Source organism: Mycoplasmopsis ciconiae, assembly GCF_036350065.1.
Taxonomy (GTDB): domain Bacteria; phylum Bacillota_I; class Bacilli_A; order Mycoplasmatales; family Metamycoplasmataceae; genus Mycoplasmopsis; species Mycoplasmopsis ciconiae.
Window position 1 is genome coordinate 1 of sequence record NZ_JAZDWZ010000007.1, and the last position, 57671, is coordinate 57671.

40 protein-coding genes and 5 tRNA genes (1 of these 45 running past the window's edge) are annotated in these 57671 nt (G+C 26.6%); 14 read left to right on the forward strand and 31 right to left on the reverse strand.

Annotation, left to right across the window (positions count from 1 at the left end; translation table 4 throughout):
- Nucleotides 1-156: 156 nt before the first annotated feature.
- The 6 genes from V2E24_RS02455 to V2E24_RS02480 all read right to left on the reverse strand — a co-directional run bounded on the left by V2E24_RS02455 (nucleotide 157) and on the right by V2E24_RS02480 (nucleotide 19647).
- A complete protein-coding gene (locus tag V2E24_RS02455) occupies nucleotides 157-12429 on the reverse strand; it encodes an SGNH/GDSL hydrolase family protein (protein ID WP_330500842.1) in 12273 nt (4090 codons plus the stop codon).
- Between the two features lie 148 nt (nucleotides 12430-12577).
- Nucleotides 12578-13360, reverse strand: coding sequence for a Nif3-like dinuclear metal center hexameric protein (locus tag V2E24_RS02460; protein ID WP_330500843.1), 783 nt, complete (start codon nucleotides 13358-13360; stop codon nucleotides 12578-12580).
- Nucleotides 13360-14877 carry an RNA polymerase sigma factor gene (locus V2E24_RS02465; protein ID WP_330500844.1) on the reverse strand — a complete coding sequence of 506 codons (1518 nt, stop codon included), beginning with the start codon at nucleotides 14875-14877 and terminating at the stop codon, nucleotides 13360-13362. The genes V2E24_RS02460 and V2E24_RS02465 overlap by 1 nt, the downstream gene beginning before the upstream one ends.
- A gap of 13 nt (nucleotides 14878-14890) precedes the next feature.
- Entirely contained in the window at nucleotides 14891-16873 is a 1983-nt protein-coding gene (gene dnaG, locus V2E24_RS02470; protein WP_330500845.1) for a DNA primase, read from the reverse strand.
- A gap of 8 nt (nucleotides 16874-16881) precedes the next feature.
- Nucleotides 16882-18237 carry a glycine--tRNA ligase gene (locus tag V2E24_RS02475; RefSeq protein ID WP_407940495.1) on the reverse strand — a complete coding sequence of 452 codons (1356 nt, stop codon included), beginning with the start codon at nucleotides 18235-18237 and terminating at the stop codon, nucleotides 16882-16884.
- An 84-nt stretch (nucleotides 18238-18321) separates the two neighbouring features.
- Nucleotides 18322-19647, reverse strand: a complete 1326-nt coding sequence (locus V2E24_RS02480; RefSeq protein ID WP_330500846.1) for an MAG3090 family protein — start codon at nucleotides 19645-19647, stop codon at nucleotides 18322-18324.
- 374 nt (nucleotides 19648-20021) lie between these two features.
- Here V2E24_RS02480 and V2E24_RS02485 point away from each other — a divergent pair, with 374 nt between their 5' ends.
- The 3 genes from V2E24_RS02485 to V2E24_RS02495 are packed head-to-tail and all read left to right on the forward strand — an operon-like array spanning nucleotide 20022 to nucleotide 22114.
- Nucleotides 20022-20549: an MHJ_0274 family protein gene (locus tag V2E24_RS02485; RefSeq protein ID WP_330500847.1), complete on the forward strand. Its 528-nt coding sequence runs from the start codon at nucleotides 20022-20024 to the stop codon at nucleotides 20547-20549.
- On the forward strand, nucleotides 20512-21336 hold the full coding sequence (pgsA, locus tag V2E24_RS02490) for a CDP-diacylglycerol--glycerol-3-phosphate 3-phosphatidyltransferase (protein ID WP_330500848.1): 825 nt from the start codon (nucleotides 20512-20514) through the stop codon (nucleotides 21334-21336). The genes V2E24_RS02485 and pgsA overlap by 38 nt, the downstream gene beginning before the upstream one ends.
- Before the next feature lie 25 nt (nucleotides 21337-21361).
- Nucleotides 21362-22114, forward strand: a complete 753-nt coding sequence (locus V2E24_RS02495; RefSeq protein ID WP_330500849.1) for an MAG4940 family membrane protein — start codon at nucleotides 21362-21364, stop codon at nucleotides 22112-22114.
- 37 nt (nucleotides 22115-22151) lie between these two features.
- Here the strand turns inward: V2E24_RS02495 and V2E24_RS02500 are convergent, their stop codons facing one another.
- From V2E24_RS02500 to V2E24_RS02555, 12 genes are all read right to left on the reverse strand, one after another.
- Nucleotides 22152-23255, reverse strand: coding sequence for a YhjD/YihY/BrkB family envelope integrity protein (locus V2E24_RS02500; protein WP_330500850.1), 1104 nt, complete (start codon nucleotides 23253-23255; stop codon nucleotides 22152-22154).
- The gene (gene gatB, locus V2E24_RS02505; protein ID WP_330500851.1) at nucleotides 23212-24639 is read right to left on the reverse strand and encodes an Asp-tRNA(Asn)/Glu-tRNA(Gln) amidotransferase subunit GatB; all 1428 of its coding nucleotides are present in this window, start codon (nucleotides 24637-24639) and stop codon (nucleotides 23212-23214) included. Before gatB ends, V2E24_RS02500 begins: the two co-directional genes overlap by 44 nt.
- Nucleotides 24639-25961, reverse strand: coding sequence for an amidase family protein (locus V2E24_RS02510; RefSeq protein WP_330500852.1), 1323 nt, complete (start codon nucleotides 25959-25961; stop codon nucleotides 24639-24641). Before V2E24_RS02510 ends, gatB begins: the two co-directional genes overlap by 1 nt.
- Entirely contained in the window at nucleotides 25961-26263 is a 303-nt protein-coding gene (locus V2E24_RS02515) for an Asp-tRNA(Asn)/Glu-tRNA(Gln) amidotransferase subunit GatC (protein WP_330500853.1), read from the reverse strand. The genes V2E24_RS02510 and V2E24_RS02515 overlap by 1 nt, the downstream gene beginning before the upstream one ends.
- Before the next feature lie 7 nt (nucleotides 26264-26270).
- Nucleotides 26271-27128 (reverse strand): RluA family pseudouridine synthase, encoded by an 858-nt coding sequence (locus V2E24_RS02520; protein WP_330500854.1) that lies wholly within the window; start codon nucleotides 27126-27128, stop codon nucleotides 26271-26273.
- Nucleotides 27129-27206: 78 nt separating this feature from the next.
- Nucleotides 27207-27779 carry an SMC-Scp complex subunit ScpB gene (scpB, locus tag V2E24_RS02525; protein WP_330500855.1) on the reverse strand — a complete coding sequence of 191 codons (573 nt, stop codon included), beginning with the start codon at nucleotides 27777-27779 and terminating at the stop codon, nucleotides 27207-27209.
- Nucleotides 27769-28506: a segregation/condensation protein A gene (locus V2E24_RS02530; RefSeq protein WP_330500856.1), complete on the reverse strand. Its 738-nt coding sequence runs from the start codon at nucleotides 28504-28506 to the stop codon at nucleotides 27769-27771. The genes scpB and V2E24_RS02530 overlap by 11 nt, the downstream gene beginning before the upstream one ends.
- Before the next feature lie 6 nt (nucleotides 28507-28512).
- Nucleotides 28513-29181 carry a lysophospholipid acyltransferase family protein gene (locus tag V2E24_RS02535; protein WP_330500857.1) on the reverse strand — a complete coding sequence of 223 codons (669 nt, stop codon included), beginning with the start codon at nucleotides 29179-29181 and terminating at the stop codon, nucleotides 28513-28515.
- 61 nt (nucleotides 29182-29242) lie between these two features.
- The gene (locus tag V2E24_RS02540; RefSeq protein WP_330500858.1) at nucleotides 29243-29566 is read right to left on the reverse strand and encodes a holo-ACP synthase; all 324 of its coding nucleotides are present in this window, start codon (nucleotides 29564-29566) and stop codon (nucleotides 29243-29245) included.
- 1 nt (nucleotide 29567) lies between these two features.
- Nucleotides 29568-29984 carry a hypothetical protein gene (locus V2E24_RS02545; RefSeq protein ID WP_330500859.1) on the reverse strand — a complete coding sequence of 139 codons (417 nt, stop codon included), beginning with the start codon at nucleotides 29982-29984 and terminating at the stop codon, nucleotides 29568-29570.
- The gene (gene gltX, locus V2E24_RS02550; protein ID WP_330500860.1) at nucleotides 29975-31378 is read right to left on the reverse strand and encodes a glutamate--tRNA ligase; all 1404 of its coding nucleotides are present in this window, start codon (nucleotides 31376-31378) and stop codon (nucleotides 29975-29977) included. Before gltX ends, V2E24_RS02545 begins: the two co-directional genes overlap by 10 nt.
- A gap of 34 nt (nucleotides 31379-31412) precedes the next feature.
- Nucleotides 31413-31757, reverse strand: coding sequence for a Spx/MgsR family RNA polymerase-binding regulatory protein (locus V2E24_RS02555; protein ID WP_330500861.1), 345 nt, complete (start codon nucleotides 31755-31757; stop codon nucleotides 31413-31415).
- 275 nt (nucleotides 31758-32032) lie between these two features.
- Here V2E24_RS02555 and V2E24_RS02560 point away from each other — a divergent pair, with 275 nt between their 5' ends.
- The 4 genes from V2E24_RS02560 (at nucleotide 32033) to V2E24_RS02575 (ending at nucleotide 35931) form a co-directional block, all read left to right on the forward strand.
- Nucleotides 32033-33175 (forward strand): N-acetylglucosamine-6-phosphate deacetylase, encoded by a 1143-nt coding sequence (locus V2E24_RS02560; RefSeq protein WP_330500862.1) that lies wholly within the window; start codon nucleotides 32033-32035, stop codon nucleotides 33173-33175.
- A gap of 1 nt (nucleotide 33176) precedes the next feature.
- Nucleotides 33177-33908 carry a glucosamine-6-phosphate deaminase gene (gene nagB, locus V2E24_RS02565; protein ID WP_330500863.1) on the forward strand — a complete coding sequence of 244 codons (732 nt, stop codon included), beginning with the start codon at nucleotides 33177-33179 and terminating at the stop codon, nucleotides 33906-33908.
- A gap of 186 nt (nucleotides 33909-34094) precedes the next feature.
- Complete coding sequence (locus V2E24_RS02570) at nucleotides 34095-34976, forward strand: hypothetical protein (protein WP_330500864.1); 882 nt, start codon at nucleotides 34095-34097, stop codon at nucleotides 34974-34976.
- A 28-nt stretch (nucleotides 34977-35004) separates the two neighbouring features.
- The gene (locus tag V2E24_RS02575; RefSeq protein ID WP_330500865.1) at nucleotides 35005-35931 is read left to right on the forward strand and encodes a coiled-coil domain-containing protein; all 927 of its coding nucleotides are present in this window, start codon (nucleotides 35005-35007) and stop codon (nucleotides 35929-35931) included.
- A gap of 32 nt (nucleotides 35932-35963) precedes the next feature.
- Here the strand turns inward: V2E24_RS02575 and V2E24_RS02580 are convergent, their stop codons facing one another.
- Genes V2E24_RS02580 through V2E24_RS02600 form a run of 5 tightly spaced genes read right to left on the reverse strand, consistent with a single transcriptional unit; the run spans nucleotide 35964 to nucleotide 41041 of the window.
- Nucleotides 35964-36824, reverse strand: coding sequence for an aromatic motif membrane protein (locus tag V2E24_RS02580; RefSeq protein WP_330500866.1), 861 nt, complete (start codon nucleotides 36822-36824; stop codon nucleotides 35964-35966).
- Nucleotides 36811-37629: an aromatic motif membrane protein gene (locus V2E24_RS02585; RefSeq protein ID WP_330500867.1), complete on the reverse strand. Its 819-nt coding sequence runs from the start codon at nucleotides 37627-37629 to the stop codon at nucleotides 36811-36813. The genes V2E24_RS02580 and V2E24_RS02585 overlap by 14 nt, the downstream gene beginning before the upstream one ends.
- A 1-nt stretch (nucleotide 37630) precedes the next feature.
- Nucleotides 37631-38533: an aromatic motif membrane protein gene (locus V2E24_RS02590; protein WP_330500868.1), complete on the reverse strand. Its 903-nt coding sequence runs from the start codon at nucleotides 38531-38533 to the stop codon at nucleotides 37631-37633.
- On the reverse strand, nucleotides 38508-39215 hold the full coding sequence (locus V2E24_RS02595; protein WP_330500869.1) for an ABC transporter ATP-binding protein: 708 nt from the start codon (nucleotides 39213-39215) through the stop codon (nucleotides 38508-38510). Before V2E24_RS02595 ends, V2E24_RS02590 begins: the two co-directional genes overlap by 26 nt.
- Nucleotides 39215-41041 (reverse strand): ABC transporter permease, encoded by a 1827-nt coding sequence (locus V2E24_RS02600; RefSeq protein ID WP_330500870.1) that lies wholly within the window; start codon nucleotides 41039-41041, stop codon nucleotides 39215-39217. Before V2E24_RS02600 ends, V2E24_RS02595 begins: the two co-directional genes overlap by 1 nt.
- Nucleotides 41042-41242: 201 nt before the next feature.
- On the opposite strand from V2E24_RS02600, the gene V2E24_RS02605 reads away from it, so the two are divergent.
- The 6 genes from V2E24_RS02605 to V2E24_RS02630 all read left to right on the forward strand — a co-directional run bounded on the left by V2E24_RS02605 (nucleotide 41243) and on the right by V2E24_RS02630 (nucleotide 43798).
- Nucleotides 41243-41317: transfer RNA gene (locus tag V2E24_RS02605), tRNA-Asn, on the forward strand.
- A 6-nt stretch (nucleotides 41318-41323) separates the two neighbouring features.
- A tRNA-Glu gene (locus V2E24_RS02610) sits at nucleotides 41324-41399 on the forward strand.
- A gap of 6 nt (nucleotides 41400-41405) precedes the next feature.
- Nucleotides 41406-41481 (forward strand) — tRNA-Val (locus tag V2E24_RS02615).
- Nucleotide 41482: 1 nt separating this feature from the next.
- Nucleotides 41483-41558 (forward strand) — tRNA-Thr (locus V2E24_RS02620).
- A gap of 45 nt (nucleotides 41559-41603) precedes the next feature.
- Nucleotides 41604-41687, forward strand: a tRNA-Leu gene (locus tag V2E24_RS02625).
- 230 nt (nucleotides 41688-41917) lie between these two features.
- Entirely contained in the window at nucleotides 41918-43798 is a 1881-nt protein-coding gene (locus V2E24_RS02630; RefSeq protein WP_330500871.1) for a ribonuclease J, read from the forward strand.
- Nucleotides 43799-43833: 35 nt separating this feature from the next.
- Here V2E24_RS02630 and V2E24_RS02635 read toward each other — a convergent pair whose 3' ends face one another.
- From V2E24_RS02635 to asnS, 5 genes are all read right to left on the reverse strand, one after another.
- Nucleotides 43834-45468: an MHO_4530 family protein gene (locus V2E24_RS02635; RefSeq protein ID WP_330500872.1), complete on the reverse strand. Its 1635-nt coding sequence runs from the start codon at nucleotides 45466-45468 to the stop codon at nucleotides 43834-43836.
- The gene (locus tag V2E24_RS02640; RefSeq protein WP_330500873.1) at nucleotides 45468-47624 is read right to left on the reverse strand and encodes an ATP-dependent helicase; all 2157 of its coding nucleotides are present in this window, start codon (nucleotides 47622-47624) and stop codon (nucleotides 45468-45470) included. The genes V2E24_RS02635 and V2E24_RS02640 overlap by 1 nt, the downstream gene beginning before the upstream one ends.
- Nucleotides 47624-48310, reverse strand: coding sequence for an RDD family protein (locus V2E24_RS02645; protein WP_330500874.1), 687 nt, complete (start codon nucleotides 48308-48310; stop codon nucleotides 47624-47626). Before V2E24_RS02645 ends, V2E24_RS02640 begins: the two co-directional genes overlap by 1 nt.
- A gap of 2 nt (nucleotides 48311-48312) precedes the next feature.
- Nucleotides 48313-49332: a glycosyltransferase family 2 protein gene (locus tag V2E24_RS02650; RefSeq protein ID WP_330500875.1), complete on the reverse strand. Its 1020-nt coding sequence runs from the start codon at nucleotides 49330-49332 to the stop codon at nucleotides 48313-48315.
- A gap of 149 nt (nucleotides 49333-49481) precedes the next feature.
- A complete protein-coding gene (gene asnS / locus V2E24_RS02655) occupies nucleotides 49482-50834 on the reverse strand; it encodes an asparagine--tRNA ligase (RefSeq protein WP_330500876.1) in 1353 nt (450 codons plus the stop codon).
- Nucleotides 50835-51132: 298 nt separating this feature from the next.
- Between asnS and V2E24_RS02660 the strand changes: the two genes are divergently transcribed.
- A complete protein-coding gene (locus V2E24_RS02660) occupies nucleotides 51133-51984 on the forward strand; it encodes a glucose PTS transporter subunit IIA (protein WP_330500877.1) in 852 nt (283 codons plus the stop codon).
- A 43-nt stretch (nucleotides 51985-52027) separates the two neighbouring features.
- Here the strand turns inward: V2E24_RS02660 and V2E24_RS02665 are convergent, their stop codons facing one another.
- The 3 genes from V2E24_RS02665 to V2E24_RS02675 form a co-directional block, all read right to left on the reverse strand.
- Nucleotides 52028-55165, reverse strand: coding sequence for a hypothetical protein (locus V2E24_RS02665; protein WP_330500878.1), 3138 nt, complete (start codon nucleotides 55163-55165; stop codon nucleotides 52028-52030).
- 139 nt (nucleotides 55166-55304) lie between these two features.
- Nucleotides 55305-56027, reverse strand: a complete 723-nt coding sequence (locus tag V2E24_RS02670) for a hypothetical protein (protein ID WP_330500879.1) — start codon at nucleotides 56025-56027, stop codon at nucleotides 55305-55307.
- Nucleotides 56028-56149: 122 nt separating this feature from the next.
- Nucleotides 56150-57671, reverse strand: partial view of an ABC transporter substrate-binding protein gene (locus tag V2E24_RS02675; protein ID WP_330500880.1) — the 3' portion only. The gene runs 1175 nt beyond the window's last position; 1522 of the gene's 2697 nt are visible here — the last part of the coding sequence; its start codon lies off the right edge, out of view; its stop codon occupies nucleotides 56150-56152.

Genomic DNA, 57671 nt, shown 5'->3' on the forward strand with positions numbered 1-57671 from the left:
AGCTTATTTGTAGGCTGTTTCGTTTTTTTATGCTTTTACAACTTGGAAACTCAGGAGAATTTATCGAGAAAAACGCTAAATTTGTTAAAAACCTTGATATTTAAATTAGCAAAATAAAAATGACGCATTAATTTGCGTCATTTTTGTTTGTTTGGTCTATAAGTGACCATCCTTAAGTGATTTCCATAAAATAGAGCTTTTTGTAACACTTGGGTTAAATCTGTCAGCTGGGTTTGAATTTACATAATAAACATATGCTAAAAGTTGATCTTTGCTGTAATTTGAATTACTTGTAAAGTTTGACCTACTTCCGTAAATATACTCTCATGTATATCTACCATTACCGGCATAACCATAAATTCTTTTATGATGTTGGCTACTTCTGTTTATTCTGTCTTTATCACTTTGAGATAATTTATTAAATTCTTCTTCATAGGCTTCTTGTTGAGATTGGTTGACAATTCCTTCGACTGTTGTGGTTCTTAATAAGTTTGTATTTCAAAATGATACAATACCTAAATTTTGATGTCTTAAGAATCATAAAATTATCGCGTTAATTCTATATAAAGCTTTAAATTCAGGTATATCTCTTTTGCTGTAGAAATCTTCTCCTCTAGCTGCTCTTTGTAAAAGTGCTTTATATAAAGGTCTAAAGATTGATTTAAGTGTTCTCATAGAATCACCTACAACAGAAAAAATATCGCCAAAATTAAACTCAACACCTAAAGGTTTTTCCTCATCGCCAGAAGCTTGAGATGTTGAAGAATTTGAGTTGTTAGAACTAGCGCTTCCAGGCATTAAAATCGGTTTTAAAATTGCATAAATACCTTTTTCACTATTAAAGTCACTAGCGTCAAATAATAAGTTAATAAATGCAGAATAATCTGAAGGATTAATATTAGCTGATATTTTGTCTATTAAGGGACTAAAGCTTAATATTTTGGAAATGCTTATTTTATCTTGTGCTGAATTAGTGATAATGCTTAGCGCACCTTTTTTAACAGCTTTAATTACATCATTGATGTATTGAGTTTGGTTTGTGTAATTAATGTTTTTGATATTATTGAAAATTTGATCAATAATTTTTGCATATTCATCAGAATTTGCTACTCCCTTTAATAATCCGTGTAAAAATCTTGAAACTAAAGGTTTTTTATCGTTTGTGATTCTAAATTCACCGGAGCTGTTTAATTTATTAACTAAAATTTCAGCTAAAGCATTTGCAAAGGTTAAATCATTTGTGTTAAATACATCCCTTATAAATTGTTTAACATTGTCTTTAAAGACGTTTGAGTGATCTTCTTTAATTATTTTTGAAAGCGCTGCAGCTCATGAGTCTAATTGAGCATACTCAAGGTTTTTGTCAACTATATCTGAAATTATTTTTTGGACAATTTTAGACACTCCCTGAGTACCAATAGCATTAGCTAACGCTTTATTAACTAAGGAAGCATCAAAAGTGTTATCACTTGAAATTAACGAAGCTATACTTAAAGACTCAAGTGTTTGAGCTAATTTATCAGGTGAAGCCACAAATGAGTTTAATAATTGTCTAAAAATTGATTTTAAGGCTTCTTTGTTTTGAGCCACCGCTTGATCTGAAATCAATTTAGTAAATGTTGAGTATTCGGTGATTTTAATGTTGGTTGCTATATTTTGTATAAAGCTATTAATAAAATCAAAAATTGAGGAATAATCTTGTATTTTAGAAACAAATGAATCTAAAAGATTATCAACAATACCTAATCTTTCAACTAAACCATTAATATTGTTAGAAAGATCATTAATCAATTTTTCAATGTTATCAATTTTAACATTAACACCAGAATATTTTAAATATGAGTTAATAGCGTTTTTAAGCAATAATGCGACGTTTTTATCATTTAAAGTAGAAGTGATGATTGCTCTCATTTTTGTTTTGAAAAATTGAGCGTTTTGTGTGTTTTTAAAGATATTTTGTAAAAGTTGTATTAATGAGTTTTGTGAATTGATTAAATCTTTATTTTCTCTTAAATATCTAATAAATCAAACTACTAATTCTTTTAGATTTGGATGATCCACTAAAGTTTTAATTATTCCTTTAAGTTGTTGTGGCTCAATCAATTGTGTAATTTGGTTTTTTACTTGTTGTGGGATTTGATTATAAACTAGATCACTTAGAATATTGTTGTCTTTTAAATAATCAAAGATATTTGTGATTAACTGAACAAAATCTTCACTCTCTTGAATTTGTGAAAAAATAGGGTTGGTTGTTGCTGTTTTTAAAATTGATAAGATTTTTGTTTCAACATTTTCTTTTAGCTGCTCTCCAAAAGCTTTGGAAATATTTTTAACAAATAAATCAATTTCAATATTTTCTTCTGAAGCTAAAATACTATCAACAAAAGCATCAATAATAATTTGATAAATATTAAATTCTGAATTAATTGAAGGAATAACTTTTATTAAGTTAGCGATTAATTTTTGTGGTTGTTTGATATCTTTTAAAAGCGAACTAAGATTTGATTTATTTAACTGTGTATAAGCTATTTTAGAGACTATATCAACAAGATTTTCATCACTTATAAGTGAAGTAAATATACTTTTAACGTTGTTTTTAACAATTGTTTGGTAATCTTGTTGATTTAATAAAACTTTTGCTAAATCTAAATAAGAATTAGCTTGTTTTACTTGTTCAAAATTATCAAAAATTTGTTTGAATGATTCTACTAAAATGTTTTTAGTTTGTGTGTAATTCAATAAATTATTAACAACGTTTGATAATTTAGTAGCATCTATGTCAGTATCCAATAACTGAGTAATATTAATTGCTTTAGCAATTTTTGAATTAATGTCGGTATTTAATACTTGAGTAACAAGATTAATAATTAAATCTTTTCACAATTGTGAGTTACTAAAAACATTAGAGTTGATAATTTTTTTAATGTTGCTATAGTCAGCAAAATTAATGTTTAAAACTTGAATAATTTTTTGTGGTAATTTATCTGCTAAATTCTGTAAATTACCTTCTTTTAAAGTTTCAAAAATTGAATCATAAAGTTGGTTTTTAACATTTAAATCTTCAAGTAAGCTAAAAATGTTGTTTTTTAAACTTTCAATGTTTAGAATATAAGTGTTAAAGTCAATGTTTATGTTATTGTCTTTAGCTACTTTATTAAGTGCTTTGAGCATTATTAATGTTGTTGATTTTTCTTTAGTAGCTTTTTCTAATACTTTAATTAAATCACTCTTAATTGTATCGACAAAATTAGGGATAGTTAAAATTTGTGAAATTAAGCTATTAAAGTCACTTAAATGAGCAATTCATTCTCTATTGTCAATTAATAAATTGATTGTATTATCAATAATATTTGAAATTTCTGGATAAGATAGAATGTTTGTTATTAATTCTTTAAATGCGTCAAAATTAATATAATCATCGACGTTTTTATCCACTAAAGATAACTTAATTTTTTCAAATGCTAAATTGATAGTGTTTTGATCTTTAATAAAGTGCTTAATCAATTGTTTAGCAATGGATTTAAGCGAATTAATGTTATTTTGAACATAATTTTTATTTAATAAAGTATCCACTACTTGTTTTGGTTTATTTGTTATTTTTTCAGCAAATAAATTGGTAATTTTTTGAGTAATTCCTTCGAATGCTTGAGCCTTATTTGTTGCTGTTTTAGCATTTTCAAACGCTTGAGTTAAAGTGTTTATAATCGGGTCAATTAAATCCAATGAATTAACTAAATCTTCAATGTTGTGTGTGATGTTTCTTACAAATTCACTAATGTTATCAATTTGCACATCAACTGAGTAAGTTTTTAAAAGATTGATCAAAATATTATAAATACTATCTTGAACGCTTGAATTAGTTAATAGTGTTTTTAAAAGTCCTTTAATATCATTTTTTAAAGCACTTACATCTATAGAAATAATAAATTTATTTAATAAATCATTTAAATCTGTTGCATTTTTGTATTGATCGACGTTTTTAATTGTGTTTGTGATTAATTTGTCAAATATATTCGCAAAATTTTGGTCATTTACAACGATTTTTAAGATTGTTTTTATATCGGATTTTGATGTGTTTATATTTTGGTTTTGTGGCAGTAAATCAGCAATATATTTAGCCAACATTTCTAAAACACTATCATCATCTTTAAGCATATTAAAAATGTTTTTGGCAATTATTTCTAAATCTTGTTTATACTCGGTGAATATTTTTGTCTTTAGTAGTGACTGAATTAAATTAAATACTTTAGTTTGAGAATTTTCATCTTTAAACTGTTCTAAAATACTTGTAAAAATTGAGTTAAATAAATTAGATATATTTATGTTTAAGCCGTTTTTGGCAACAGCCGAAATTAATCCTGAACTTAATAATTCGCTAATATTTAAATTAGTGTCAATAACATCATAAAGGTTGATTACTTCCTTAATTAATTCATTTTTATGTGTAACTTTTGCAAAAATTTTGTTGAAAGTTTCTGAATTTAATTGTGATTCAATTAATTTTGAAACAATTTCTTTGAAGTTAGATTTTTGTAATAATTCTTTAATTAATTGTGTTAATTTATTAGGAATTGAATTTTGCTGTGAATCTAATTTAAGAAATTCTTTAATAAAATCATTTCATGAGTTAATTTGTGAATAATCTAATCTAGAATCAATTAATTTTGATGTTAATAAAGTAACAAATTCTTTAAAAGTATTTGATTTTAATAGCTCTTTTAAAGCGTTGGTTATTTGGGTTTTGTTGATATTTAGTTGTGTTAATGAATCTAAAAATGATAACGAATCCACAAAATCTAACGAAGAATTTGTGATGTATTTATCAAATAAAGTATTAACTAACTGTTTTAATTCGTTTGCGTTATTAGCGAAAATATCACTTGATAAAATGGTTTTAAAAATCGTAAAATCGTTAAAGTCAATTACCTTGACTAAATCAGCTAATAAATTAGAACTTAAATCACTTAAAGAATTAGATTTATTAAGTGATTGGTTGAATGAACTTAAAATTTTGGTTAATAAATCATTGTGTTTTAAAAGTGATGGCACTAATGAATAAATATCTTTAGCTAATTTATTAGAAACAACTATGTTTGCGTGTTTTTGGACATTATTCACAAACAATAAAGTAAATGTTTTTTCAAGATTTACATCTTCAAAAGTATTATTAATTAACTGGGCAAAAGAATTAGGAGAATTCAATATTCTTGAATTTTTAAGAATATTGAATATAGTTTGCTCAAGTGTTGGATACACTAGATATTCACCATTACTAATTGCATTATCCAGCGCACTCATAATTAATTGATTAAAGTCATTATTATTAATTAAATATTTAAATAAATTATTAATCTCTTGCGGATCATAAGTGCTGTTAGCATTTTTATTAATTAATGACTCAATCTTATTTAAGATTAAACTACTTTGAGTAATTTTTGTATAAAGCGCTTTAAACACACTTAAAAAAGCGTTTTTATTTTGTGTGAATGCTTCATTTTTGAATAATAAATGAGCAAAATTAATTGGATCAGAAATGATTTGGTTAGTTTGTGAAGATAAATTATTAACAATAAAATCAGCTATATTAGTTGCGTTGTTATCAACTTTAAAGTTGTTTAAAGTTTGTTTTAAGACAGAAAATAAATTATTTTTAAAATTTTGTGTATTAACTAAAGTATTTAAGTTTTTACTTAAATCTAAAGCAAATTTATCAATTTGTGAATCTATGTTTATTGATAAGAATTTGCTAAAGCTATTTTTAATTAGCTTGTGTGTTATGTTAATAAATTGTTCTTGAGTTAATAATGAATTTAGTAACTGATCTACTTTTTCAAAAACTATATCATAGTTAATAACTTTTAAGACATTATTAATAAGGTCATTTAGCGAATTAATTTCATTAGCTTTTTGAACTAAATTATTTGTATTTTCTAAAGCTATATTAACAATATCTTTTATGTATTGCTCATTAATTAAGTGATTTAAAATTTGTTGAATATCGCTAAGATCAATTAAATCTAAATCGTTATTTTTTAGTTGTGAATAAGCTAAAGATGAAATTTTTTCAACTATATTTGAATTATTTTTTAAATAATTAAAAATGTTATTAATTATTGTTTTAACATCATCTAAACTAGTTTTTAATAAATCGCTTTCAAAAATCACTTTCACAATTGCTGTGATTTTCATTTCGTCTAAATTACTAAAGATATTTGTTAATGCACTTGTAAAGGTTTGTGAAATATCTAAATTAATACCGTCTCTTTTTAGTGATTGTTTTAACGAGTTAATGATATTGGCGTTTATTTGTAGTTTTGAATCCAATTTTGAATAAAGTTTAAGAATTTGCTTTAAAACTAATTCTTTGTTTTTAACATTTGTGAAAATTCATGAATATTGAGAATTTTCTATTTGTTTTTGTACAAATGTTGCGGTTAAATTAATGAATTTTTCATTGCTTAAAAAGTCATTAATCAAGCTAATGACATCTGTTGAAATTGAATCAATAAATTGATCTTCTTTAAGAATCAAGTTGATTAATTCGTTTAAGTTATTAGCTTTTTTGAGTTTGTTAACATTATCTAAAATAAACTCAACGCTATTAGTTAAAATTGAAGAAATTGTGCTGTTAGCTAAATTGTTTTTAATAAAAGCCTTGATTTGACTTTGAGTTTGTTCGTCTATATTAAAGGAAGATAAGTCAATTTTTTCAACTAAATCACTAGCTATTTTTGATGTTTTTAATTGCTCAAAAATATTTCTTATTACTTGTTTTATAGTTTGGGTATTTTTAGAAAGTAAATCACTATTTAAAAGTAATTTGATAACACCAAAATCTTTAAGACTTAATCACTGCAATAAAGCCTCAAAAGCTTTATTACTAAAATCTTGAATACTTGTAGCGTTTTTAAAAGCTAAAATCAAATTAGCCTTAAAAGTATCAAACACTTGCGAATCTAAAAGTGATTTTAAAAATACTAAAGTGTCGCTTGAAAGTTGTTCAATGTCACTTTTATTTAAATTGATTTGATATTTATTAGCGACTTTAACAAGTGTTTTAGTGAATGTTTTAGATAAATTACTAATTTGGCTTGAAACAATATCAATAACAAAATTACCTAATTCAGCGGCGTTTTGGTTATTAAAGTCACTGGCGAAAATATAATCATCCACTATTTGTTTTGGATTATTTAAAAGTGTAATTCAATTTGTATTATTAACTAAGTAAGGAATTAATTTTCTAAAAATGTTTAGAGTGTTGTTGTTAGATAAAATATTTTTTAAAATTGTTTTGACTTCGTCTAAATCTACATATTCTAAAATTTCTGCATTAACTGAATTTGCTAAAGAGTCTATAGCGGAGCTAAAATCAATACTTTTATAAACGTTTTCTGCGTAATAATCAGCTATTGTAATAATCGCTGATTTATTATTGGTAAATGTGCTTAGCGCTGTGATTTTTTTGATTAATTCTAAAGGATTATCCAAAAGATTGTCTTTAATTGTTTGGATTAAATCTGGCATGAAATTAGAAATAGACAAATCAGCATGCTGTTGTTGTAATTTTTTAATAAGTTCAAAAAATCTTGGAATAATAACATCCTCAACCTTAAGTAGGTCACTAATTTTTTGGGATTCATCAATTAAATCACTTATTAAATTACTTTTAGCATCAGCGTCTAAATTTGGTACATCAAACAATGAATTCAATAAATCTTTAGCAACGACTTTAAAATCGTTATTTTCAATAATTTTTCTATAAAGTGCACTTGTGTTTTGTTTGACCTCATTAACATCAACATTAGCAAAAAGTTTATTGATAATATCGCTGTAAGAATTTACATCCTTAAGTGTTTCTAAATTATCAAATAAATTAAAAAGTGCATGAGAAATAATTGATTTAAATTCAGTTGAATTTAAGATAAATTTAGCTAAATTATTCAATTGTGTTGTGTGTGTTATTTTTTGTTGAATAAGAGGAATTTGCTCAATTAAAGGTACTAATTTATCAACTAAAAGTTCATATTTGTTTGAGTTAGTTATTATGTTTGAAAAAATCGTTTTTAAATCTGAATTTAAGTTTCTAAATGAAGGCAATTGCACACCTTTTTTAATTAAATTAACAACTTTATTTTCTTGATCTTCAGCAAAATATTTAGCAATATTAGCCACAAGCGGGTTAAAAAAGTCATATTCTTTGTAGCTGATTCCATAAGTTGCAAAATTTTTGATAACAGCAACAGATAAAGACTCATTTAAATGTAAGTCGCTTTTAAGAGAATTTAACAATCTAAAAATGTTTTTAATAGTTTGCTTTTTATATTCTACACCTTCAAAAATTCAATCAAACTCGCCACTTTTATCAATAGCATCAAAAATATATGTAGCTACTAAATCTTGAATTTGTTCATTATCAAGTAATAATTCAACAAAATTACCTAAAATAGCTTGAAACTTAAATGAAAATAATGAAGGTTTGCTAAAAAGAATTTTTACGTAGGAATTAAAGTTAAACGCTTGCGCCAATTCACTAGAACTGTCAGAAATGTGTTCAACAAATAAGGTTAATAACTCTTCTAATTCACCTTTGTCAATTAATTTTAAAATACTTTCTTTTAAGTTATTAAGTGAATTAGTATCTTTAATAAATTGATCTAAATTAAGTGAATCAAAAACCTTTGCGTAAATTTCTTTATTGACAAATTTACGTGCTAAGTTAGAAACAAAAGTTTTTGTTTTTTGTTTGTTTTTACCAAAAAGATCAGATACAGTTAAGTCTTTAACAATGCCAAAAGCATCAATTTTAAAGTTACTTAAAAAGTTTTGTTTTAAATAATCAACAAATTCATCAAAGCTATTTGTTTGTTTAATTGCTCTTTCTACAAATAAACTTAAAGTGTAAATATTAGAATCGTTTAACACTCTTGAAATTAAAATATCGTAAACTGTATCAATATATTGATCAAAATTATCAATATTTTGATCAAGTTTTTCGTCTTTTAAGATGCTTGAAACAATTTTAAGTAGCTCTTTTCTAACTTCTTTATTTTCGATTAAAACATCAGCGACATTATTTAAAAAACTAGGTAAATTTAAAAGTACATATTTATCTTTTAAAAGTGTGTAAATTAAATTTGTTGGTGTATTTATGTAAGCAATTCAATCTTGCTGACTAATAATTCTTTGTACAAGAACTTTTATAAAATCTATACTTTGCTCTTTTTTAATTAATGATGAATATAAATTAACAATAATTTCTTGGAATTGTTCGTTTAATGGTGAAATTAATGGTTTAACAATTAAATCTAAAAGAGGTTTTAGATTATTTGACTCAGCTAAATAATCAACGCTTGCGCTAGCAATTTGCGAAATACTTTCTTTATTATCTTTTAATAATTTAGACTCAAAAATCGAACTTAAGATACCTTTTAATGATGCATCTTGATTAAATAAAATATTTAAAATTTCTTGCGGTAATTGTGCAAAATTATTTAACAATTGTTGAACGCTTGCTGCGTTTTGAATTTTTTGTTGCAAAATATCTAATATCTTATTAGCAATATTTTTGCTTGTTAAAAACTCATTAGCAAAATTAGAAAACTCATTTATAAATTTTGAGTGGTGAGCTAGTTGAGGATTAAGCTTAATGTGATTTAAGTATGAAATTAAAATTCTTTTAATAATGTCATTATCTTTAATATACTCAAAAGTTTGTTCAAGTAGTTTTTTAACACTTTCAATATTTTGTGATGAACTTAAAACTTGCGTTAATTTTAAGATAACCGTGTCTGAGTTTTTATCTTCGATTATTTTTGAAGAATTATCTATTAGTGAATCAAAAGAATTTAAAACTAAGTTTTTGAAGTTTTGATTTTGATAAACAAAATCTAAAAGTGGTTCAAACTCTTGCCCTATAAATAAGTTACTTAAATTTTTAATATTATTAGGAAGAACATTTATGGTTAATTTTGTAAGTAATTTTTTAGGTGAATTTAGTAAATTAGAAACAATATCCTTTAAAAGTTGTTTGTTTTTTTGAAGAATTTGTGATTTGTTTAAATCTTGGATAACTTCAACAACAAAATTAAGTGAGCTTAAGCTAGTTTTAATTTTATCTAGAGCGTAGTTTAAACTAAAGACTAAAGACTCATTTAAAGTTGAAGTTTGAGCAAAAGATTTTGAAATACCTTCAATAAAATACTCAACAAACTTATTAGCTAATTGAACAATACTTTGATTATCTTTGAGGGTAGAAAGTACATCAGTAATTAATTGTTTAACTTTTATAGATTGCTCGTTTGTGATCAATTCATTTTCTAATAATAAATTACTTAAAAAATGTGAAATTGAAGAAACGATTTTTGGGTTATTAAATGTTTTATCAATTATTTTAGTTGAAATATCTTTAACACTTTTTAAAGTGTTTTGATTTTGTAATAAAACAATAGCGAATTCTTCAAAATTATTAACATTATCTAATTTATCGCTAGTTTCTAAAAAATCATAAACTACACTTTTTAAAATTTGAGCAATGTCACTAGCAGAAATTAAATCATCAATAAATTCTTTTAAATCTTGTGTATTAAGCGAAATAGCCTGCAATTTATCTTGGACTAAATTAGGAACAAAGTCTAAAACTAAATTTTTAATTTTTTGCGCTTGCTCTTCAGAGACAATTTTGGTGGTTATTTCTTTAAGTTTGTCTTTATTTTTTTGTATGAAATCACTTTGGGCAAATGATTTAACAAATTCAAAAATCATTTGTTGGTTTGAAACAGAATTTAAAAGAATATCTTTTAATTCATTTAAACCAAAATCAGGATTTTCTTGATATTTTTGATCAAGTTGATGTTGAATGTTATTAATGATTTTAATTAATATTTTAGTGTTGGCCAATCACTCAACAAACTCTTTTGAGTGTTTAAAATCGTTTTCGCTTAGAAATTCACTTAAAATTCCATTAGGATCGATCTTTTTGAATGTTTGGCTTTTTAATAAAGTTAATAAAACATTAACACTTATATCATCAAAATTAAGCGCAAATGTAGTTATTCTTTTTCCGAAGTTATCAACATTTCTAGTTAAATCAAGATTGCTCTCGTATCTTGATTTATTGTTAATGAACGCAAATGAACTTAATGCTGCGTGATTTTCTAAAGCTTGTTTATATTGATTAAAATCGTTATTAATTTCAATTTGGTAATTACTTGTGTTTATGTCGCTTTTGATGTAATTTTCATCAAAATCAAAATCACCTAAATCTTTATATTTTTCAACATTTGAAAAATCATTTGTAAGTTTTAAATACAAATCAAGCGCCATTTTTTTGTAACCTTTTGTATTTGGGTGAATATCGATTCAAATGGAGCTTAAATCGTGGTTATTTTTACTTCAAAAGTCTGAATTATATAAATTAACATAATTGGCTTTATTTCTTATTGCGTTAGCCTTAACTTGCTCATTTAAAATTGAAATAACATAATCACTAATTTTAAAATTTAAGTTTCCTGCTAAATTTTCAAAAGCTTTATCAATAAAGCTTTTTAATTTTAATTCTGGTACAGGATAAGAAACAAAATTAATATTAGCATTTGGTGCTAATTCACGAATAATAGAAGCTAAAGTAGCGATTTTTTTAGATGTATCTAAAATTGCTTTATCAAGAAGATTTTTGACACTATTAACTAAATTACCATATTGCGCATCTTTTTTAAATAAAGATAAAATCGATTCGACAAAATCGCTTTTACGGGTAGTTTCAAGAAAGTCTTGAATTAAATCATTAGCACCAATGGAGATAGTGATTAAATTCGCTTCAGCTAATTTACTTTTAATCTCACGAGATTTTAGAGCATAATTATTTCCAAACTTCTTAACAAGTCTTTCGCTTGAAATATTATATTGGTGTTGTACATCATGTTTTAAAAGACCAATTCAATCATGTGCTGTTGAACCGCTAACTGCATAGTTGTTAAAATCATCTAAACGATTTTGATCATTCAAAATTCTGGCAAAAAAGGAAGCGTAACTTAATCCGCTTACGCTTGAGTCAGCTTCTTTTTTACCTGGATAATCTTGTGTTAGTGTTCCATCAAAACCAGCAGTGATTGAATCACCTAAAGCTAAATATTTAACATTTTGGTCTTTGGTAATAAAATTTGAACTTTTTTTACGTTTATCTGGGAGTGTATTTTTACTATCAATTGCTGATAAATCAATATCTTTATACTCATCATCAAGCGAAACTAATGTAGGTTGAATAAATTCTTTAGTTTCTGATTGATCATTATCAGGGATTTGATATGGAGACTTTTCTATCTCATTTTTCTTTCCGATTCCTTCGCACGAAATTGCTATTAAAGCTAAAGCGGCTGTAGAAACGCTTAAACCTGAGCTTAAAAGTACTTTATTTTTATTTTTGAATTTCATAAGTACCCTCCTTTATTATTACAATGTAATAATAACATATTTAAAATCAGGTATTAAATTCTAAAAATGACTAAAATCGCTATTTTATAGCTATAAAAATTAAAAAAACCAAAAAAGTACATTTTTTGGTTTTAAAATTTTATTATTTTTATAAATTTCTATATGGTTCTTTTAGTGTGCAAATATGAACGTTTTTAATGTTAAACTTTTGTTTAAGTTGTTGATAAAAATCATAAACAAAAGCTTCTTCATCAAGGTGAGGAACTTCTAAAATAGGAGCCTTAATCTGATCATAAACTATTCAATCACTTCATTTAATATCACTTGAAATTATTAAATCATATCCTTTTTTAGCAAACTCTATAATTTCACCTATATATCCGCTTCCGCTTAAAATTGCAATTCTCTGAATTGGTGAATCCATCTTGCTTACAGGTATATTAGTTCTAAATTGTGTTAAATTCATATTTGTTTTAAACGAATTAATAACAGTGCTTAAATTTGTATTTGTAAATAATGTTACAGGATATCCATGATCTTTAAAACAAACATAATTTTGTAATTTTAGCATTTTGGCTATTTGATAACTTGTTCCGTAAGCGTCATTATCATAGTTAGTATGGAAGCTAATAGCAGTTATTTTGTTTTGTTTTAATTTTTCTAAAATTTCTTTTTTGTATGGAGCTTTGTAAAATTCGTTTTCAAGAGTTTTTTCAAAAAGAAATGGATGGTGAGTGATAATTAAATTACAATCATTATCAATGGCTTTTTGTAAAACTTCGTTAGTTAAATCAATGGCTAAAACAACCCCTTTGAGAGTTGAGTTAATTCTGTTTTTGTAACTAAAACCACTAGGATCTCACACTTCTGCATTTTCAAGTGGGTATTTAGATAAAAAATAATCTGTAATATCTTTTATTTTTAATTTCATTAGTTTTTGATAAAGTCCTTAAGTTGCTTACCGTTTCTTGAACAATTTTTAAGTTTACGTAAAATTTTGTTTTCAATTTGACGCACTCTTTCTTTAGAAACGCCACCTCTTTCTTTTGCTAATTCTTCAAATGAGTGAACTCTATATCTGTTTCCAAATTCATCAACACCTACACCAAAACGCTTACAAATAAGTTCTCTTTCGTCTGGTTCTAAGTATGTATTAATTAAATCATTTAATATATCTGACAGCTGTTCTTGGCTGGCAAAATCAATAGGGTTAGGAACACTATCATCCTTAACAAAATCACTGAAACTTGAATCATTTTCTTTACCAATTTGCTTGTCTAAAGAAATTGGGTCGATGTTAATTTTTCTAATGTAACGAACTTTTTCAGCTGTATAACCACCACCAAAACGCTCAGCTATTTGTTCATCTGTTGGTTCATAACCTAATTCTTGTTGCAATTCTCTTTCGTGACGAGTAATTTTGTTAATTGTTTCAACCATATGAACCGGAACACGAATGGTTCTAGCTTGATCGGCAACAGCACGTGTTATAGCTTGTCTAATTCATCATGTTGCATATGTTGAAAATTTAAAACCTTTTTCAACGTTATATTTTTGAACAGCCTTAAGAATTCCAGCATTCCCTTCACTAATTAAATCAATAAAACTTAGTCCTCTGTTTTTATATTTTTTGGCATTGTTTATAACAAGTCTTAAATTACGTTTAATTAATTTATCTCTTGCTCTTTTACCTCTAAAACCACCCTTGTTCATTTGTTTAGCCAACTCATGCTCTTCTTCTGGTTTAAGAAGTTCTCCGTATTTACCAATTCAACGCATGTATCATTTAACAATATCGTTTGTTTCAGTTAGTTTATTGTTTAAATTTTTAAGTTGTTGACGATCATTATCTTCTAAATCAATGTCAAAATCTAAGTTATTAAGGTCAATGTCACCTAAATCAATGTCGCTATCTTCATCCTCATGATCAAATGAAGAATCTTCATCATCATCTTCTTCAACTTCATCCTCTTCAACAGCTTCAGAAGTTTTTTGGGCTTCTTCATCATCTAAATCTTCTAAATCTTCAAGATTATCAAAATCTTCGTCGCCCTCATCATCAAAATCCATGTCCATATCATCTTCATCATCAAGAGAAATATTTTCTATGTCTTCTTCTGAGTCTATATCATCATCTAAATCTTCAAAATCATCAAATTTAGATTTTTTATTTTGGGTTTCTTTTAAAATCTTTTGTTTTTCTTTTTCAGAGACACCTTCAAAATCATCTAACGAAACATCATCTTGATCACCTTCATCTGTTGAATCAGCTAAAATTCCTTTTTTGTAAAGAATATCTAAAATCTCTTCAGTTGTATTTTCGTCTTCTAAATACATATCTTTAGAATCTAAATAATCAAAAACATCACTTTGACTTAATTGCTTTTTATTTTTTAGTTTAAGATATTTTTCAATAGCTTTTATTATTTCATCGTGGTTATTTTGCATTATGTCTCCTTAATTATTTTTTTCTAGTTAATTGAGAAATTCAAACAAGAAATTCAACATCATCTTCGATGCTGTTTTCTTCATTCTCTTGAGCGGTATTCACTGAAGTCAGTTTAATATTAGATATTTTACTTTTTTTTATAAATTTTGTGAAATTATTAATCATACTTATGAAATTTTCCATTTTGGTGTTTTCTTCTTTAATTAAGGTTAATTCGGCAAAATTATAAAAGTCTTTTTCATCTATAAATTTATTTGGATATTTTTTATTAAATTCTTCATATAATTTTTCTTTTAAAAATTTGAGGTTTTGACTTAAATTATCTGATAAATGCTCTTGGCCATTTTCTTTTAAATTAATATAGGTATCGCACAAATCATTAGCTTGTTTATACAAGTCATTAAAAATATTGTCTTTTTCTAAAACATATTTAAAAATAACATTTCGATTGGCTTTTTGTTGAGCAAAATAAATGAAAAAATCTGGATTACTAAGAATGTTAATAATTATTTTATTAAGTGGTTCGTACAAAATTTTTGTCTTATCAATTTTGTCTTTTTTAGGTTGTTTTGAATCATATTTACTTGAAAAATAGTCATTTGTATTAACTAAATTACCGTAATTTTGAAAGTGAGTTTGCTCGATTGTTTTTTCAAAATTTTCAATCATCTGATCACTAGAAGGATACTGATATGAAGAGTAGTCGTTTTCTTGGTAAAAGTTATTAGTTGTGTTTATATTATTATCTTTTTGAATGTGTAGTGTTTTATTAAATAGATTTTTTGTTTTTTCAACATAAAAATCGATAATATTTTGCGGAGCATAAGAAAAAAATTCATTAATTTCTTTTTCGAAACTAACTCATTCTTGAATATTAATATCTGGATTATTTATAAAATTATTTGTTAATAAATCATAAATAAAGTCATAAGCACTAACTTGATTATTTTGAATCATTTTTGTTAGAGCATCTGCACCATAAGTGTTAAAAATTTCATCAGGGTCTTTGTTTAGGTTATTTTTAATAACATTAACTTCAATGTTATTTTTAAGTAAACTAATAATTGATTTTTTGGTTGCGTTTAATCCTGCTATATCGTTGTCTAAAAATAATAAAACTTTTAAATTTTTTAATAATTTAGCGTGTTCATTACTTAAGGATGTACCCATTAGAGCAACAGCATTTTTAAAATTAGTTTTATATAAAGCTATAACATCCATAAAACCTTCGCAAATTATTATTTCTTTTGCGATGTTAGCACTTTCTTGTGCGTTATTATAGTTGTATAAAATCTGTGACTTTTTAAAAACTTCACTTTCAGGTGAATTAATATATTTAGGTTTAGAATCATCTAAAACTCTTGCGCTAAAACCTACAACATTACCTTTATTATCCTGAATTGCAAAAGTTACTCGATTGTAAAAAATACTTTTGTTATTTTGATTAATTAAACCTAAAAAATACAAATCTTTTTCAGATTCGCTATTAAAAGTTTTTATAAATTCGTCTAAACCTTGGTCTGGTACATAACCAATATTAAAGGTATTTCTTATTTCTATATCTAATTTTCTTTTTAAAAAATACTCTTGTGCATTTTGATTGGAAATAGCTTGAACTTTAAAATAATTATTTAAATCTTGTAACACAGATAAATACTGCGCAATTTTAGGGTTGCTATAAAATTGATTTGATTCATCACTAAAGCTAAAATCAATTCCTTGTAGATTGGCTAAAAATTTAACAGCTTCTAAAAAAGAATAACCATATTTGTTTTTAACAAAAGTCAAAGCGTTTCCGCCAGCTCCGCAAGAAAAACATTTGTAAATATTTTTTGTTGTGCTCACTGACATACTTGGATTGCTATCTGCATGAAAAGGGCACAAGGCAACATAATCTCTACCTTTAGAAATTAAATTTTCAGACGCAGAAATAACGCTGACAATATCAGCGTTATTGATAATTTGATTAATTTGTTCACTTCTGTTATGGTTCATATTAAAAATTATTTAATGTAATCTAATAAATCACTTATTTTAATTCTTGTTTGTTGCATTGTATCTCTGTTTCTTAGAGTAACACAATCATCTTCGTATGTGTCATAATCTACAGTAACACAATAATATGTTCCGATCGAATCTTGTCTACGGTATCTTTTACCTATTGATGCTGTTTCATCGTATGTTACGCTTACATTATTATCAATTAACATATCGACTATCTCATTTGCTTTTGGACTTAATTTTTTAACTAATGGTAAAACAGCTACCTTGTATGGACTAAGTTTTTTGTCAAGTTTTAATACGATTCTAGTGTCGTTTTCAAGCTCTTCTTCTTCGTAGCTATCAGCTAAAATCGCTAACATTAATCTATCTAACCCCATGCTAGGTTCAATTACATATGGAATATATTTTTGGTTTGTAGAAGGATCTAAATAATCTAATGACTCTCCTGTGGCTTGCATGTGACTTTTTAGATCAAAATCTCCACGATTAGCAACACCTAAAAGCTCTCCTCAACCAAAAGGAAAATCAAATTCAATGTCAGTAGTACCTTTAGAATAGTGAGCTAACTCTTCTTTTTCATGTTCTCTAATTCTGATGCTTTGCTCTTTTATCCCTAATTTTAAAGCGAATTGGTATGCTTTATTAATGTAGTATTTGTAAAAATGATCAGCTTCAGAAGGATCAGTAAACACTTCAAGTTCCATTTGTTCAAATTCTCTAGTTCTAAAAATAAAGTTACCTGGTGTTACTTCGTTTCTAAAACTTTTACCTACTTGACCAACACCCATAGGCATTTTGGCCCTTGTACTTCTTTGGACGTTTTTAAAATTAATAAAAATACCTTGTGCTGTTTCAGGCCTTAAATAAACTTTAGCTTTAGAATCTTCTACAACTCCTTGATGAGTTTCGAACATTAAATTAAATTTTTTAATTTCGCTTCATTCGCACTTAGAATTTTCGTAAGTTTTTAAATTTTCTTTTAAAAAATTGCTCATCTGTTCAAAAGTCATTTTTTCTGGAACTAAAGTTGGGTCAATTTCTTGAATTAATTTGTCAGCTCTATATCTTTTGCCATTAACTTTGTTTTCGATCAATGGATCACTAAAATTCGAAACGTGACCACTTGTTACTCAAACTTGCGGATTCATTAAAACTTTTGAATCTATTAAATAGTTATTTTTTTCTTTAAAAATAAACTCTTTTTTTCATAAATTCTCAATATTGTCTTTTAATAAACTTCCAAGAGGACCATAGTCTCATGTGTTTGATAATCCGTTATAAATTTCACTTCCTTGGAATACAAATCCAGAATTTTTTAAATGATTTACTAAATCTTGCATGCTCTTTTTATTCATATAAACAATTTTAAATTATTATTTTTTTTAAAAAAATAAAAATTAAAAAAAGCACAGCCCTTTTAAGGGCTTTTGTGCTTTTGATTATGTTAAAAATACTAAAATAAGAACTAATAAAATAACTAAGATTAGCGCTGCTGCACCTAATACTGATAAAACTAAACGTGATCATCTTTTATCTAAGTCTGCATCTACCACTTCATTAGCTTGTGATGTTACTAAAACTTCTTTAACTTCTGTTTCGCTTGGACATTCGTGCTCGGTAATTTCCCCACCTAAAACAATAACACGTTGATCTTGTATTGAGTGTAATACTGAAATAGCGTGTTCGTATTTATCAAACGGTGTAAAGGCTACATGTTTCATATTGTATAAAACAAATGATGTTGCTAAATTTAATGGTAAGTTTGTGTTTGTTGATAAGTCTTTTGAGTAAGCTGATGTTAATGGTGTATTTTCAGCATTTTCGTCTAAAACTAATTGATGAACTAAGTTAACTGAGTGGTGTTTTAGTTTTTCTAATAATAATTTAATTTGAGCGTAAAAAGGATCTTCTGGTTTTAATTCTTTTAATAATTTTTCGTAGTTATCTCTAACTAAGTTAATGTTGGCTTTGATTGAATTTAAATCTTTTGTGTTTGTTTTGGCAACTGTTACGTTTTCTTCTAATTCTTTAACTTTTTCTGAATATAATGCTAAAACTTCTACTTGGTCTCTAACTGATAAATCTTTAATGTAAGCGAATTTAACTAAATTAACTAAATTTTGAGCTTCGATTTTAGCTTTATTTTCTTCTTCTTCAGCTAATCTTTCTGCTTTTTGTAATTCTAAAACTCTCTGTAATAAAGCGCTTTTATCACTTGAAGAATCTTTAAGTTGTTCTTGTAATTCAATAATTTCTTTTGAGTAATCTCTCTTTGAAGTGCTTAATTGATCTAACAATAATGCAATTTGTCTTCTTAATTCTTCAATTTCAAGATCTTTTTTAGATTTACGTGGACTTGGAATATCTTCAACCGGGAAGTATTTTTCAGGATCTTTTAATAATTTAAAATCTTTCAAATTAGCTAAACGTAACTTTTGTGCTTCTAGATCTCTAGTTAAGCTTCTTGGATCAATGTAAAATTCTTCACATGTGCTTTCGTAACTTAAAGCACCATCAAAGTTATCAACAATAACCTCGTGTTCCATAACTCCGTTAAGGTTTTTTTCAGAAACTACTTGACCACCTCAAATTTTTTCTTGGTTTTGGAATCAATAAACGCATTCATAACCTAAAGATAAATATCAATCAGTTGCTTCTTGTCTTGTTTTAAATAAAGCTAATGCTGTGGCTACTTTAGGGTGTTTAAGTGCTCATGGATAGTCTTTACTTTTTTCTGGTTTGTATAAACATTGTAAACGCTTCATATTTCTCCTTAATATCGTAATTTTATTATATATTATTTTTATTAATATTTCCGGCATTTATTAGCCTATAAATAAGCAACATTAGTAAAATTTAATTTTTTTATTATCATAAAAATAATATAACTTATAAATAATAAAGATTAATAAGCGTAATTTTTTTACTAAAAAAACTGTTTTAAAAGCGAATAAATAAAATTTATGGTTGAAATTATTTTGTTTTTACTCACTTATATTTTAAAAAATAAATTTTTATTTTCAAAATATGATTTTGAAGTCAAAAATTTCTATTTTGACATTTTTTGGCTATTATTATTAAATAAAAAATAAATAAAATATAATTTATTTACTAATTTTATTTAATTAAAAGGAGAAAAATGGGTCAATATTTTATATGAATCCTTTTTGGAATTCTTTTATGTGTTGCCTTAGGGTTTTTAGTTTATAGTTTCATAAAAGAAAAAAGAAACAAAAAGAAACTTTTAAAAGAAAAACAAGAATACGCAGCTAAAGCTTTAGAAGTTTTTCAAAAATCAATCATTAATTTCAATGAAGTTATCAAAGTAAATAAAATATACTTAGATAATTTTGAAGTTAGCATAGGTGATTACAAAATGCCTTCAATTAATAACGCAGCTAGAAAAGTTATTGAAGGGTATATTATCGACGTTGATTTTCAAACATACATCATTAGAAATGATGATTACAAAAAATTTATGTCACACGTTGTTAATTTAAAAGATACTAAAAGTAATAACTGAATAAAAAAATGTACAAAAGATATAGAATATTTTAATAATCAACTTAAATTTTTAACTTTAGATAATGTTGAACAATTATCTTTAGAAGCTAGCAAGGAGATAGAAAATGAGTTCGTTAAAGAAACTGGGAAATTGGTTCGTTAAACTGAATTTACCTAACAAATTAACATTACTTAGATTAATTTTAGTTATTCCTTTTATTATTTTTGGTACCGCAGCATTCTTAACATTTAAATATGCTCTTCACACACCAGATTTAGAAACTATTCAAAAACAAGTTACAGAATCAGTAAATAATTTTTTAACCGGTAACTTCCAAGACCAAACTTTAAATTTTTATAAAGAATCTGTAAAATTAATGAATATTTCCAGAATCATGATTGGTATGGCTTTGTTAATTTTTGTTGTGGCAATGGTTACTGATTATTTTGATGGAAAAATCGCAAGAGAAAAGGCAATGGTTACTGAATTTGGTAAATTATGGGATCCTATTGCAGATAAATTTATAACAACAAGTGCACTTATTTTAATGGCTATGTTACAAGTTATACCTTTTTGATTAGTGTTAATATTTGTTTTAAGAGATTTAGTCGTGGCTGGTGCTAGAGTTGTTATGACAAAAAATAACATAAGCGTAGCAGCTGATAAATACGGAAAATACAAAACAGCACTAATGAGCGCAGCCATAGTAATAATAATGCTTGTTTATATAATTTATCCTTTAAATGCCCAAATTATATCTTTAGTGCCATCTACACAAGCATCTCCATTTACAACAGAAATTTCACCATTCATTTCGCAAGAGATAAAAATAAATTCTAATTACTACTGATTTACATATATAGTTAATTTACCTTTAATTGTAGCAGCAGCCTTCAATGTGTTTTCTGGTATTCGTTATGTACAAAAAATTATTCCTTACATTAAATAATTTAAATTAAGTATAATTAAAACTAATGAAGGAAATAATGACTACTTGATTTGCTTCGCAGATCATTTTAAGTGAAATAGCAGCCGCCTTTGTTATCACATTGGGTGGCTGTTTTTCTATTTTTGCCTCTATACATCCTGACAAAAAGTTCACTCTTAAATATTCAACAATTTATCCAGTTTTTGCTTTTTTAACACCTTTAACTTGCTTTTTAATAGCTCATGCATGAAATCACTACTCATCCTTGCCGATTATTTTCTCAAACCCTATAAACTTATTTTTGGCATTTTTTAGAGAAATGTATGACGATCCTCAAATAGCTTATTTTAAAGGTTTAATAAGTGTTTTACTTTTACATATAGTAGGTTTTGTTGTGGGCGGTTTAATTTATTACTTTATTTTTAAAAACAAAAAATACGATCACAGTCTAAAAGCGGTTAACAAAAATGCTTCACTTAAAAGATTTGCTTTTAAGGAATCAATTTTCTTATATGCCTTAGTTACAGCTATTTGCGTAAATCAATTCATTTTTAGAAACGATCATTTTTGAAAATATATCGCTACTTTTTTCGCAAATACTTTTATGTTATGGATCTTCTTGTTATTTTCTTCTAAGGATGGTAACTTCGCCAGTAATTTAAACTTATTTTTAGGAGTTAACTTTATATATCTTATTCGCGGAAAGCAATCACTTAAGGGTGTGGCTATGATTTTAATAAGCACAACTTTAACGATAACTTTTTGCGCAATATTAGCCTATATTATTAAAATTACATAGAAAAATCTTAGACGTCTAGTCTAAGATTTTTTATTAATTAAAATTTAAAAATCGCTTTCTTTTGCATTGTTCTTTCACTAATATAAGTTTTAAAATAAGAAGCATTAATCAAAATTCCTAAATAACAAAAATAAGTAAGTCATGAAACTAAAATCGATAAGAACATAAAAATTCCTAAAGGTCCGTACTTACCAAAATTTGATAATTTCGCAAAACTCCCAAACACACAAACCAATATCCACGAAGGAACAGTAGCTACAGCTACCCCATTTTTTAATCCTTCAAATTTTAATTTAAAACTTGGTGTGAATTTTAATAATAAATAAAAACCTATTAATAAAAAAACTAAAGCACTGATACTATTAAAAAAATATTGCGCAAAATTAAAGGTGCTATTGTCTAAAATATAAAATCCACTTGAGTTTAAAACTAAAAAATTTAATGCTTTGGCAACATGAAAATGGACAATTGTAAACAAAGCTAAATATAAGCTAATACCAAAAACAATTAATAATCCTTTTAGTCTGTTACCAATTCATGTACCCACATATTTGTGTTTATAAATCATATTTTCACTGGCTACCAGTCTACCATAACCGCTGCTGGCAAATCACAAACACGAAATTAATAGTAAAAAAGTTGCTGTTATTCCTGTTGTGTTACCTAAAACTAAATTTAACCCATCTTCAGCTAAATATTGGAACATATCGCTAATTCCAGGAACTACTCAAGAAATTATCGATTCTAGTAAATAAATACTATAATTACCAGACCAAATTAACATCAAAAAACTAACAATTACTATTGGCGCAAAACTAACAATAAAATACATGCTGGAACTGCTAGGAATAAAAGAAAATGTCTTAGATGTAAATTGGCTATAAGCTCTGTTTATAACCTCTTTAGTTTTATTATTGTTATTTAAAATATTGGATGGTGTCAAAATAAAGAAAATGATTTTGATAATGAACTTAGTAACTATTTCATATATGTTGATTTTAATTAAAGGAGGCCAGTTAATATTGTTTATAAATGAACTTTTCTTATAAACTTTCTTAACATTAGAGTTAAATGAAGGGTGTTTTTTTAAATATTTTTTATAATTTGAATTTTCCGTTGAGGATATCTTTAGTAATTTCATCAGCAATTATAGGGCTTACTTGGCCACCTGAAACTTTCATTAAGTTACCTAAAATCATTTTAAGTACTCTTTCAGGTCTTTGAGGATATTCGCTAACTAATTTTTCATTTTCTTCGATTATTTGTGTAACCATTTTTGTAATAACATTTTTGTCAGTAATTTGTTTTAAGTTATATTTTTCTACAATTACATCTACATCTAAGTCACTTTGGTCAATAAGAGGTATTAATTTTTTTAGAGATTTTCCTGAAATAATTTCTTGATCTAAAAGCTCTAGTGATCTTTTAATATCATCCGCACTAATATTTAGCTCGTATGCACTTAAACCTTTAGCGTTAGCTAAACTAACTACTTCCGCAAAGAAAACTTTAGATAATTTTTCACGATCTGGATAATCAATAGAATCAAAAAACTTTGCTAAATTTAAATCGTTATTAAGTGATTGAATATACAAGTCTTGAATGTTTTCTCTTTTATAACGATAGTATCTTTGGTTAGGTAACTCAGGAATTTTAACTGAATCAATAAACTCTTTTGAAAGCTTTATATAAGGGATGTTAGGTTCTGGGAAATATTTATAGTCTGTTTCACCTGTTTTTGTACGCATAACAACGTTGGAATTAGTTGAATCGTCAAATCTTTTTGTTTGTTGTAATATTTTTTGATTAGTAAGAATTTTTTTGGTTTGGTCTTTAATTTCGAATTCAATAGCTTTTTTGATATTACTTAAAGAGTTCATATTTTTAATTTCTACTTTTGTACCAAATTTTTCATAACCTTTAGGGCGTAATGAAATGTTAATGTCAGCTCTAAGCGAACCTTGTTCTAATTTAGCGTTAGAAATACCTAAACTTAAGGCTGTTTTTCTAATAGCATCTACATATGCAGCCGCTTCGTCAGCACTTTTTATTACTGGATAAGTAACAATTTCAATTAAAGGCACTCCAGCACGATTGTAATCTAATTCTGTAATGTCAGCATCATGATGTTGTCTTGCTGTATCTTCTTCTAAATGTATTCTTTCAATTTCGATAAATTTAGATTGATTATTTACAAAAATTTCGATTTTACCATTTTTACCAATAGGTCTGTAAAACTGTGTTATTTGATAACCCTTAGGTAAATCTGTGTAAAAATAATTTTTTCTATCAAAGTGTAAAACATCATCAATTTCCATCTCCAATGCTTTGGCTAAACTCACAGCATTTTTAACTGCTTGTTTATTAACAATGGGTAAAGTACCTGGGTAAGCTACGTCAATTTGATTTGCACATGTGTTAGCCGGAGCATTAAAATCAATTAAAGAAGGAGAGAACATTTTTGTTTTTGTTGATAATTCTAAGTGAATTTCTATACCTATAACTACGTCAAAAATATTTGTCATTATTTAACCTCCAATAATTTTTCAATGTATAAAGCGTGGCTAAGTAGTTTTTCGTCATTATATATATAAGAATCTAAGGCAATATTAAATGGTAAATTTTGATCATTTACACCCATTTTCATTGTTAATGATGGGGTTCCGATTAAATTAGAACCAGTTAAAATATAGTCCATAAAATCATATGATTTATTTAAAGACGAATCAATTTTAGCTGCTACAGCTGCACTAGCAGGATATATAACTAAATCAGCACTTCTTGAAATATTATCCATGTACTCTTTATATACTCTTCTTACTTTATGTGCTTTTAAAAGCATTGTTTCTTGATTTGATTGATATAAATAATAACTTCCTAAAATAAGTCTTCTTTGTACGTTTTTACCTAAATATTTACTTCTTGAATTAGTCATTATTTCACTTCAATTTTCACCGTTTTCTCTTTGACCAAAAGCAATTGAATTTAAATTAGATAAGTTACTTGAAGCTTCTGAGTAAGAAACAATATCATAAATAGGTTTAATGCTTCTTATTAAATCTAAATTAAGATCGATTAATTCAACCTCAACATTATCAGCTTTAAGTTTATCAATTAAATTTTGATAACTTTGAGCAACATAAGGTTCAAGATAATCAAAAACATTAAAAGCAATTACTTTTTTAGGTTTAATGTTTTGAACATTATCGATTTTTACATCAACACTTGTCATATCTTTGATATCTTTACCAAATACAGCTTTAGAAAATACAGCTATATCATTAACGTTATGAGCAAAATAAGCAACTGTATCTAAACTTGAAGCATAAGCGAACATACCATATCTAGGAATAGCTCCATAACTTGGTTTAAAACCTACAACGCCATTATAAGAAGCTGGTAACCTAACACTATCTCCTGTATCACTACCCAAGGCAATTGAAATGCTTTTAGTAAAAGTTGCGACACTTCCGCTACTTGAACCACCAGCTAATCTTGAAGCATCTAAAGGATTTTTAATTAATCCAAAACCACTAAAAGTTCCTGTTCCTCCTAAAGCTAATTCGTCATTATGAACTTTAGCAACTTTTATTGCTCCTTGTTTGGTTAAACGTTCAACAACAGTCGCATCATAAGAAGGTTTAAAGTTTTGTAAAAATTTACTTGAAGCTTGTGTGGGCGCATCTTTTGTAGCAAAAACATCTTTAATAGTTACGACCGCACCGCTTAAAAGTCCTTCGGATTCTTGTTTAGGGTTTTCGTAAATGTATGCTACACAGTTGTTTTGGTCATTTTTTAACTCTTTTATAGCTTCTGTTACATTACCTAAATTTAAAATTTTATCCATTATTCAACCACCTTTTTAGTAATTACAAAATCTTCATTTTTTTGTGCTGCATTTTCCAAAATAACTTCTTTAGAAATCATTTTTTGGTTATTCACTTCATCATCTCTAAGGAAATCTGTGTACAAATCTTCATTAATGTGACTCATAGGTTCTACATTAGAAGTGTCAATTTTATTTAAAACTAAAAGGTGATTTTGAAGCTCTTCTCAATCTTTTAATATCGAATCTAAAATATCTTCACTAGGTTGTAACATCAGTGAATTAGCTATTTCTATTAATTTTTCTTTTGATATTTCTTTCATAAAACTCCTATCATTTTACGTTAGCAATAAACTCTTTATTACTTAAATAACTTAATTTTTTAGGTAATTTATTGAACTTTAAAATATAAGCGTGCAACATTAATCTATCTGCTTTTTTACCGCCGTATTTTCTATCACCATAAATAGGTTTACCAATAGCGGTTAAACTTAGTCTAATTTGGTGTTTTCTACCTGTTGTTATTGTCGCAAACTTTTTACGATTTTCAATAAATAAGTTAGTTTCAAAATACTGAGAATTAGGTTTTTGAGTCGGAGAGTAACTCATCTTTTTCTTATCTTCGTTTTTGTAAATATAACCCTTAACTAAGGTGTTGGGTCCTTCAAAATCACTTTTAAATCAATAAGTTTTTTGAATCAAATCAGGATTTTCTTTAAATGTCTTTAGTGTTTCAAAATTTTTGGCATAAACTACTAAACCACTTGTTTCTTTATCTAATCTTCCAAGATGAGAAGGTATAAAACTGTCGCTTTTATTGAATTTTAAATATTTCAAAACTTGGAAATCTAAACAATCTTCTTCAGAGTGCATAGCCACATTTATTGGTTTATTTATTATTAAAATATTGTCATCTTCGTAAATTGGAGAAAATTTAACTTCGGATGTTTTAAATTCATTTTCCTTTTGATGATCAGTGACATTTTCTAAACCATAAATTTCAATTAAATCATTTTCAACAACTAAATAACTTTTATCTATCTTTCTATTACCATTAACTTTTATATCTTTTTTTCTAAATAATTTTTCTAACCTACTTATAGGAACATTAGAAAAATATTTACTCAAAACCTTAAATAAAGTTCTGTTTTGATCGTTTTTGGTCGCTTTTATTTTTATTAAATTCATTATTACCTACATTCTCTTATTAGCTTTATTTATAATACTAATTATAAATAAAAACAAACACATAAATATGTGTCTGAATTAAAAATTTTCCCTTTGACTTGAAAAAAGATCAAACTCTTCGTTTTCATCACCTTCTTTTAAATAATTAAAATCATTTAATTTTGGTAAATCTGCCATAGATTTGATTTTAAAATAATCGTAAAACTTATTTGTTACACCATATAAAGTTGGATTACCAACTGTTGGACTAACACCTACTTCTTCAACAACACCTTTTAAAATTAAAGTATTAAGAACTTGATCACTAGAAACACCTCTAATAAGAGCAATTTGTCCTCTAGTTACTGGTTGTTTATAAGCCACAATACCTGCCACTTCAATAGCAGCATTTGAAAGCCTTTGTTTTCTTTCGTTTTCGTATAGCTTAAAAATGTATTCTTTAATCGATTCTCTAGTTGATAATTTATAAACTTCATTAAATTCTTGAACTTTTAAACCTCTATCAAGTGCATTAAATTTATGAACAAAATCATTCATTAACTTTTTGGCTTCATTTTTATTATTTAACGAAAAAACTTTAACAACTTGTTCTAATGTTAAACCTTCTTCACCTTGAACATATAAAAGTCCTTCAATAATGTTATCTTTCATATTCTGGTCCTTTGAAAATTTGAATTGTTTCAAATTGTTTATCTTGGTTAATGATAATTTCTTGTTTTCTAGCCAAATCTAATAAAGCTAAAAAAGTTATAACAAAATGGTTCATGCTTGGTAATGTAAAAATTTCTTCAAATTTTACTTCATTTTTGTCTTTAAATAAGTCTCTTATGTATTTTTCTTGGTCCTTAGCTGTTAAATTAAATGTTTCAAATTTGATCATTCTTAATTTTTGCGAATAAACTCTTTCAAACATTTTTTTCAATGTGACAATCAATTTTAAAGCATTACTTGAACCATCTAAAACTGAAGAGTCTTTTTTATTAAAAAATAAATCAATATCGTTAATCTCTTTGATAAAGATATCTTGACGTTTTAGCTCTTGTTCTTTGAGTGTTTCGGCAATATTTTTAAATTGCTTATACTCACTAAGTCTTCTTAAAATTTCATTTTTATCTTGTTCTACTTCTAAAACTTCTTTAGGGTCGCTTAAAAGCATTTTTGTCTTTAGCTGCAATAATGTTGAGGCCATCAACAAATACTCTCCAGCAATATCTAAATCACTTTCTTTAAGATTGTTGATTATTTGTAAATACTGCGAAGCTAATTCAGCTAAATTAATTTCTAAAATATCAATTTTCTTATCTTGGACCAATGATAATAACAAATCCAGCGGCCCATCAAATTGATCTAATTTTAAGTCATATAAATTCTTTTGCATTGTTGATTATAATTTTGAAGCTACAATATCTTGTACTCTTTGAGCGATCCCTTTTGAGTCTTGAACCATAAATTGAGATGGTTTAATAACTTTATGAAATACAACTGTAACTTTTAATCTACCTTTTCTTTTTTTATCTAAAGCATGTAAAGAATTTTTAATGGTTACAGGTATAACTGGTAAATATTCTTTTTGCGCTACTTTAAAAGCACCTGCTTTAAATTCACCAATTTCTTCTTTGACAACTCTTGTCCCTTCAGGGAAAACAACACCATATGTTTTGTTTTCTTTAACAAATTTTCCAAATTCATTAATTGTTTCAACACTTTGGCGGAAATTACTTCTGTCAATTGCAAAAGTATCAACTAATGATAATAAATTTCTCATTAAGCGTTTTTTGGTTAATTCTTTTTTTGCTAAAAATGTTGTAACTTTAGTTTGAATTCCTGGTTCATATGTTGTATCTTTTAAAGCAGCTAAAAGAGCAACTGAATCAATATTTGATTTGTGGTTAGGAACTAATAAGCAACCACCATTTTTAGGTAAATTATCATAACCTTCTATTTCTAAGTCAATATTATTAAGTTTCAAAAATTTTTCAGAAAAGAAAATCAACATGTTGACTCTTTCAAAACCAGGAACTAAATCTGGATGTTTTCTGTATCTACTAGCCATTTTGTTAATTTTCATAACTCTAAGTAATCAAATTGGTGAAAAAATTATTTTTTTCAATAATCTAGTCATTTTTTCCTTTCTTTAATACAAAAGCAACTAAAAAATCATCTTCGTGAGAGATTGAAATTTCAAAATTTTCAAAAATGATTTTATTATTAACTTTTTTAAGATTTATATTTCTAAAATTGCTATAAAAGTTGTCTGCTTTAAAAATAGCTTCTTTTACTGCTCATGTTTTGGCTAAAAAAACACTTTTATCTTCGAAATTTAAGATATTTTCAAATGTTTCAATTTCTTGCTCATTTAAAAATCTACTAATAAATTTTTTTTGGTGTTTTTTAGGATCTTCAAAACGAGATATTTTAACCAAATCAACGCCAATCACTTTATTTACCTATTTCAAGTGTTATTTCAAAATCACCAATAATGTTGGAGAAATCGTTATTTTGTGTTAATTTGTATCCTAATTTATATATTTCTTTTGTGCTTGTTTCAAAAATATGCTCAATTTTATTTAATAATCAAGTTAAAACAATTTTAATTTGTTTACCATCAGGTGTTTGCTGGATATAGTAATTATCAACAGCTTTGTTTAATTCCATGTTAATAGTACTTAAACCCGCAAAAATATTAACTTTATCTTTTGAAACTTCAATACGATTGTGAATGTTTTGATTAGGTTCGATAAATGTTAAAATATCCATCCCTTCCTCAAAACTTCTTTCTAAATCACTGCTAAATTCAATAACTTGTGGTTCTTTTTGTAGTGGTGAGTTCGCTACTGATCTAAACTTTATTTTCATAAACTTAATCTTTCTTTAATTACATCTTCTCCAAAAAGATAAATGGCTTTAGCTAATTCTGGACCATGTTCTTCTAATGTTGCACTTAGTCTTAAAGGCATAAATAATTTTTTACCTTTTAAACCTGTAATTGAGCTAGTTTGGTTAATTGCTTCTTGTATATTTTCAACACTAAAATCTTTCTCAAAAACTAAAGCGGCAAAAGTTTTAATTAAATTATTTTCCTCTTCGTTGAATTTATGTTCTAATGTGTGTTTAGGGTTTGAATATAATTTTAAACTCTCTTGTATTTGACTAAATGTATAAGCGTTTTGTTTGTATGTATCTATAAATAAGTCAATTCATTCATTTGAATAACTTTGTAAATCACTTAATTTTTTAGCAATTTCAAAGTTATCCATTTCTTTAATATATTGTTTTGAGAATCATTGCATTTTTTGAATATCAAATTTTGAAGGCGATTTACTTAAACGTGTTGGATCAAATTTTTGAATCAATTGTGCTGGAGTCATTTTTTCTTGTGCGTCAGCACTTGTTCAACCTAATAACGCTAAGAAATTAAAAACAGCTTGTGGGTGATATCCTTCTTTACGATAATCTTCAATAAATTGTTTTAAAGAAGTATCTCTTTTAGAAAGTTTATGACCTTCCATGTTTGTGATGATTGTCATGTGTCCATATTCAGGAGCTTCTCAACCTAATGCCTTGAAAACCATTAATTGTTTTGGGGTGTTAGCTATATGTTCTTCACCTCTTAAAACATTAGTAATTTCCATATCATGATCATCAACTACAACAGCAAAATTATATGTTGGGTACCCATCACTTTTAAAGATAACTCAGTCACCAATATCGCTTGAATTAAATGAAATTTTACCTCTAACTGTGTCTTGTCAGCTTAATTCAACATCTTTTGGCATACTTATACGAATACTATATTGTTTTGCCTCGTCTCTTTTTTGTTTTTCTTCATCAGAAATTTTCAATCAATTACGATCATATTTAAAACTTGCAATACCTTTAGCCACACTTTCAGCATGTTGTTGTTCTAATTCTTCAAAATTATCATAAGCTTTATACGCTAACCCCTGATCTAACATTTTCTCAACAATTTTTCAATAACGTTCTAATTTTTCGCTTTGACGATATTTGCCATATTTAGGGTTTGGTTTTAAAGGAGACTCATCAGGCACAATACCTAATCACTCTAAATTTTTAAGTTGGCTTTCTTCTCCGCCAGGAACGTTTCTAGCTACATCAGTATCTTCTAACCTAAAGATAAAATCACCATTAAAATGTTTTGCGTATAAATAACAAAATAAGGCAGTTCTAGCACCACCTATGTGTAAATATCCAGTTGGACTTGGTGCGTATCTTGTTCTAATTTTTTTCATTTTTTCTCCTTTGTTAATGAAACATAAAATTTAATTATTTAAATTCGTTATTAACAAAACCTACATAAATTTTGTCATGTTCTTCATCAATAAAAATAGGTCTTTTAACTAACATTGGGTCTTTAACCATTAAATCAATAACTTCATCGTTACTCAAATCTGCCAACTTATCTTTAAGATTCATTTCTTTATATGAATTTCCGCTTGTATTAAGTATTTTTTTAATATCTTTTTTAGCTCTCAAAACCTTTTTTAAAGTTGTTTTAGTAATCCCTTTTTCTTTTAGGTCAATAAATTGATATTCAACATTAAACTCTTGTAAATATTTTTCTGCTTTATTGCTTGTTGAGCATTTTTTGTAACCGTAAAATTTATTCATTTTGCCCCTTTATTTGTATGCCTAATAATATATTTATTATTATAAATGATTATTAATAAATATTTTTTATTATTAATTTGCAATTAATAACACTTTTAATGCAAAATTATTAAATTTTTTAATTTTTTCACACATGTGTAAAAAATTTTACAAACTGTTAACGATGCCGTTTTATAAATGGTTATATTTGTGGGTAACTTATATAATTAAAATAAATTAACTAAATTTATTATCTATTTTTATTTTTTATATTTATATAAAATGGGGATTTAATCATGCAAATTGAGAAAAATAACACTTGTGTAATTAGAAGTGTTGAAATTTATAACGCAAACAATTTTATTAAAAACGCCGATATATACATTGAAAATGGTGTAATTAAAAAAATTGTTGAAGTTGAAGGCGTGTCCAAAAAAAGAGCTGTCCCAGGTTTTATTGACACACATATTCACGGTTTTTTTAATTTTGATGTTAGTGAAGGAGTTAAAGCGATTGAAATAATTGCTAAAAAATTGAGTTTTTTTGGTACCACTTCTTTTATACCTACAATAATGACAGATGACTTTGAAAAAATGAAAAAAAGCTTAGAAGAAATTTATGAAGCTAAGATGTGTAATTTTTTGGGTGCCAAAATTTTGGGTTCCCACACAGAAGGCCCTTTTATTGGTAAGGCTAAAAGAGGTGCTCATGATGAAAAATACTTACTTAAAACATCTAAACCAAAAATAAAACATTTAATCAAATCTTCAAACGAAACGTTACTAAAAATATCTTTAGATCCAGATCAAACGAATTTTTCAGATATTGATTTTATGATCGAAAATAATATTCAACCCTCAATAGGGCACACTAATTGCACTTACGAAACAGCAATAAAAATGTTTGATAATAAAGTTAAAAGTGTGTGTCATTTATGAAACGCAATGAGTGGATTTGATTCAAGAAGACCCGGACTTTTACAAGCTACATTTATGCACAAAAACGTTTATGCAGAAATGATTTTGGATTTAATACACATATGTGAACAAAGCGTTAAATTTACAATTGATAATTTAGGAATTGACTATATTATAGGAGTAAGCGACGCAATTAAACCCGCTTACTCACAAGATGGTGAAAATGTAAGTGGTGGTTTTAAGGTGGTTAAAAAAGGAAGTTTAATTACTATCAAAGACACCGAAACAATAGCAGGAAGCGCCATAAGTTTACTTAATGCATTTGAAAATATGATTAAAATCGGATATTCTATGCATGATGCTGTAAAAGTCACTTCATATAACGCAGCTAAATTTTTAAAAAGAAATGACATCGGTGTAATTAAAGTTGGTGCAAAGGCGGATATAGTTTTATTTAACAAAACTAATTTTGAAATTTTTTCAACATATGTTGAAGGTGTAGAAATAAAAAGAGGTATTTAGCATGAAAGTAATGGTTTTTGAAGATAAAAAGCAATTAAGTTTGTATGCGGCTGATTTAATTGAAAAACAAATTAATAGTAAAAATGATTCTAAAATTTGTTTTGCTACTGGCGCTACACCAGAATTAACATATCAATATTTAATTGAAAAATATAAAAATAACAAATTATCATTTAAAGATGTTATTTCTTTTAATTTAGATGAATATGTAAATTTAGATAAAAATAACAAATGTTCTTATAACTATTACATGTTTTCAAACTTATTTAATCATATTGATATCAAAAAACAAAACATCAATTTACCTGAATCACTAGGAGATGCCAACCAAAATGCACAAAATTACAACACAAAAGTAATTCAAAGCGGTGGAATTGACTTTATGATTTTAGGAATTGGTACAAATGGGCATATTGCTTTTAATGAGCCAGGTAGTCAAATCGATCAATTTACACGTGTTGTTGATTTAACTCAATCAACAATTGATTCAAATAAAATTTATTTCGAAGATGAATCACAAGTGCCTAAACAAGCTATTTCAATGGGGCTTGCTAACATTTTACAAGCTAAAAAAATTATTCTTTTAGCTTATGGAAAAAATAAATCCGAGGCTATATATCAAGCTATTAATCAACCAATATCAGCTGCGTGCCCGGCTAGTTTTTTACAATTACACCCAAATGTGACTTTCTTAGTAGATAAAGAAGCTATTAGCAAAATAATTAAATATTAAAACTATCATGTGCAAAAGTCTTGCACATTTTTGCTTTTTTTGAATTTATTGACTTTTATTATTGTAAAATAGTCATTAAAAAATAATAAAGATCTAAAAATAAACTCATTTTTTAAGGAAAAAGATATTTTATTAAATAAAAACTTTAATTATTTATGTTTAATAAAATTAAAGTAGGAGATAGCAATGTACACAAATTTTTCGCAAACATTAAAACCTCCAATTATTAATGGTGGTTTTGGAATCATTAAAAACTGTTTTATACTCAAAATTACACAAGATATTAAAAACAATAACTATATTTTTGCTTTATTCAAGAAAAAAACAAAAGACAAAAAACATGCACAAAAAGAACAAAAAAATAATTTTGAGCTCTTAAAAGATGCGACAGAATTAATAACCAAAGGTGAATATCAAATAATAGAAAATAAGTTATTTGTCATTTCTCAAGAAGATTTTTATGAAATTTATGATCCTGAGCAATACATAAGAATTTCTCAAATTCCTTTTAAATATTCGATGCAATTTTTAGATCAGCTTTCTTATAATTTAAAACTTAAAATTCCTAATATATCTGTAGTGCAAATCAAAAAATTAAATCGCAAATGAAATTCAACTGTAATTTACTCTAGTGAAGCTCTCTTAGAAAAAGATATCGCTTCTTTGAAAATTGAACCGTCATTACAGCAAGCGCTTAAGAACGAAATAGAAAGAGAATTAAATGCTAAAAAAGTTAATTCTTTAAGATTGATTAGCGAATTAGATGTTTTGGTCTCAAGTTTAAAGAATCAAATAGTTCAAAAATGAGAAATATACGGAAACTATGTAAACAAACAATTTTTATGAGAATATCTAAAAAATAAGCAAATGGATATTACTCAACCCTTTTATAGGTTACAGACATTATTGAACAACCCCAAAAAAGATAATGTTAATGATGTGATTGATTATTTTAAAAACTACGATTCTAAGTACCAAGAAAACAATTTAGAGTGAGTTAGGGTAAAGTGAAATAATTTAACAGCCTTAGAAAAAAATAAAGTGTATCGAGAGTTCTTAGAAAACTAAAAATTTAAAATAAAGGTAAAATTTAATTATGTTAAATAAAAAAATTGTTTTAAATCTTTTAGCTTTAAGCACAATTACACCTTTAAGCACTTTAGCTACCTACTCTTGCGCCAAAGAAGTCAAAATTGACCCTAAATTAGAACAAGAAATCAAACAAAAGCAAGAATTACAAGATCATTTAAATGCTCAAATAAATCAAATTCAACAGCAAATAAGTGAATTAAATAAAGAAATTAAAATTGAAACCGACAAATCAAAACAACTAGAAGAAGAAAATAACTATAAACAAGAAAGACTTAATTCACAATTAAAACAAAAAGATAATGTTATTTTAGCTCGTAAAAATGAATTGGCTAAAATTCAAAAAATAAGTGATCAACTCACAAATAAAATCAATGAAATAGAGTCAAATATAAAAAATAACCAAGCACTTATTGAAAGTTCAAAAGACCAAATCAAAAACACTAATTTAGTTATTGAAAATTTAACTAACGAACAAAATCAACTTTCAATTCAAAAACAAGAACTAGAAAAAGAGTTACAAAAAGCTTCTTCTGATAATAGCGACAAAATTATTGCTCAAATCAACGAACAAATTAGACAAATAAACCAACAAAATGAGCATATAAGTCAAAAAATAGCTAATAAGCAACAAGAAATAGTAGAATCAACAACTAAAATAAAAAATGCTGAATTAAAAAATCAACAACTCAATGATTCTATAAATTTAGAAAAGCAAAATTTAAATAATTTAAACAATCAAAAAATTCAATTAAGAGAGCAAATTACTTTGTTGAACCAAAGTAACGAAGATTTAAAGCAAAAAATTAAACAACTTAAACAACAAAACGCAACAATTCAAGAATCTATTAAAAACCAAAAAGAAGTTATAAATAACTTAAACAATACAATTGAACAGCTAAAGCAACAATTGCAAAACATTAAACAAAACTAAAACACAAGAATAACTCTTGTGTTTTAGTTTTTTTAAAAGATATCTACAAGTGTGTATCTTAATAACTCCGCACCATTTATTTCGTTATAAATAATTGAATCACTTCTATTAGCACTTTTGTCATAAAAGCTTTTTGTCACCCTTAAATACGCGTCTAAATCAAAATCGCTTGTAGGTTTTTTATAAACTTCTATATAAAATCTTAAGTTTGCGTTATAAGTGTTATCTGGTTTATAAGAATTTAATTCTAAACTTAAAATATAATCGTTTTCGGTTCTTAAATAAACTGTATATTCTTTATAACCTGGTGTATCTTGTGTTTCTTGTTGAATTGAAATTTGTTTAATTTTATTTGAAAGTGGTTTATAAAAATTACCTTTTATTTGTGAATCACTTAAATGTTGGTTTTGTAACTCTTGCGCTGAAGCGCTAAAAAGATCTATACCTGGATAAAAGGCGAAGGTAGATTTGTCTAAATTAAATAGCATTCATAATCAATATTTAGTAGAAAATTCCTCCAAAATATCATCACTATTTTTGAAAATATAAGCTTTTTTATTATTTCCAAAAAAAGAAAATTCATCATCAGAACCGTACATACTTAAAATATTGTTTTTAATCAGTAAAGCACTTTTAAAACTTTTGATTTTTTCTTGGGATAAATCTCTATTTTGACTAACAAATTTTTCAATTTCTTCTTTATTATCATCAAAAGCTAAAGATAAAAGTGTTTGAATATAATTATTCTGTACATATTTATCAAATTTATTTTTGGTAGTTTCTTCAATGGGTTTAGCTAAAAGGCATTTATCTAAATTATGTGTTTGGCAACTAACAAAAGAGGTTAACAATAAAGGTGTAGAGAAAAATAATAATTTTTTAAATATTTTCATTTTTTAACCTCAACATATAAATAAGCGGCACACCTGCTTTATATTTTTTTACTAAATCATTTTCAAATTCATCATAAGATTTTTGATCTCCGTGTATATAAGCGCCATGAACAATATCACTGATGAATTTTAAGCTGATTGAATTTTTAGCGTTAACAAATGTTCACACAAATGGACTTAGAATTACTTCACCAGTATTTTTTACTTGTATTCTGAAAACCATTTTATCTTTTAAAAGGTAAAAATATTCGCTATCAGGAATCTCAAATGACTCATCCCCTTCTTGTATTTTTTCTAATTTTGAATCATTAATAATGTACTTTTGCGGTTTAAATGAGTTGTTAGCAAAATCCAAATACGATTGTGAATGTCTGCCTTTATTATGTCAACTTTCAAAAATTAGTATTTTTTCATATTGCCCATTAAATAAGTCTAAATTGTTTAAAATAAAGTATCAGTTATTTGAAAATAAATCATTAATCTCTTGTAAAGAACCTTCTACTTTTTGGTCATATTTTTGAATTAATTCATTATATTTTTTAATAAAAGCGCTTTTTTTATTTTTGGAATTTTGTTCATCTAAAAACTTAATTCTTTGAGCATTTTTATTTTTAAACGCACTTTTTAATAAAACATCTAAGATTTGAGAATTATTTATCTGATCTTCTTTTTTGGGATTGAAATTTAGTGAGTTATCGATATATTTATGTGAAATATTGCTAAAAGATTCTGAATTTGAACACGAAAGTGTAACAAAAGGTAAGTGAGATAATGCTAAAAACAAACTTAATATTTTAAACTTCACTCTAACCTCCTAAAACATATCTTTTAATTTTAATATTCGCTTTATTTAACTCAAAAACAGAGTCAAAAAAGTCATCAAAATAATTAAATTCATCAAATAGATTAGCAAATCTATCTCACGAATATTTATTTTCTAAATCTTGGATGTTTTTTTCTAAACTATCAGCATCAGAAATTTTTTTAATATAGTCAATGTCCAATTGCTTTCTTTTATTTCTACTTAAGTTAATTTGTTTATAAAACATTTCTAAATCACTTATATTTTCCATTTCAAAAAACTCAGGGATTAATGTTAAATTATTTTTAGGATTTTTTTGGTTTTCTAAAATAACAAAAAAGTAATTGTCGCTAAAAATTAAAAAATTAATTTTTATATCTTCACTTAAGTTTTTTTGAACTACTTTTTGAATAGATAAATCCTCAATTTTTTGGACTCATTCACTGTTTTCTTTATAAAAATCCTCATCGTATTCATTGCTTTTATATTTATTTCCGTATGCGTATAAGAAAAAATTGAATTTATTGATATTTTCTAAAAATCAATAAATATTAGTATTTAATGTTTCTTTAATTACATTTTCAGAATTTTGTCTTATTCTTTCATAACTTTGAGAAGTTAAAATATTTCTAAAATACGGTCTATACAAAAGAGCATATTTTAGAGTGCTAACCATTTTTAGTGGTATTTTACTTTGAATATCTTTATAAACTTTTAATTCATTTTCACTGTAGTATTGGAAAAAAATAGTATCTAAAATTTTTGTGTCAAATTTTTTTATTTGACTTTCTTCTTTTGGTTTTTGAGTTAATGTTGATTGTGAATTATTTATATTGCTGCAGCTAAGCGCTAAAAAGCAAGGTGATGAAATGGATAATATACTAAGAGTTTTTAATAACTTTTTCATAAAAAATATCCTCAAGATTTTTGTATTTATCGCCTGTGTATAATATTTTTGAATTATTTATAAGAGTTAAGGAATCACAATACTTGTTAACTTCACTTAAAATGTGCGAACTAATTAAAATTGTCTTATTTTCTTTTTGTAAATCTTTTAGGATTTCAAAAAGCTCATATCTAGCATAAGGATCTAAATTAGCTGCCGGTTCATCTAAAATGATTATTTGCGGATCGTTTATTAGTGCTTGTATAAGCAATATTTTCTTTTTTTGACCTGAACTAAAGTTATTTGGGTTTTTATTTTTTAATTCTTTAATATTAAATTTATCTAAGAAATAATCTATTTTTTGTTGAATAGCACTTTGATTATTATTATTTAATAAACTTAAGTACATTAAATAATCGTTTGCACTTAGTGAGTTAGGAAAATTTGTTTTTTCCGGAACATAACCTAATTTCATTTTACTGTTTGGGTTTTTATTTGATATCCCATCTATATAAATTTGACCTTGATAATTATAAATACTATCAATAATACACTTAATAGTAGTAGTTTTTCCGCTTCCATTAACTCCTATAAAAGCATGAAAACTACCTTTTTTAACTTCAAAACTAACGTCATCTAAGGCTTTAAATTTTTTAAATTTCTTTGTTAAATTTTGAACACTTAATATTGTGTTATTAATCATTATTTATAATCCTTTCTAATATAAACAATTACGTTAGCTGTTACCAATAAAACAGAAACTACAAATCAAACTAAGATAAAAATATTTTTATTAACTACATTTTTATCTTTATAAACAAGTGCATAATTTTTTGTATTTTCAAAAAGATAATTATTTGCTTTTTCTAGCTCATATCTTAAAATTACGTTATCATTTTCAACTCTATGTTTTAATTTAAAATCTTTAAAACCACCTATAAAATAAGTGTTATTGTCAAAAGTAATTTCAAATTGACTTGGAGTATTTTTTAGTAGAACATTATCATTTAAACTTATAGCCTTAAAAATCAAGGAATTAAAATCGTCAAAGTATAGTTTATAAACGATTAAAACAAAAAGATTGATAGCTTTTTCACTTTCGCTTTTGATTATGTTTTTATTAAAAGCATCTTTATCTAAAAATGTTGAATTAATATCTGATTGATAAAAAATGTTATTGTTGTCGTTAATTAGTGATGATATATGTTGAATAATTAATTTTTTAATTTCTTTTAATTTGATATCACTTAGATTATTTATATCAAGGTTATTTTTACTTATATAAGTATTAACAAGTGAATTTAGTTGTTCTTTAAAGTTGTCAAAAACTCTTTGGAATGTTGAATTATTAATTAAATTTAAAATATTGTTTCAGTGTATTTTTCCAACAAGTGAATTATCTTTAACATAATTGAATTTATCTTCTATAAATTCAACATCAAAATTATCAGCATCTTTACGTGCATAAATTAAGTAGCTATTGCTTTTATCTAAGTTAACTGAAGAATTTTTTAGTAAAAAAGGAACTAGAAATTCTTTTTGGTATATATCTGAATTTTTATAAATATCAAAATTATTTAACTTTTGATCAAAAGTAATTTTGTATTGATTGTTTATATCATTGGCAAATGAGGAATTTATTAATTGATTATCATTTTTATTATTTTTAAAATTTAATAAATTAATATTATCAGGATTGATTAGCTCAAAAAATTGATAAGGAAGGGCGCTTCATGTGTAAATTTGTCACTGTTTTGCAGTGTTACTTGATTCTTTAAAAGCTTCCTTTAAATATAATTTTTGCAATTCAGTAAAATCATTATTTTCTTTACCGTTTGGCAGGACAACCATTTGTCTTTGGTTATTAACACCAAAAAAAGATACATTAGCTTCGTTGTTAGCATCATTAAAATCATATTTTCTACTAATTAAACTATAAAAATGTTCAAAATTACTTGAAGAATTGTTTTGAATAATCATTCCTGTGAAAATAAAAATAAAGCTAGCGACCAAAGGTAAACTTAATGCAACTTTTGAGTCAAATTTAAATGCCAATAACGTTGTTATATTTGAAAAAATAACTAACGCAAAAAACACCGAAACAAAACTATATAAAAATAAAAGTGCTGTTTTAATATCTCAATTTAAGTAATAAAAAAATGGTATTTGTATTAGTGTATTTAATAACGCATATATAAAGTTAATAAAATTTGCACTTAAAGTTTTAGTTAATACTATCTGTTTCCTACTTAATGATTTACTAAAAACAAGAATCTCGATTCCTTCATTTTCTAAATCTTTGAATATATTTAGTGACTTTAGTCCGCTAAAAAAAATTCCCATTAATAAACTAATCAAAAAATATGACAAGTATACATATTTATTAATATCGGTACCGCTTAAAAGGAAACCGACTAAAAAACACATGTAAATCAAAGCATATATTAATATATAAATATATGTACTTTTTCTTTTTAAAGTTAGTTTTAGCAAAAAACTAAAATAACTTAATGTTTTGTTTGTTTTCATATATTACTCCTTTGTAATATTCCAAATATGTAATATATTATATTCTTAAATAATTTGTTTTTTTATATTATTTTTAAATTTTTCGTGTATGATTATTTAGCGCTATAAGCGATATGAGTTGAACAAACAACCAATTAAAAAAATAAAAAAATATTTTGAAAATAAAAATTTGTGCTATAATTATTTAGCAAACAAATAAATGCCGATTTAGCTCAGCGGTAGAGCAGCTGGCTGTTAACCAGTTGGTCGTTGGTTCAATCCCAATAATCGGCGCCATTATATGGTCTGTTGGTGAAGCGGTTAACACACATGGTTTTCATCCATGCATGCACGGGTTCGATCCCCGTACAGACTGCCATTTTATGGAAGATTAGCTCAGTTGGGAGAGCGTCGCCCTTACAAGGCGAATGTCATGGGTTCGAGTCCCTTATCTTCCACCACGCCGTCTTAGCTCAGTTGGTAGAGCAACTGACTTGTAATCAGTAGGTCGTAGGTTCGAGTCCTATAGACGGCACCATATGCGAAGGCATATTTTTTTTATTTTTATATAAATATTTATTTTGCACGAATGGTGAAATTGGCAGACACGCTAGATTTAGGCTCTAGTGCCTCCGGCATGAGGGTTCGAGTCCCTCTTCGTGCACCATTGACTAAGACTCCAATCGGAGTTTTTTTAATACTTTTTTTAAATAAAAAAACAACAAAAAAGGTAAAAATATATTAGATAAAAAATGATGAATAACGTTATTTTACAAGGCAAAAAAGTTAAAAAATATTATTGTATTTATTTTTTAGGGTTATAATTAAAAAGTAAAAAATACCTCAATTTAAATTACATTATAATAATTATTTCCGTAGATAAAAAATAGGAGAAGTATGACACCTACAAAAATTATCCCCTTAGGTGGAGTGCAGGAAATCGGAAAAGCATCATTATTGGTTGAACATGACAATCATATTTTTATTATTGATGCTGGTATAAAGTTCGCTGACACATTCACTACAGGAATTAAAGGTATAATACCTAATTATGATTATTTAAATAATCCTGACAAAAAAATTGAAGGATTGTTTATTACTCACGGTCATGAAGATCACATAGGTGGAGTTGTATATTTAGTAAAACAAACACCACTTAAAAAAATATTTGCGCCTAGAATAGCTATTCAATATTTAAAATCAAAATTTGAAGAACACAAAATTACTAAAAAAATAGAATTTATCGAAATAGATAAAAAAGATAAATATTATTTTGGTCAAAATAAATGTTGCATGGCTGATTTTTGAACAGCACAACACTCTATCCCGGATGCTTTTGGGGTTTTGATTCACACACCTGATGGTAAATTGATGTGTACAGGTGATTTTAGATTTGACTATACACCTATTGGTAACTACACAGACTTTGCGAGATTAGATCAAATTGGTAAAGATGGTTTAACTGTTTTACTTAGTGATTCAACAAATGCTATGCGTCCATATCACTCACCAAGCGAAAGCGACATTGTCACAGATATTGAAAAGCATATGCAAAATGCTAAAAGAAAAATTATAATTACAGCTTTCGCTTCTAATTTAACACGTGTTAAAGTGATGATTGATATTGCTGTTAAGATGAATAAGAAAATTCTTGTATTTGGTCGTTCAATGATTCAAGGAATTAAAATTGGACGTAAATTAGGCTACATTGATGTACCACAAGAAGTTTTTGCTGATAAAAAACAACTTTCTCAAATCAAAGAAAGTGATTTAGTTATTTTGACTACAGGTAGTCAAGGAGAACAATTAGCTGCTCTTTCAAGAATGAGTTATGGTAAGCACCCATCTGTAAAAATTAATAAAGGTGATGTTGTTATTTTTTCTTCAAGTCCTATTCCTGGTAACAGAATGACAATTGAATTATTGATTAACCGTTTATATAAACTTGGTGCTATTATCAAGGAAAATGGACCAGATGGTTACTTACACACTTCAGGTCACGCATATAAACATGAACATGATAAAGTTTTTCAATTAACCAAACCTAAATACTTTTTACCTTACCATGGTGAATATAGAATGTCTGTGGTTCATGGACAAAGCGCAATTAGAAATGGTGTAGACCCTAAAAACGTTATTATCCCTGAATTAGGAAAAGTTTATTTAATGGATAAGGGCGAAGTAAAGGTAACAAACCAAAAAATTGACTTTGGTCCTGTATATATTGATGGTACTAATGTTTTAAAAACAACATCAACACAAATATATGAGAGGTCAAAACTAGCAAATAGTGGTTTTGTAAATATCGTAATTATAATTGATGTTAAAAATAACTCTATTCTCGGAAGACCTCAATTAGTTAGTCGTGGTGCTTTTTATGTTAAAAATTCTGGTGAATTAATTGATGAAAGTAAAAGAATAGCGCACGGTGCTGCTTTACATTACATTAAAAATACACCAAATTGAAATGTTAATGTTTTAGAAAAAATGATTATCGATCGTCTTTCTAATTTATATCATAAACAAAAAAGAAGAGATCCAGTGATTATCCCAACTATTGTTTTGATTAACGATAAAAAAGATAAAAAAGTAGCTTGAAAAGTTCAATTTCAAGGGGATTCTAAAAAAGATAATACTTCTTTAGATATAGAAAAAATTAAAAACAATAAACGAACACGTATTCCTAATGATGTTAAAAAAATTGTAAAAGACTTAGAAAAACATGTTTTCAAAAAAGATGATATTTACGAAATAATAGACGAAGACGATGAAGAATAATAAAAAAACTAGAAATGTAACAGTTCTAGTTTTTTTTATACATTTAAAACCTTAAACTCAGGCTTATAAACTCCTTTAATCCCTACTTTCATAACAGTATATGGATCAAGATCGTGGTTAGGAATTTCGTATATTAGGCTCATTTTTTTAATTTTGGTTAAATGATAAACATTTAAACAGTCAAAAAATGTTTTTTGGTTGCATAAATTCTGTGTTATATCTTTACTTATAACAACCATTTTTAAATTTGTATTATTTAACAAATACATCACTGGTTTACTTATTTTTTGTACGTATAAGGCTGTGAAAGTTCCGCTTTCGCGAAGTAAATTGATTCTATTTTTAAGCTCATCATAATAAACTAAATCACTAAAAGCATAAACTAAATAAGTAACATTTTTATAACAATCTTCAGGTTTAAGTGTTAAATAATTTTCTTGTGATATTTGAATAACTACTTTTTCATTGTTAGCTATTTCTGCTTGTGAATTTTCTAATATGGCTTTATTTCAGTTATTTTCGTATTGATGAACTAAGTAAGGTATTCTGTAAAAAAAGTTTAGATCTTCTTTTTGCATACCGTTGATTCAAGTAGATGGGAAAAATGTGTTTGTTGGATGTTTAGAACGATAATTTACTAATCTGTTTTTAACAATACTATAATTACCAAAATTATTTTTGTCAATAAACTCATTGAGTTTGTTAATAAAATTCTGAATTTTCTCTTGCTCTTCTAAAGAATCATTATAAGAAGAATAAGTTTTAATATCATTGTTATTTTTTAAGTTATACAAAGTATATTTACATTTATTTAAAAGTTCGTCAAAACTATCTAAATCACTAATTCTATTGAAATTTACTAAACTGATTTTATCTATGAAACCATCAAAAAGTGAGTTTTTATTAATCCACTCAATTTTATTTACTATCTCTTTCATTTTTCTTTTAGATGGTTTGTTTAAAATCAAAATAATAATTCCATCCCTAAAAAAATAACTAATTTTTTTAGCTTTTAAATTAAAGCTCTTTAAAAATGTATCTAATTCATTTTGATTAAAAGTATGAGCAAAAAAGTATGGATTTACTAATATATTAATTGAAATATATGGACCTTTTAGAAACTTCTGAAAATTGGTGTTTGTTTCGTTAGCAAAACACGAAAGATTAATTTCACGTTTTTGTTCAATTACTTTTCAGCTAATATTGCAAATATAAATTTGGTTATTTTGTGGCGTTACTTTTAAAAAGTATTGAGTATTAGCTAATCTTTTATTCCTTACATCTAACTTAAAAAGCATTCTTTCAACAAAAGATAAATTTTTATATATAAATTCCTTATTAGGACTGAAGCGGAATTCACTTTTATACTCCATTTGTTTTAAGAAATAATCTTTTAGCTCCTTGGAAAGCTTTTTATCAAAAAAGTTTAAAAAATCGTTCAATTCTATGTAATTAAATGTTTCGAATTTGCTTTTTTTATTGTCGAATAAAGTTGAAAAATAATCATCTTTTTTGGTTAAACGCAAAACTCTTTTGTTAATTGTGTCAACTTTGAAAATGATTAATCCTCTTGAAGTTCTAGCACCTAGAAGATAGACTAAAAATATTGTTAGCGCTAGAAAAATTACCATTAAAAAAACTACTAATGATGAAACTAATCAAAGTACCATTATTTAGAAATTACCTTTATTGCTGGGTGGTTTTTACGAAGTGTTCTTTCTTTACCGTCTCTTATAAAACTTACTAAAATGTCAGAACCTATAACTTTTAAAACGGTTCCTTCACCAAAAATAGTATGAGACACAACATCTCCAGCAATTATATCGTCGTTAGTAATTGAAAGCTCTTCATCATTTTCATTAATGGCATTTGGTTGAACAATGATAAACTTATCTAAATCTATTCCCATTTCTTCAATAAAACGAGATGGTTCTTTTTCGATATTTGTACCTATTAAATAACCACGCGAATCACTTATAAATAATCTTTGTTTTGCTCTAGTGATAGCCACATAAGCCAATCTTCTTTCTTCTTCTAATCAAGAATTATCACGAGGATCTTTAAAACCTTTGTGGCTTGGGAAGATTTTTTCTGACATGCCTACAACAAAAACATTGTCAAATTCTAATCCTTTTGATGAGTGAACTGTCATTAATGACACATAATTAGTGAAATTATCATATTCATCCCCAGCACTTAAAAGCGACACCATTTCTAAATAATCGCTAACACCTTTATCTGGATTTTTCTCTTCTCATGTTTCAATTGATCTAAGAAGTTCTTTGACATTTTCAACTGCTGTTCCACGTAGATTAGATTTGTCTTCTATATCTTTCATAAAGCCAATTTCGTCTAAAAAATTCTTAAGAACAACTGAGATTTTAAATTCTTTTAAGGCTTTTTTGTACTTAATAACAGTTTTTAAAAATGGATACAAACTCTTAACAATTACGCTTTCGGGGATTGGTAGTTTTTTGATGTTTTTAACACACGCTGCATAAAGAGTCATATTGACTTCGTTGGCATATTTTTTAAGTGCATTTAAAGTTACAGCCCCTATACCTCTAGAAGGTACATTAATAATTCTTTCAAAAGAAATATCGCTTCCATCATATAAAACACGTAAAAAAGCTAAGGCATCTTTGATTTCACTTCTTTGATAAAATTTAACACCGTTAAAAATCTTGTGATTGATGTTTTCGTTGATTAATGCCTCTTCTAAAGCTTGTGAATATCAATTACTCCGATAAAGAATGGCAATATTTTTAAGTTGTATTTTTTGCTTTTTAAGTTCATTAATTTTTTGAACTACTCATCTAGCTTCCGCTTCCATATTAAAAGCGTGGAAAAATTCAATTTCTAATCCTTCTGGATTTGGGGTGTGTAGGTCTTTGTTAAATCTGTTGTGGTTATTTTGAATTAATTTATTCGCCGCTCTTAAAATAGTTTTTGTAGAACGATAGTTAGTGTCTAAAACAATTGTTTTAGAATTAGGATAATCATTTTCGAAATTTAAAATTAAATCAACGTCTGCCCCTCTTCAGTGATAAATAGTCTGGTCAGGATCACCAACAATAGTTAAGTGTGTATTAGGGCCTACAAGGGTTTTAATTATTTTGTATTGTAAATATGAAGTATCTTGAAACTCATCAACCAAAACAAATTGAAATTTTTTAGATCATTTATCTCTAATTTCTTCATTAGTAGAAAATAATTCTTCAACTTTAATAATCAAATCATCAAAATCTAAAATTTCTTTACGTTTTAATTCGCGATTATATAATGCATAAATTTTAGGAATGGTTTCATTATCTTCATCATTTTTTAAGTTATATGCCATTTCTTTAGGAGAATATTTGTTGTTTTTAGCTCAAGAAATGTAACGAATCATTGCTGAATAAGATATTTGACTTTGAGATATTTCTAATTTTTTGAAAATCTCTTGCAAAAGCATCTTTTTGTCTGTTTCGTCGATAATTTGGAAATCAGACTTAATTTTGAGATTTTTGGCCTCAATTCTTAAAATTTCTGCACATAAAGAGTGAAAAGTTTTAATTTTAAGCTCACTTGTTAAATCGCCACAATATTGTCTAATTCTCTCGCTCATTTCGTTACAAGCTTTATTTGTAAATGTTACGGCTAAAATATCATGAGGTGGTATTGCCAAATCATTAATAAGATAAGCCACCTTACGAGTTAAAACTTTTGTTTTACCACTTCCGGCTCCCGCAATAATTCTTAAATTACTTTTAAAATACTGAACCGCTTCCTTTTGATGATCATTAAGATCATCCAAAAGTGATATATTTTGCATTTTAATATCCATTATTCTTCCCCTTTTTTAATTACGTGAATTTTTTTTAAATTCACAAGTATTGGCATAAGTTGATATTCTTTGATCTCATCTACAAAAACTTGTTTGATATTTACGCTTCTGGTATCGCTTATTAAATCAAATAAACCTAATTTTCTTTTGCTAAAGATGATAAAAAGATAATTAGCAAAAGTAGAAATGATAAAAATAGCAAATAAAGTTGAACTTAAGCTGTATAAAATTTGTTGTGTTTTTGTGAAATTTTCGCTGATTTTAGCAATTGAATTTTTTGTAATTTGATTATTTAAATTTGGAATTATCTCAAGCGCCTCTTGATTAAAAAAACTCATCAAAATTAAAAACGGGACTATAACACACACAAGCGCAAAACTTTGCCTTTTTAAAAGTGATTTTAGTGTTATATCATCTGAATTTGACTTAACTATTTTGATGCGCATTAATAGATAACCTAATGTTGAACCCTTTAAAATTCAAGCCCACAAAAGATAATAAAATAATAATCAAGTTATATTAATTATAAAAAAACCTAAATAATAACCTTTTGTTAAAGTGTTGTTGGCGACTTTTTGATTAATAAAAAGAAAATACATCAACAAAATAAAACCAAATGTTAACAAAGAATCAATTAAGTTTGCTGTTATTCTTCTTCAAAAAGAAGTGTTTTGATATTTATACATTTTTATTCCAATTCTTGTAAAATATCATCTCATTCAGAAACATCTAAACGTTTTTTAATTAATGATGTTTCTTTGTTGTCTTTTAGCATATAAATATTTGTTTCTTTAAAAATTTTAAAAGCTTCTGTTGTTTCTACCTTTTTGATAATATCATCTAATTTAGAAATTATTTTTTCTCCACGCCTTTGTTCTAAAATTTTGTGGTTGAAAATATATTGCTTATTAAAAACAAAAGTTCCCTTTAATAATCCAGGTAAAAATAACTTCATAAAATAAGCTCTTAAATAATCAAATTCATAAGTCACTTTTTGCGAATGTAACTTGAACACAGGATCAATGGCGTTAAATGAAGTTAAAAAACCTTGTGGGTTTAATCAAGTTTCTAAATCAAAATATTCTCTTTTAAGTCTTTGATCATAATACATGTATTTTTTGGCATTTAATAATAATAAATAATTTAACTCAATTGCAAATTTATTGTCTGTGCTTGAAGAACTAGTTTTATGTTTTTCAAGTTTTTTTACTAATGATTTTTTGAAAATTTTGTTAAAAATAAATGGGAAACTATAAGCAATAACTTCTGGGTTATTGGCAATTTTGACTGGCTCACTTAAGTTAATTCTAGCTTTTGGTTTTCATCTTATTGATCCAACAAATCTAGGTTTAAATTCTAAAATATCTACGTCATATCTGCTAGCTACTTCTCCCATACGACTGATGTAATATTTTCTTAATGAAGTATCTGAGTTAATAATTGTAACGTAATCACCCTTACAAATTCTAAAGGCACTGATAATGTTAAACTGCTGTGATTGCCTTTTTGAGTTATAAATAATTTTTAATCTACTACCAAAAAAGTTAGAAAATTCACTAATTACAGAAATGGTTTTTTTATTATTCGAACTTTTATTAAGAGTTAAAATAATCTCAAAATCTTGATTATCTTGATCTTTTAAATCATTCAAAAAACTTCTTACGTCTCTAGCGTATTCAGTTACAGATGAGATAATACTTAATTTCATTTTAACCCCTTTTAAAAATAAATATAGTATATATTAATTTTATCATATTAAACCTCTCCCAAAACATATATGTTAGCTTAGCAACCCTAAAAAATCAAGAGATTTTTACAATAAAAACACAACTTTTGTTGTGTTTTTAATCGATTTTATTACATTCTTATATTACCTGAAGTACGTGGATAAGGGATAACATCACGTATGTTATCAACGCCTGTTACATACATAACTAATCTTTCAAACCCTAATCCAAATCCTGCGCTACCACAGTCTCCGAAGTTTCTAAGATCTAAATATCATTGTAAATCTTCTTGAGAAATATTTAATTCTTTGATTCTTTTTAAAAGCTTATTATAATCAGCTTCTCTTTGACTTCCACCAATTAACTCTCCTATACCCGGAACTAATAAGTCAAAAGCCGCAACTGTTTTTTGATCGTCGTTTTGGTACATGTAAAAGGCTTTGAAGTCTTTAGGGAAGTTAATAACAGCGACAGGACCATTAAACAATTCTTCAGCTAAATATCTTTCATGCTCTGTACCTAAATCAAGACCAAATTTAATATCTTGGTTTTCAAAACGTGATTTTACTTTTTCTAATTCTTTAATAGCATCTTGATAATCAATTACATTTAAGTCTTTATTCAAGAATAATTCTAATTTGTTAATTAAATTTTTATCAACGTTATTTAATAAAAAGTCAAATTCAAAAGGATGTTTTGCGATTGTATTTCTAATTACGACTTTTAACATATCATCAGCTAAGTGCATAACATCTTTTAAATCATAAAAAGCAATTTCTGGTTCTAACATTCAAAATTCTGCAGCATGTTTTTTAGTATTACTTCTTTCAGCTCTAAAAGTTGGCGCAAATGTGTAAACTTTATTCATACCAATTGCATAACTTTCAGCGTGTAATTGTCCAGTAACACCTAAAGTAGCTTTTTTATCTTTTCCAAAGAATTCGTCTTTTGAACCATCATTTACGTTGAAAGTTTCACCAGCGCCTTCACCATCATTTGAAGTAATAATTGGGCTGTTCATGTAATAGTATCCTCTTGTCATGAAATAACGGTGTAATTCTTGAGCTAAAGTACTTCTAATTAACATAACACATTTTAATATATTTGTTCTGTGACGAATATGTGGTAATTCTCTTAGTGTTTCAAGTGAAATTTCTTGATTTTGAATTGGAAAATCAACTGTATTTTTAAGTAATTTAAAATTTGAAGCAACTAATTCAATTGGTTGTTTGGCCTCTGGTGTGGCCTTAAGTGTTCCTTCAATTTCTACAGCAGCTCCGATTTTAACTGTATCTAATAAATCAAAATCAAAATTTTCACCTTTGATCACAACTTGTAGGTTAGCAACTGTGCTTCCATCATTAATATTAATAAAACGCATTTTTTTATTTCCTCTGTTTGAAGAAACTCATGCTTTTATTTTGAAATTATTTCATTGGTCATAGTATTGAGGTTTTAGTAAAATCGCTTTAATTGTGTGCATATTTTCTCCTTAAATATAACTAAAACAATTATATTAAAATTAACAAAACTTAAGAATAATGATTAATCAAAAATAAATTATTTTTAAGTTTTGTTAATAACTAAAAATTATTAAGGTATTTTTTAAGTCAGTAAAAAATAAATTTTTTCAAAAAAGACAAAAATATTAATAAACACTTAAGAAAAATGTAAGTGGAATAAATAACATATTTATTATAAAAAATTCCTATTTTTATAAAAAAATATTTATCATTATTTATAATTAAGAAGCTTTTAAACGCTATTTTAAAGGGGAAAACATGTTCAAAAAGATTTTTGATAAATTATTACATAGAAATAAAATTGAAGTTGATCAATATATTAGAGAAGTTGTTAAAGCCCTTGGTGGAATTAACAACATTTATGGGTTTAACAACGGTGCCACAAGATTGCGTTACGATGTTGTTGATAGTTCTTTAGTCGATAAAACAGAATTAAAAAACTTAGGTGCATCAGAAGTTTTAATTTTAGGAAAAAGCTATGTTGAAGTTAAATTCGGTGAAAACTCTGAAGCTATTAACTTAAAAATTAGAGAAGCTGCCCCAGAATTAAAAAAAGAATATTCAAAAACTATCAAGACAAAACAAGGTAATTTAGCTCCTAAAGAAGTAATTTTAAAGGCCTCTCAAGAGTTTCAAGAACAAGTAAATGAAGTTGAAATTTTTGCACCTTGCTCAGGTAAAGTTCTTGATTTAGCTTCTTTAAATGATGGTGTATTCAGTGAGAAAATGTTAGGTGAAGGATTCGTTGTAGATATTTCTAATTATGATACAGTTATTGTAAATTCACCTATTGATGCTAAAGTATCGATGATATGACCAAGTAAACACGCATATGGTTTAAAAGACAAAAATGGTTTAGAAATTTTAATTCATATTGGTATTAACACAACCAAAATGAATGGTTTAGGTTTTGAAAGTTATGTTACACTAAATCAATCAATAAAGAAAAATCAACCATTAGCAAAAGTTGATGTTAAAAAAATTAAAGAATCTGGATATAATCCAAATGTTATTGTTGTTTTAACAAATGATTCTAAATTTAAAAAATTCGAAAACATCCCATCTGAAGCTGTTTTTGAAGAAAAATTAACTATCGCCAAAAGAAATTAAGTAAAGAAAAATTAACATCTCAAAGATGTTAATTTTTTCTTTTTTATTCTTTTTCTACGTATAGTTTAAATTCTGTATCTAAATGTGGTTCAAGTAATTTTTTGTCTTCGTCAGGCATATCAGCACTTCCTGAGATTTTATATTTAGCTACAATTTTATCATCTTCAATATATAATCTAAAGTATCTTTGGTTACCTGATGCATTAGCATCTTTAAGAAGTAATTTTTTATGAATATCTCATAAATTTTTATCCTCATCACTTAATTCAGAATTTATAGTTTCGGTTAATGAATATAATGACCTTTTACCTTTTGTGACTTTTTTTGTAGCACTGTGAATTTCTAAAGCATATATATCTGATTTTTTTGCTGTAGCTTGCTTACTCATGTTATCTGATATTTTTTGTTTTAGCTCATCATATTTTTCTGGTTCAGAAAGTGTAACTTTTAATAAAGTTGTATTTTGAGCTAATTTTAATAATTTATCAAAAGATTTTTTATTAGGATTTGAGTCTTCAGCATCGGCTGTGTTCGGTTCATCTGTATTATCTGAACTTAAATCTTCACTTTGCATTTGTGATTCATTAAGAGTATTTTCGTTGTTTTCTGAGTGTTCTTGTGAATCAGTTTCAGGAGTATTAACAGAGGAAGCTTCTGAATCTTTAGATTCAGCGCTTGAATGAGATGCTTGATCTGAATTTGTTGCAGAGGATTCATCTAAATTTGGTTGAGATGTTGCCTCAGAATTATGGTTAACTTCTCCAGTCATAGCAGTAGACGAAGAAGAGTCTGTATTGTCTTTTAAATTAACCTCTTCTTCATTTTGGGTTCCTGATACTTCTGATGTTTTTTCAGGACCAGCTTCAGATGAAACTTCTTCAGAATTTTGATCTTCAGTTACAGTCGGAGACGCATCAGCTTTAGTATTTGTTTCTTGTGTGTCAGTTTTTGGTGTTTCTTCTGCTGTAGCGGAAGTGTCGCCAGTTGTGGATGGTTCATTTACTTCTGATGTTTTTTCGGTTTCAACTTCAGATGAAACTCCTTGAGAATTATGTTCTTCTGCTACAGTTGGAGAGGCATCGGCGTTAGTATTTGTTTCTTGTGTGTCAGTTTTTGGTGCTTCTTCTGCTGTAGCGGAAGTTTCGGAAGCCGCAGATGGTTCATTTACTTCTGATGCAGAAGTTGGATTTGAAGTTTGATTATCTGTTTCTGGTGTTTGATTTTCGCTATCAGTTGTTGTTTTAGGATCTGATTCTGGATTTACGTTATTATCAACATTATCGTTTGAGCTATCATTGTTTTCTGATGATGGAGTAGATTCTTCTGAAACTGTATTTGTAGATGTGGATGTAGACTCTGCTCCAGAATTTCCACCATCCACTTCTTTTTCTTGTGGGTTTTCTTCAGAAGTTACTTTATCAACAGGAATTTCTTCTAAATTAACAGTACTCTTAGCATCAGTTTCGGAAATAATAGGGTTTTGACCGGTAATATATTTTGCTAATTTGTAAGTTAAAATTAATTCATTATTTATTACTTCGTAACTAATTTTGGTGCTAATACTTAAGGCTTTATTTTTGTTCTTATATGTAGGGTTATCAGAATTAGCTAACTGATATCCATCCCCTAATTCTTTAACTGCGGAAGCTGATAAAATTACATTTTGTTTATTTTCATTTTTTCAATTTGGTGTAGCCTTTTCTGAGTAAATTATGTTTCCTGATTTGTAATCGTATCAGAAGAATTTTTTAGCTTCAATAGCTTTTTTTAATTTTTCTTTATCAACTATCTTTACTACATTATTTAATGTTTTTATTTTTTCATTAACATCATTTAATTGTTCTTGATTTGCTTGAGAAGCTGGTTTTGGAGTTTCTGTATTTTTTGGTTTTTCAGAAGGTTTAGATTCTTTTTGCTTAATTTTGCCTTCAGGAATTTCAATTTCTAAATTGTATTGATAGTCTTTATCTCTATAAGAATATTTAACAGTTAATGTTAATATTCTAGTTTCTTTATTGTACTCAAAAGGAAAATCTAAATATAGGCTTTTTTTAATTTTCCCTAGTTTTAAGAATTTATCTTTCATACCTTCTTTGAAGGTAAAGGCAATATTATTTTTGAATAACAAACCTCTATCTTTATTGTAATAAAATCTTAAGGCTTGATATTTACCTAAAGCATTAGATACAGATTCGTAAATAGCTTCTTTATTTCCTAAAATAAATAAATTTTGCGCATCATAAGGTTCAGGAATAACTTTAACAACATTTTCTTGGTTTAAAATTATGTTGTTGTCTTTATTTTCTAAAATATAATCTTCAGGAACGTATTTAGATAGATCAATTGTTTCAGAGTCATCGTTGTTTTTCACGACAGTGACAGTATCTAATGTTTTACCATTCTCTTTAAAAATTAATTTTGTTATAGATTTAGGTGTATCTAACTGAACAATAATTACACCACCTGGTGTATTTTTGGTTTGTGATACAAATAAATAATTATCAAATAAATGATTTTTTGCATCAAAAATTGAATTTTCAGGCAATTCTAAAACTTGTTTTTTAATTTCCTTCGAAAATAAACGATATACAACTGTTGTTGTGATATTTGAGACTTTACTTGATTCAGATGTAGCTTCTGTTTCTTTTGGTTTTGTTTGTTCGTCTTGAGTTTCAGATACCTCTGATGTTTTTTTAGACTCATCAGTAGATGGAACATCTTGAGGTTGTGAAGATTCAGAGTTAGTTTGTGGTTTTGGATCTTCTGCTACAGTTGAAGATGTGTCAGTGTTAGTATTTGTTTCTTGTGTGTCAGTTTTTGGCGCTTCTTCTGTTGTAGTAGAAGTTTCGCCGGCTGTAGATGTTTCGTTGGTTGGAGTTGGTTTTGAATTTTCACCACCAGTTGCTGGCGTTGAGTCTTGATTTGTTGAAGTTGGTTTAGAAGTTGGTGTGTTTGTTGATGGTGTTGAAGATTCGTTTCCTGGGTTAGTTGTTGAACCTTCATTAGTAGGTGTTGGTGTTGAAGTTTCATTTCCTGGATTTGGTGCAGGAGTTTCTGGTGTTGGGTTTGGTTTGTTGTTTTCTTCTTTTTGGGCACATGAAACAGCACTAATGCCAATTAATGCTGTTGTGGCTAAAGTGGATGAAATAATAATAAATTTGTTTTTTAATGCTTTTCTCATAACTTGATTTTACAAAATAAAATTAAGCAGTTGTATTATTTTCCACATTGTTCTATATTTGTGTAAAGATTTTTGTTTTTAAAAATATTTTATATTTTTCGAAATAAAAAAAGATGCTTTGCATCTTTTGTAATTTATATTAATTTAAACCTTCTACAGTTAATTCAGTTGAAGCTGATAAATTAGAAATTTCTGGATTAGATCCTTTGATATATTTAGCTAATTTATAAGTTAAAATAAGTTTATCACCTTTTACTTCATAACTTAATTTTGTACTTATATTTTTAAATTTTTGACCTTCTTTGATATATGTAGGGTTCTCAGAATTAGCTAATTGGTATCCGTTACCTAATTCTTTAACTGAGGAAGCTGATAAAATTACGTTATCTTTATCAGTTCCTTCTTTTCAACTTGGTGTTTCGCCTTCTGAGTAAATTATATTACCTGTAAAACGATCGTATCAAAAGTTCTTTTTCTCTTTAATAGCTTTTAATAATAACTCTTTATTTGTTATTGTTACTATACCATTTAATTCTTTCGCTTTTTGATCTAATTCTGATAATTGTTCTTGTGGAGTTGAAGTTGTTGTTTCTGGTGTAGTTGTAGTGGTTGATGTTGTTGAACCTTCATTAGTTGGTGTTGGTGTTGAAGTTTCATTTCCTGGGTTGGTTGTTGAACCTTCATTAGTTGGTGTTGTTGTTGAAGTTTCGCTTCCTGGATTTGGCGCAGGAGTTTCTGGCGTTGGGTTTGGTTTGTTGTTTTCTTCTTTTTGGGCACATGAAACGGCGCTAAATGCAAAAACTGATGCCGCAGCAAGTGTTGATGTTAATATAATAAATTTGTTTTTTAATATTTTTTTCATATTTTAATTCTATAAGAAAAAATAAAAAATTGGCAAATTTCCACATTTTTGTGATTATTCAAATTTTTAGCCAATATCTAAAGTGTTAATAAATAAACAAAAAAGATGCTGAGCATCTTTTTTTATCTTCTTGATATTTGTTGTGGAAGGTCATTTCTAGGGGGTTTATAGATATCGTATGCATATTGTAAATCATATTTGTATAAACTACTTACACCACCAACACGACTTATTTCTCAGTATGTGTCAACTTCCATTAAAGGCACAACTGGCGCAGCATCTCTAATTATTTTTTCAAAAGCAGCAACTATTTCAATAATTTTGTTTTCGTCAAAGCCTTGCTCAATTTCTTCAGGGGTAAATTGTTGAGAGAAGAAACTTGAATATCTTTGAATATATTCAATTTGTGTTTCATTATCTTTTTTATAAGAAAGTTCTTTAACTTTGTTTCATATTTGCGGTTCAATCTCAAGTCTCAATCTTGTTTGTTCTTCGTCTAAAGAAACTAATTTATTTTCTTTAAGATCTTGTTCTTGGTTTAAATTGTCAAAATATTTTGCGTAAGTAAATCCACCTGAAGGGTTATCTTTAAATCCGATATTTTTGCTTTCGTTTGGAATAATTCCATCCTCAACGAAAAAGGCTTTAATATAACTGTCAATATTTTGACCAAAAGTATCAAAGTTTCTATAAGCGATATCAAAATCACCTGTTTCCACTGTTGCGTTGTATGTATTTTCAGGTAAAGCTTTTAAATCTAAATCAATATATCCATCAAAAAGTGTATTAAGTGCATTTTTAAGTGCCAACCCAACATTTTTTTGCTCCTCAATAGAGTTGTAAACATATTTTAATTCGACTTTTTTAAGATTTGGGTGTTTTTGTTTAAAAATATCTAAATAATGTTTAGCTACTTCTGGTAAATAAGCTTGATCATTTCTGTTAGTAGCTTCAAATTTATATTGTTTTGATAAGTGATCTACATAATCATAATTTTGAAGTGGTACTTTTATTTTTGAATCACCTTTTACATTTGTAAATTGATTTTGGAACCCAAATTCAATTGCTGTACCGTTATTTTTGTGAGCGTTTCCAAAGGCTGTTCATGTTATTACTGGATAAGAGTTATTTCAACCTGAATTAAATAACATAATTGTTCTATTTATAGCATAATAAATAGCGTTTCTTAAATCTTTGTCATTAATATAGCTATCTTTGTTTGTTTGTTTATCGAGATTAAACATAAATCCCAAAGTACCAAAACCTGTACCTTTATTCATTAATTTTTTATACTCAGGTATAGCTCAGTAGCTTCTTTGTTGTGTTGAAGGTATTCTGGCTTTTGAGATGTATCCATCTTTAAACATTGTACTTTCGGCGTTGGCTTCATCATTAAAGTAGATTTTGATAGTATTAGGAATAACCTTAGAAACATTGTAATAATCGTTATTTTTTTCTAAAGTCATACCACCTTGCCCACCTAAAACTAAATCAGTAATTTTAAATGGACCAGCAGTTAAAAATTTATCAGAATTGTTTCCGAATGTTTTTAATCCACCGACACTATTTTCCACAAAAGACCTATTTACAGGCAATAAAGTATCTGTCATATCTCTTATTATTTCAGATAGACTTTTTGGGTTG